This is a genomic window from Agrobacterium tumefaciens (assembly GCA_025560025.1).
Classification (GTDB): Bacteria; Pseudomonadota; Alphaproteobacteria; order Rhizobiales; family Rhizobiaceae; genus Agrobacterium.
Genome location: CP048485.1, coordinates 1025911 through 1083581 on the forward strand (window position 1 = coordinate 1025911; position 57671 = coordinate 1083581).

A 57671-nucleotide genomic window follows, 5' to 3' on the forward strand; every position below is an offset into this window, starting at 1 on the left:
CGCCGCGACTGGGTGATCGACCGCATGGCCGAAAACGGCTACATCACCGTCGCCGACGCCACGGACGCCAAAAAACAGCCGCTTGGCGTTAATCTGCGTCGCGGTGGCGCGCATATTTTCGCGTCCGATTATTTCGCCGAAGAAGTTCGCCGCCAGATTGTCGAGAAATACGGCGAAGAAGCGCTTCTTGAAGGTGGGCTCTCGGTCCGCACCTCTTTCGATCCGCAGATCCAGATGGAAGCGCGCAAGGCGCTTCAGGACGGTCTGGTGCAATATGATGAGCGTCGCGGTTTCCGCGGACCCGTCGAAAAGATCGAGACCGCCGGCGACTGGACGGCGGCGCTCGCCAAGGTCAAGGGCCTGCGCGACGTTCCCGAATGGAAAGTCGCAGTCGTGCTCGCCGTTGCTGCCGATGGCGTCGATATCGGCGTGCAGCCGGACACGGAAACGGAGGATGGCGACAAACGCACACGCGGCCATATCTCCGCTGAAAACATGCGCTGGGCCTATCGTGATGCCACCGGCAAGAAGGCGACTGCCAAGTCGCCGGTCGGTGTCGTGGCGGCAGGCGATGTGATCTATGCGCAGCCGCTTTCCAATTCCGGCAACGAATATCGTTTGCGCCAGCCGCCGAAAGTGCAGGGCGGCATGGTGGTGATGGACCCGCATACCGGCCGTGTTCTGGCCATGGTCGGCGGTTTCTCCTATGCGCAGTCGGAATTCAACCGCTCCACGCAGGCGATGCGCCAGCCGGGCTCCTCCTTCAAGCCGTTCATCTATGCGGCAGCGCTGGACAATGGTTATACCCCGGCATCTGTCATTCTCGACGCGCCGATCGAAGTTGTGTCGGGCGGTCAGGTCTGGAAGCCGCAGAATTACGGCGGGGGCTCCGCCGGTCCGTCCACGCTGCGTCTCGGTATCGAAAAATCCCGTAACCTCATGACCGTGCGTCTGGCGCAGGACATGGGCATGAATCTGGTGGCGGAATATGCCGAACGCTTCGGTATCTATGACAAGATGCCGCCGCTTCTGGCCATGTCGCTCGGTTCGGGTGAAACGACAGTCATGCGTATGGTCTCGGCCTATTCGGTCATTGCCAATGGCGGCAAGCAGATCAAGCCGACGCTGATCGACCGTATTCAGGACCGCTACGGCAAGACCATCTTCCGCCACGAGGAGCGCGCCTGCGAGGGCTGCAACGCGACAAGCTGGCAGAATCAGGACGAGCCCGTCATCGTTGACAATCGCGAGCAGGTTCTCGACCCGATGACCGCCTACCAGACGACGTCCATGCTGGAAGGTGTCGTGCAGCGCGGCACGGCGGCGGGCAAGATCAAGGTCGATCTGCCGGTTGCCGGCAAGACGGGCACCACCAACGATGAAAAGGACGCCTGGTTCGTCGGTTATACACCGGACATGGTCGCCGGCCTTTATATCGGTTTCGATTCGCCGGCACCTCTCGGTCGCGGCGGCACGGGTGGCTCGCTGTCCGCGCCGATCTTCGGCGAGTTCATCTCCGATGCGGCCAAGCACATGGAGCCGAGCAAGTTCATCGTGCCGAGCGGCATGAACTTCGTCGCTGTCAACCGCAAGACCGGCATGGCGGCAGTTGAAGGCGAACCGGACACCATCATGGAAGCCTTCAAGCCCGGCACCGGCCCGGCCGACAGCTTCTCGGTAATCGGCGCGGAAAACTACATGTCGCAGGAAGATATTCTGAAGACCTCGCCGCAGGCGCAGCAGGCCATTACCGGCGGCGGCGGCGGTCTTTATTGACCCCAGTTCAGGGATCATCGGGGGGCGCGGGTCTTTACATCCGCGCCCCCCGCATTTATTTGAGCAACGAGTTTCAATGAAGGCGAAGAACCAGCGAAATGCGCAATGAAATCGTGAACGTAGTCGACGAAATCAAGCAGGCCATAAGCCTGCTGAGGAGGCATCTTTGACTGGGACCAGGCAATAAGACGACTGGACTGGTTGAATAACAAGGCAGAGGACCCGACCCTCTGGAACGACGCCACCGAGGCCCAGAAGCTGATGCGCGAGCGCCAGCAGCTGGATGACAGCATCAGCGGCGTGAAGGCGCTTGAGCAGCAGCTCAAGGACAATATCGAGCTGATCGAACTCGGCGAGATGGAAGGCGACGACGAGATCGTCAAGGACGCCGAAGACGCGCTTAAGGCGCTGAAGAACGAGGCGAACCGTCGTCAGGTGGAAGCCATGCTCTCGGGCGAGGCGGACAGCAACGACACCTATCTCGAAGTGCACTCCGGCGCCGGCGGCACGGAAAGCCAGGACTGGGCGAACATGCTGCTGCGCATGTATACCCGCTGGGCGGACCGCGAAGGTTTCAAGGTCGAGGTGCTCGAAGTTCACGACGGCGAAGAAGCCGGCATCAAATCCGCGACGATCCTCGTCAAGGGTCACAATGCCTTTGGCTGGCTGAAGACGGAATCGGGCGTGCATCGTCTCGTTCGCATTTCGCCCTATGACAGCAATGCGCGTCGCCACACGTCGTTCTCCTCCGTCTGGGTCTACCCGGTGGTTGACGATTCGATCCAGATCGACGTCAACGAAAGCGATTGCCGTATCGATACCTATCGGTCGTCCGGCGCGGGCGGCCAGCACGTCAACACCACCGATTCGGCCGTGCGCATTACGCATATTCCGACCGGTATCGCGGTTGCCTGCCAGCAGGAACGCTCGCAGCACAAGAACCGCGCCAAGGCGTGGGACATGCTGCGCGCCCGCCTTTACGAGGTGGAGTTGCAGAAGCGGGAAGAGGCAGCCAATGCACAGGCCGCTTCCAAGACCGATATCGGCTGGGGCCACCAGATCCGTTCCTACGTTCTGCAGCCTTACCAGCTGGTCAAGGACCTGCGTACTGGCGTGGAAAGCACTGCACCCGGCAACGTGCTGGACGGTGACCTGAACGAGTTCATGGAAGCTGCTCTCGCTCACCGCATCAGCGGCGGCGCGGACGTGGAAGTGGCGGATATCGACTGAGACGCTGCAATGCGTTGATTGAAAATCGCCCCTCGCAAACCCATTGCGAGGGGTTTTTCGTTGGAGGAGATGCATGAAACAGGCGCTTTATATCGTCGACGTCCAGCCAAGCTTCAATCCGCCGGCTTCGCTGGTGGCGGACATAACCGCGCTCGCCGCCACCATGCCGAGCGTCGCCAGCGTCGAGCGCCATGATGAGAGCGTGACACCTTTCGAGCGGCAACTGGGCTGGAAGCCGGGCAGGGATGATTGCTCGCTGGTTCAGGCGGATCGGATATTCATCAAGCACGGTTATGCGCCGCCAAGGGAAGCGGTCGACCATCTCCTGTCCCTGAAGGTCGAGAGGGTGCTGGTCTGCGGTATTCAGGCTGATACCTGCGTGCTGGCCGCCGGTTTCACGTTTTTCGACGCAGGGCTTCACCCTACGCTGCTGCCGTGGCTGACGGTTGGTTCAAGCCTCGACCGCAGCGGCGAACTCGGCGCCAGATTATGGAAACATCATTTCGGCGCAGTTCTTTCCGGGCCGCATGAGCTTAAACCGGACGGGCTCTAGCCGTCAGTTCGAGGCTTTCTCGATCTTCATCTCGCCAAGCTCGTCGATCAGGATCGTCCAGCTTTCCGCTTCCTTGGCCATCGGGTCGGTTTTCAGATAAACGGTCACGAACAGACCGGGTGAGGCGGATGCGCCGTTCGAACTTTCCGGACGAATATCCGTGACGTAGGATTTCATCTGGTTGAACTCTTCCAGTTCGACATTTTCGAGGAGATTGGGGCCGTCGGCGGTAAAGACGATGCGCTGCAGGTAGACCTTCGCGGTACCGTCCCCCTGGCGAATTGCAACCACCTTGTAATAACCGCGTGTCGGCGCTGCTGGCGGCGGCCGCAGCTGACCGTCAGCGCCTTTCACCGGTTCCAAATTCTGCTCTTCCCACATGCCGCTGCTGACGACGAAGATCGCCGAGACCGGCAAGGCGTCGATCGCCTCCGTCTGCGCCCGTGCGGAAAGCACGGCGGTGGCGAGAAAGAGAGTGGCAAGGATCGGTGTTTTCAGATGCATGGCTATTGTCGGTCGTTGGCGTCAATTGTTGAATTGTTCAGCGAGAACCCGGTCGGACCACGAACGGTCCGGATCCGAGAGAATTCTGGCCGTTCTGTCCTGCGATTGCGCAATCCGCACATGGCGCACGGATTTCACCTCCGTATGGTCGGCCACGGCGTTCACCGGGCGCTTGTCACGCTCCAGAACATGAATGTCGACCGTCACCTTGTTCGGCAATAGAGCGCCGCGCCAGCGGCGTGGCCGGAATGCGCTGACGGGGGTAAGCGCCAGAAGCGGTGATTCGAGCGGCAGGATCGGCCCATGGGCGGAGAAATTATAGGCCGTCGACCCCGCAGGCGTCGCCACCATCATGCCGTCGCAGATCAGCTCTTCCAGCCGAACCTTGCCATCCACCTCGACGCGAAGCTTGGCGGCCTGATGCGACTGCCGGAAGAGGCTCACCTCATTCATGGCGAGTGCCGTAAACTCGTCGCCATCGGAATCCGTCGTCGTCATGCGCAGCGGATGAAAATCATTGCCTGTCGCCACCGCGATGCGCTCGCGCAGGCCTTCCACGCGGTAGTCATTCATCAAAAAACCGACCGATCCCCGGTTCATGCCGTAGACGCGTCTGCCGGAATTCATCGTCTCGTTGAGGATTTGCAGCATGAAGCCGTCGCCGCCCAGCGCGACGATCACCTCCGCTTCCTCGAAAGGCGCGTTGCCGTAAGCCGTTTTCAGCTCCTCCATCGCCATCTGCGCCTCCTCGGAGGCGGATGCAACGAAGGATAGTGAATAGGTAGAATGCGACATCCGCTTCCCTCGACAACGACGCAAACCGCAACCGGCTTGTGACAGATGCTGTAACCTGTTGAAGTGGCTCGTAATCTCCAAACCGGCAGGAGCACGGTCGCTTGCAAGCCACAAGACCCGTCCTTGGTACATGAAGACGGCGGCTGGCCACAAGGCCTTTCGGTTAGGCAGGCGTTCGCCTTTACAGGAAGCCGGTCCACAGCTTCTTGGTTTATGGCTTCGGACAAGGGTTGCGATGCGGGGCGGCGTAAGGCAGTTTGCGCAAGGCAGGCGGAATGACTGATGGCAGGAGACGTGTGTGGTGCTGAACTACAATATCTACGATGTCTTTACCGAGACCAAAATGGCGGGAAACCCGCTGGCGGTCATGTATGACGCGGATGATCTCGACAAGGCGACAATGCAGGCGATCGCGCGGGAAATGAATCTTTCCGAGACCGTTTTCGTCAATCGTTCGGGCAATCCCGCCCACGCAGCGTCGGTACGCATATTCACGCCTTCAGGTGAATTGCCTTTCGCCGGCCATCCCACCGTCGGTGCTGCGGTCGCTATCGCCGAGCGTAACCGCGGCGAGGGCGATGACGATATCGACATGGTCTGCGTGCTGGAGGAGCAGGTGGGCCCGGTGCGCTGTGCGGTCAAGATGCGCGCCGGCGCGGTCAGCTTCGCCGAATTCGACCTGCCGCGCAAATCTTCGCGCGTCGACCTGCCGCTCGATCATGCCGCGCTTGCCGATGCGCTGGGTGTGAGCGAAGGGCATCTCGGCTTTGAAAATCATGTGCCGTCGATCTGGACGGCCGGCGTGCCGTTCCTGTTCGTGCCGTTGCACAATATCGCCGCCATCAGGGACATGGATTTCGATGCCAATCTGTGGCTGCGCACCGCGCCGCTGGTGGAAGGACGCCTGGCGGCGGCCTACATCTACTGTCGCGGCGGCGTCAATCATGCGGCAAAGTTCCATGCCCGCATGTTCTCACCGGATATGGGGATTTCCGAAGACCCCGCAACCGGCTCTGCCGTCGCCGCCCTTTCCGGCGCGATCCATCATTTCGACGGCCTGACCGATGGGCACTACCCTATCCTCGTAGAGCAGGGCGTGGAGATGGAGCGGCCTTCTCACATCCACCTGCGCATGGACATCAAGGATGGCGAAATCGCCCGCGCCCGCATCGGCGGCCACGCGGTGCGTGTTGCTTCAGGCACGTTCGAGCTTTGATTTAGCAACCGGCTGAACTCCAGTCTAAATCCGCCTGTCAGCCAAAATGAAAAACCCCGGTCGTGACCGGGGTTTTCTTGTTTCTACTCGCACCAGAGATCAGTTAAACCGACCCGCCGCATGGGCAAGCATCGTATAGACCTTGCCGGTATCGGAGGTGAGGTAGGACTGGGTGACACTCCGGTCGCGATCGGTACGCGCCACATCGGCGAGCAGCTTTTCGAAATCGGTGATGTAGCGGTCCACGGCGGTGCGGAATTCGGCTTCCCGCTCGTATTTGCGCTTGATCTCGTCGAAGGTCGTCTGGCCCTTCAGCGTGTAGAGGCGACGGGTGAAGACGTCGCGTTCGCCGCGCTGGTAGCGGCGCCATAGCTCAACCGACGCATCGTGGTCTATGGCGCGGGCAATGTCGACGGACAGGGAGTTCAGCGATTCGACCATGTGGCGCGGATTGCGGGTGTCGGCCGCACGGGTCGGCTGCTGCTCAGTGCTGGCGCGTGGTGTGGACGCTGCTGGCGTTTCCTGTGACGCGCCACGCAGCAGATCGCTGATCCAGCCGCCGCCTTCTTCGCGACGTCCGGCAGGCGCTGTTGCCGTCTGCGACGGGGCAGGTGCCTGACGGTTTTCGACCTGACGGTTCTCAAGCGGCAGCGTACCGCGCAATGCAGGTGCGGCAGCAGTCTGCGGCTGCGCCGGGCGCTGCTGTACCGGAGCGGCTGCTGCCGGCTGCGGACGCGTCTCGACGCGGCGCTCGGCGGCTGGCTGGGTCGCTGCGATGGCGCGGGCAACGGGTTCGGAGACTTCCATCTGGTGGGTCGAACGACCGACAAGCTGGGAAATATCCTGCAGGGCCTTGATCTGCTCGGAAACGGCGCGGCGCATGGCGGCAGCGCTTTCCTTGGCCTCTTCCGGCAGGTCGAATGCGCCGCGCTTCAGTTCGGCGCGGGTTGCATCCAGCTCGCGGCGGATGTCGTGGCTGGAGCGGCGAATTTCGTCCGTCGCGCCGGCAAAGCGGCTGACAGCTTCTTCGACAGCCTGACGCAGGGTTTCCTTGAGGTTGGCGGCGGCGGCATTGGATTTTTCCGAGGCGCTGCCGAGAAGATTGTCGACTTCCGAAAGCGAGGACTCGACACCGCCCCGCAGGCGGTTGACCAGCTCGTCGGAATATTTCTGCGCGTCGGACAGCGTGCTTTCGATCGAGCGGCTGGCATCCTGACCGGCGGCGAGCAGGGCGCCCCGCATGGTCTGTGCCGCCGAGCGGGCGCGCTGCTCGGTTTCATCGAGCGAGCGGCCGATATCGGTAAAGGACGCCTGCAGATTGTCACGCAGATTGCCGGCGACGTTCTGCGAACGCTCCTCGGCGTCGTTGAGCGTGGTTTCCACAACGCCGACGACATTGCGCATGGCGCTTTCGATTTCCTCGGAACGCTTGACAAGACCGACGGACAGGCTGCGAAGCGCATCCTGGCGTTCTTCCAGCGTGCCGACGAGGCTCGACTGTGCGGCATTCAGCAGTTCGGACGCCTGGCTCAGCACCTTCGAATGTTCCTCGAACCGTCCGACGATGCCGGCAACCTGCGCCAGCGTCTGACCGGAAATATTCGACAGACGGTCGATCTTTCCTTCGAGCAGACGGCTGGAGCTGGACACCATGTCGGCGGCCTGCGAGGCGCTATCGGAGAAGCGGGTCGCCGATGCGTTCAGCGCTGCGTCGGCCGTGCCGAATTCCTGTGCGGCGCGCTCGACGGCGGAGTTGAAGTTGGTTGCCGACTGCTCGACGATTTCGGCCATGCTGTTATGGGTCTGCGACAGCATGTCGGTGCTCTGTCGGGTGGCGGCGACCAGCTTGTTGGCCGCATCGCTGCCCGAGCGTGCATATTTCTCAATGCCCTGCTCAACGGCATCCGCCATGGCGGTATGCGTCTGCGACAGCATATCCGTGCTCTGGCGGGTGGCCGCGACAAGCTTGCTCGCCGCATCCGTGCCGGCATTGGCGTAATCGCTGATCGCCTGTTCCACCATGCCGACCATGCCGCTGTTGCTCTGCGACAGAAGCTCGGCGCTCTGCTGGGCGGCGGAAACGATCTTTTCGGCGGCTTCGCGGCCGATGGTGGCATATTCGTCGACGACAGGCTTGGCCTTCTCCTCGATCAGGCGCGACAGTTCGGCGGAACGGCTGGCCAGCATCGAGTTGAGTTCGCGGGTGCGGTTGTCCAGCGCAGAACGGATGGATTCGCCGCGGGCGTCGAGGGCCGATTCGACGCCCGTGAGCGTCTCGGAGATAACACCGACCTGCGAACGCACGACCGCTTCGGCCTCGGCGACCTTGTTGACGATGATGTTGCCAGCCTCGGAGAAGGTCTGGGCAACGGCGGCGGCCTGGCCGGACAAGCGCGTCTGCGCATCGGAGATGCGGCTGACGATCTCGCCGGAACGTTCCTCGATGGCCTTGGTGAAGGCCTCGTTCTGCGCCTGCACCTGCTCGGCGAATTCCGAACCGGACTTGGCAAGCAGCGCGGAGGAGCGAACGGCTTCCTCATCAATGCTCTGGGTGGCGGAGACGACCGCGCCACGCAGGCTGACGGCAAGATCGCTTGCCTTGCCCTCGATGGTGCGGTTGACGTTTTCGAGGCCGATCGTCAGCGCCCGGTCCATGGTGCCGAGACGTTCATCGATGCGGGCGGTACCGGCATCAAAGGTTTCCGCCAGGCGGCTGGTGCGGCTTTCGAACGTGTCGGTTACACGTATGGCCTGCTCGTCCAGAATGCCGGTAATGCGCTGCGCGGCGTCGTCGCTGGTGCGGGCAAAGGCGGCCGTCTTGTCTTCCAGCGCATCGGCAAAGCGACGGCCGGCATCCTCGATCGAGGTATTGACGTTGGCCAGATCGCCACCGACGCGTGTCTGCAGGGCGTCGAGCGACGACTCGATACGAGCGCCGGTCTCGTCGAGACGGGTGGTGACATTGCCGATCGAGCTCTCGATTTTCGAGGACAGGGCGTCGGTCGCGCCGCCGATTTCCCGAGCGGCTTCGCCGATCTTGACGGCAATGTCGCCAGCGCTGTTGCGAAGGCGCTCTTCCAGCGTCGCCGCACTGCCGTCAATCGCCTTCTGCAGTGTTTCCTGCTGGGTTTCGAGCGAAAGTTCGAGCATGCTGGCGCTGGACGCGACCGTGGTGCCGATCATCATCGCCTGCTCGGACAGCATGTCGCCCATCTGGGTCGTGGCCGAGCTAAGGGTCGCTGCCATATCGGCGTGGCGCTGGTCGAGCGCGGTGCGAATATCCTCATGCGATTGCGACAGATTGCTTTCGAGGCGGGACACGCCTTCTTCCACTGTCTGCGCAAAACGGCTGCTGCCATCTTCCACAACGGTTTCGATGCGGTTGGCCGCGCCGGAAACGCTTTGTTCGATCAGACCGCTATTGCGCTCCAGCGAGCCGGCAATGCGCTCCGCCTGCGAGCCGAGCATCGTTTCCAGCCGCTCGTGGCCGCTGGCAAGCGCGTTTTCAAGCGTGAAGGCGGTGGCTTCGAGACGTTGGCCGACACCGGCCGCCGCAAGCGAAAGCGACGACGTTCTGGCATCCATGGCCTCGGCAATTCGCTCTTCCACGCCCGAAATCGTCATGTCGAGCGCCAGCGTGCGGCTGTCGAGCGCGTCGGCGATGCGTTCCTCTGCGCTGGAGACGATACCCGAAAGGGCGGAAGTACGGCTGTCCAGGGCGCTGGCAATACGGTCTTCGACACCGGAAACGGCGCTGTGCAAGGCGGCGGTGCGGCCGTCGATGATATCGGCGATCTTTTCCTCGACACCGGAGAAGCTCATGTCGAGCGCCATGGTGCGGCTGTCGAGCACGTCCGTGATCCGCTCTTCCGCGCCGGAAACGACGTTTTTCAGCGAATCCGTACGGCTGTCGAGTGCGCCGGCGATACGACTCTCGGCCCCGGCCACCAGTTCGCCAAGGACTGCGGTGCGGGTGTCGAGCGCTTCGGTGATTTTTTCCTCTGCACCGGAAAATGCCATGTCGAGCGCCATGGTGCGGCTGTCGAGCGCATCGGCGATGCGTTCTTCGGCGCCCGAGACCACAGCGTTGAGCGCTGCGGTGCGGCCATCCAGCGTTTCCGCGATGCGGCTTTCGGCACCGGCGACCACGTCGCCGAAAGTGGCCGTGCGGCTGTCGAGTGCGCCGGCGATCTTCTCTTCAGCGCTGGCAACAATGCCGGTGAGGGCAGAGGTGCGACTGTCGAGCGTTTCGGAAAGTCTTTCCTCGACATTGGCGAAGGTCATGTCGAGCGACAGGGTACGGCTGTCCATCGTGTCGGCAATGCGTTCCTCGACACCCGAAATCGCGCTGGAAAGGGCAGCGGTGCGGCCATCCAGCGTGTCGGCGATACGGCTCTCCGCACCGGAGACGACGTCGTGCAGGGCAGCCGTGCGGCTTTCCAGCGTATCGGAAATGCGATCCTCGATGCCGGAAACGGCACCGGTGATGGCGGCAGCCCGGGTTTCGAGCGTTTCCGAAAGGCGGCGCTCGACATCGGCGACGACACTGTTGATCGCGGCTGCACGTTCGTCGAGCATCGCGGCGAGGCGTTCGGCCGTACCGGAGACGGAGCCGGTGATGGCCAGCGAACGGCTGGCGAGCGCCTCGTCGAAACGGTCCTGGCTGGCCGAAAGCGCGCCGAACAGGGCGTTGCTGCGTTCCGCCAGGACGCTGTCGATCTTCTCATGCGAATTGGCGAAGGCATTGGTGATGTCGGCAGTGCGCTGGCCGATTGCATCGCTGAATTCGCGGGTGCGGGTTTCAAGCGCGCTTTCGAGCATTTCCTGGCCCGTGCCCAGCGCGGTTGCGAGCGCCAGAGACTGATCGGTCATGGTGGTGCCGATGCGCTCAAGACCGCTCGACAGCATGGTATCGAGGGCTTCGGAGCCGCCGGCAACGGTTTCGTTGATCCGGGCGAGGCTTTCCATCAGCTTGCTGTCGAGGCTGCCGGCGCGCTGATCGAAGGCGCTGGCGAATTCCGCCACATGTTCGTCAAAGGCCGAATTGACCTGGCCGACCGTCGCCTGCAACCGTTCCTCATAGAGGCCGGAGCGAAGATCGAGGTCCATGATCGCATCGTCAGCCGTGCTCTGCAGGCTCTGGCGGAAGGAAAGACCTTTTTCCTCGAGCGTCGTGGAGAGCTTGTCGAGCACGGTATCCAGCGAACCGCCGATGATCTGCTGGCCGCGATCGATATTGCGGTTGAGTTCAAGGGTGCGGGTGGACAGGGTCTCGTTGAGCTGGCGGGTGCGTTCCTCCAGCGCGCTATTCAGGCTTTCCACACCGCTGTCCAGCGTCGAAGCGTGGATCGCGAAACGTTCGAGCAGCACTTCACCGCGCTCATCCAGCGTCGAGGTGAGGTTATGCAGGCGCATGTCGAACTCGTTGGAGATCGTCGTGCCGGAGGAATTCAGGGCCTGAAGCAGGTTTTCGGTCTTGGCGGCGATCAGGCTGCCCATCGCTTCGGTCGAGGCGCGCGATTTTTCCAAAAGCGCGGCCGAGCGGGTGTCGATCATCGAAGCGAAAGCCTCGCCGGTCGTGGCGATCCGCATCGAAAGCTCTTCGCCGACGATAGAAAGCTCTTCCTTGATCTGTTCCTGCGCGCCGACGATGGAGGAGCGGATGCGCTCCGCATGGTTGACGATGGCGTCGCGCTCGGCGGTCAGTTCCTGCACTAGGCTGCGCACGCGCAGTTCATTGTCGGCATAGCTGCGTTCAAGCGCGTTGACCTCGGAGTGAACGAGGGTTTCGAGTTCCGTCGCGCGAGCAATGGTGCGCTCGATGCCGTCATTCATGGCCGAGACTTCGCGGCGAACCGCCTGTCCGACGGACATGATGCGGTCGGATGCGACCGTTTCGGGTTCCGCAAGGCGAAGGGCGACTTCGGCCATGGAGCGGGCGGCGTTCCGCAGATCGCGGGCGCGTGCCATCATGATCGCAAAGGCGAAGAACAGCATGACGGGAACGAGGATGCCGACGACGATCGCCATCAGGCCGGGAATCGCGGTGAGATCGGCAAGCGAGCCGATGTTCCACAGCGCATTGCCGTAAAGAAGATGCGCGACACCGAGGCCGCCGAGCGCCCAGATCACCGACATGATCGTCGCGTTGCGAAGCGCGCCGCCGATGGAGCCACCCTCGAGCGACTTCAGGATCATGGCCGGGCTGCGTTTGGAGCCGTCATTGGCTGCCTCGAGATTGGGCGATTTGGGCGCCTGTTCGGCAGGCGCGCGCGCGGCCTCGGGAGCAGGGGTCTGTCTGCTTGCTTCCTTCAATCTGGCCTCCGGCTGCTTCGGCGCTGCAGTTTTCCGCGTCTCCGGCTTTTCTTCGAAAGCGCCAAGCTGCAAGGCGTCTTCCAACGCCTGAAATGCAGTCTCGTCGACAGAGTCGCTGATCTTGTTATTCGCCATGCGGTTACGCCTCGTTACACATACGCCCGGCTTCATGCCGTTGACCACTTGCGACCCGCAAGCGGACTGCCGCCATCATGCCAGCGGAACATTATCCCTTATGAGAGAACAATTCCGCCATTTACCAAATCCCGAATTGCTGGTGATCCAGCTTTCGGGCGAAATTACATCACTGTGCCGGAATAACAAAGCTTGAGCTCAAGCCCTGCAGGAACGGCAGTACCGTAGTGACACATTTAGGTGTTCGAAACAATTAATGCGGATTTGCGACGGTAGCGAAGTGTCGGCTTTTTAACAGTTTTTAAACCTCGGTTTCGCTCTGAACGCCTTGTTTCGCATAAGTTTAACATAAATTAACCATAGCAGAAGATTTTCGCCTGCGTCACGCCGTAATTTAAGCCGATAGCACCGGCTTCAATGCGTAAATACGACACAGATGTGACACGAAACAGGAAACGGCGAGACACAAGGAATTTCAGACATGGCAGCGGTCAGTATTGCTTTCGAAGCTCCGGATAATTGCGGCGGTGCGCCGGCCGCAGGCACAAGGCCCATCGATTTCGATCATCTTGCCCGCCAGACGATGGGCGACAAGGATCTCGAAATCGAGGTGCTGAAGCTGTTCAGCCGCAATGCACGCGCAGCCCTTCACGAAATCGCCGGTGCTGACGACAAGGCTGTCAGGGCAACCGCCCACCGTCTGAAAGGCGCCGCTCAGGCCATCGGCGCATCCGCCGTGTCCACGGCCGCGGCAGCGGTGGAGGACAATGGCAACGACAGCGCGGCTATCGCAAGGCTCGCCGCTGCCATTGTTGAAGCGGAAAACTTCATCCTCAAGCTCTGCCGCTGAGGCGGTACCCATCAAATTTGCCGTTTTGTGAGGCCGGTTGGGTCTGGCGCCCTTGAAGCGGGTTGCCAAGCCGAACCGGCCTTTCTATGTGTTTAGAACAGTTCTTAGATCACATTTTGGATTTCCGGCATGACAAAACTGACCATCGTTGCCTTTGACGGCACGCCCCATGAACTTGACGTGAGCAACGGTTCCACCGTCATGGAGAACGCCGTGCGCAACTCCATTCCCGGCATCGATGCGGAATGCGGCGGCGCCTGTGCCTGTGCGACCTGTCATGTCTATGTCGACGATGCATGGGCGGAGCGCGTCGGCGGGCCTGAGCCGATGGAAGAGGACATGCTGGATTTCGCTTTCGATGTGCGTCCCACTTCGCGTCTTTCCTGTCAGATCAAGATGAATGACGAGTTTGACGGTCTTGTCGTTCACGTTCCCGAGCGCCAGGGCTGATAAACCCTCGGCATTGCCTGACGCAGAAAAAGCCCCGCTCACCTGGTAGCGGGGAGCGGGGCGAGGCGGGTACGCAGCATGCAGGCGAGGGAGGAAACACCTGCGAGCCCTCAAGTGCGCACCGGGAGAACCGGAGACGGTTAAAACGCCCGACCCGCTGTAAGCTGCGACCGTTCCAAACCATGTGAACAAGCTACAATGAGTCTCGACGACCGCACCATGACGAGAATTCACGGGTGATATCGGACATGACGTTACGTCATGCCCGTTGCGCTGGGTGAGTTTTTGGCAGGTCGAGAGGTGAGGTCGCTTAGCGCCGGTTCTGGCCCTGTTCGAGCCGGTTTTTCAAAAGCCGCGTCATGCGGGCATCGAAATTTTTCGATTCCACCACATCGAAGCGCATCTGGTCCTTGTCGTGCTCGTCCATCACCGTCTGGGTGATCTTGCCGACCATTTCCTGCAGCGTCTCGCAGTTTTTCTGCGGGCGAAGCGCCGTTAATTGCCTTTCGAGCGTGCGGGCATGGGTGCGGGCGATTTCCGCGTGGCGTTCCTCGTGGCGCTTGATATCGGCAAGCAGCGTGTCCCAGATAAAGGCCAGCTCCGCCGTGGTGCGCCGCCGGTTTTTCCATTGCGGCAGGAGGATGCGGGTATTCAGCACCACCTTCGCCGTTCCCACGCTGCACAGGCCGTTCTTTTCGACATAGGTGAGCTCGCCGCCGAATTTGATCTCGGTAGCACCCGGATGGCGTGCACCGGTGTTGCGGGTCAGCGGACCGTGCTTGGAAAGCTGCTGGTCCAGATCGGCGGCGGTTTTGCCGCTGATCGAAAAATAGGAATAGGTTTTGCGGACGATAGTTTCTGAAAAAGCCGATCCGGGCATGGAAAGGGCCAATGCACCCGTAAGAGCGGTGCAAAGAGCACGTGATGATTTGGTCATGACCCGGCCTTCCGGTTGAACTTGAAAAAGGTTTGCTGCATAGGCGGAGCGAAACTTATAAGAATTGGCATAACACTCCGTTATTCCCGAAAGGCGCGTGTTCCGTGATAACAGCCGGCAGCAATGTGTGGCAAGCGGCCCATGGTCGCTCCCTGAAACTTGATGGGCGTGGCCGTATTATGGCCATCGTCAATGCCACGCCCGATTCCTTTTCCGATGGCGGCCGTTATCTCGCCGTCGATGCGGCTTTTTCCCATGCGCTGAGCTGTGTGGAGGAGGGCGCCGACATCATCGATATAGGCGGGGAATCCACCCGGCCGGGTGCGGCCGCAGTAACGGAAGCCGAGGAACAGGACCGGGTGTTGCCCGTCATCGAGAAATTGCGCCGCGAGACGGATGTGCTGATTTCGATCGATACCTATCGCGCTTCGACAGCGCGGCTGGCGATCGGGACAGGTGCACATATCGTCAATGACGTCTTTGGCCTGCAGAAAGACGCGGAGATGGCTGGTGTGGTCGCCGCCACCCGCGCCGGCGTCTGCATCATGCATACCGGCCGCGACAGGCAGAAGCTTGCCGATGTCATCGCCGACCAGTTCGAATTCCTCAATCGCTCGCTGGAGATCGCCGAGGATGCGGGTATTGGCCGCGACGCCATCGTGCTCGATCCCGGTTTCGGTTTCGCGAAGGACGAGAGCGAAAATGTCGCGCTGATGGCGCGTTTCGGCGAACTGGCTGCTTTCGGACTGCCGGTTCTGGCCGGTACGTCGCGCAAGCGTTTCATCGGGTCGCTGACGGGCCGGGATGCGGCTGAGGAACGCGATATCGGAACGGCTGCGACCACCGCGATCCTCAGGCTGGCGGGCGCTTCGATTTTTCGCGTGCACAATGTTGCCGCGACACGTGATGCGCTGGCAATCGCCGATGCGGTTCTTGCCAAAACGTCGGCAAAGGCCGATGCGTAGATCAATGAGTGCCGGAATGCCGCGTCCCGAAAGTGGTGCGGCTTTCTGGCGAAACAGTCCTGCCATGGAGGCGATGCGATGAGCCGCTATACCATCATCCTGAAAAACTGTTCCTTTTTCGCCCGTCATGGTCTTCTCGAGCAGGAGGAGGTGCTGGGCCAGCGCTTTTTCGTCGATGCCGAGATGGAGGTCGAGGCGGGTGATGCGCTGGAAACAGACGAGATCGAAAATACCGTCGATTATGGCGTCGCCTTCGCCGTCATCGAAAAGATCGTCGTCGGCCAGCGCCGCTATCTCATCGAAGCTTTGGCGAACGACATCTGCAAGGCGCTGCGCGAGCGTTATCCGCAAATCGTCTGGCTGCGAATAACGGTGCGCAAACCCTCTGCCCCCGTTCCCGGCATTCTGGACTATGCGCAGGTGAGCGTTGAACACCGTGCCTGAAAAGACGACCGTCGCTGCCCTGGGACTCGGCGGCAATATCGGCAATCCCGCCGCCGCCATGGCGAGAGCCCTGCGCGAACTGGACACGCATGGCGATTGCCGCCTGTTGGCCGTCTCCGGCCTTTACCGCACGCCACCGTGGGGCAAGACGGATCAGGCGGATTTTTTCAACTGCTGCGCCCTGGTGGAAACCTCGCTTGCGGCGCCTTCGCTGTTAAAATTATGCCTCGATATTGAGAAGGGCATGAAGCGTGTGCGGACAGAGCGCTGGGGGCCGCGCACCATCGATATCGATGTGCTGACCTATGGGAATGAATCTCTCGTAACGGAAAGCATCGAAGTGCCGCATCCGCGCATGACGGAGCGGGCTTTCGTGCTGATGCCGCTTGCCGACATCGCGCCCGATCTTGAAGTCAAAGGCAAATCCGTCCTGGAATGGCTTCAGCAGGCGGACAGGACGGGCATCATCCGCGCAAACGAAAAGCGGAAGTGGTGGTCACTCCCGCTCGGTGATGAGTAACGAGGCTGCAGCCGTTACGGCTTGATCGAACCGACGGCCATCTGGTCGATGTCACGCGCCAGCGTCACGCCGATGACCGGGATCATCTGGTCGGCGACCTTGACGGAAATGGTGATATTCATCGAATTGTCGCTGGAGACACGGGCAACCATCGCACCATTGAGCTTGGCGCGGTTGATGCCGACAACGACCTTGTCGCCGCTGACCTGTCCGGACGTGATGTCCAGCCCCTTGCCTTCGGCACCGTCGAGGAATTTGCCCTCGTAAGAGTTGCCCTTCTGGCTGATGACGGCGGACATGGGCTGGCTGAAGACGCCGACGCGGCAGGTGCCGCCGAGCTTGATGCCGGTCTGCTTGTCATCAAGCGGTTCGCCGGTCAGATCGCAGGTGAATTTGGTGCCCTTGTATTTGCCGGCGACGATTTCGCCCGGGCCTTTCCAGCTGCCGGCTACGGAGCGGAAAAACACGTCGTCGCGGTCGCGCGATGCGGCATGGACGTCAGACAGGCCGAAACCGCCGCTGACGGACAATATGGCGGCAAGTCCGCCCACAAGCGAAAAGAAGCGCGAATACATGATACTTTCCCCGGCGAAGAAGCCTGTTCGATAGGCCGCAATCTACCGGCGGAATGGTTAATGCTTGGTTTATTTCGCTCTCATTTGCGGCTTCGTCCGTAACCTTTTGAACCGCTCATGTCTTGCCACTCAGGCTTTTTCACCGCTTTTTCCGCCGCTTAAATCGGGCGTCAGGTCGGACATGAAATCGCCGATCCCCGGACGCTTCACCGCCCTGAACGGCAACGGACGGCACAGATCCATGGCCGCAATGCCGATTCGCGCCGTCATCAGGCCGTTGATGACGCCTTCGCCGAGTCGCGCGGAGAGTTTCGAGGCAAGACCGTGACCGAGAACCTGCTGGGCAAGGCCGTCGCCGACGGCAATCGATCCCGTCACGGCGAGGTGGGCGACGACATCCTTCAGCAGCCGCAACATGCCAAGCGTGCCGGGACGGCCGCCGTAAAGCTCCGCCATGGCCCGAACCAGCCGTGTCACCTCAAACAGCACGTAAGCGAGATCAACGATTGCACGCGGGCTGACGGCGGTGACGACGGAGACGCGTTTGGAGGAATTGAGGATCAGGGCGCGCGCCTGCCGGTCGAGCGGCACCAGCAATTCACGTTCGGCAAGCTCGATCAGATGCGGGCCGTCGATCACATCGTTTTCCGTTTCCTTCAGCGCCGCACGTCCCTTGGCCGTTTCGGCCCGGTGGGAGAGGACAGCATTGAGGCGTGTGACGATGGCGCGGGCGGGTTTCGGGCTCTTGTCGAGGCTTGCCGTCTCCGCATCAGCCTTCAAGGATTGCACGGCATTGAGCCGCATGATTCCAAAGACTTCCCGCCCGACGAGGACGAGGACGGCCAGAAGCGCAACGATAAGCGCGATGGTCGCCGTGTAACCAAGCCAGTCTGAGCGGGAAAACAGGTTGCGGATGAGCTGATCCGCCCAGAGGCCGAAGGCAAGCGAGAACAACACGCCCAATGCGCCGAGTGCGAGTTTGCCGAAGGAGAATCGGCTTTTCTTCGGCGTCGCCACCGGCAAGGCGGCTGCATCGATTTCTTCCGGTGCGAGAAACGGATCGTCCTCGTCGGGCGTCAGTGAAATCTCGGCACCGAAGCTGCGCGGGGCACGTTTCTGCGTCGCGGATGGCCGTGCCGTCTCTTCCGTCTCGAGCGTGAAAGCTGCCGGGCGGCGAGCCTGCGGATCGTTGGGTGTGGGAACCTTCATGCGAGCTTGTCTCCGAACAGGAACTGCATGGCGCGATCAAGCCTGATATGGGGCACGGAAAGCCTTATGCCGCCGCTGCCCGGCTCGTCGACATTGGGCGGCCGGAAACGCACGACATTGACGTCGGGCAACGTCGCCTTGTCGCCATCCCTGTCAATGCTGCGGAACAGCGGCTCGGGATCATCAGGCAGATCGCCGGGAAAGATCGCCGTCTTGCGGTTGCCGTCGAAGGTTTCGCCATTGATGGTCTCACCGGCCATTGGCGTGCCGACGATGACGGGCAGTTCGTGGCCATCCTGCCGCACGGTCGCTTCCCGCGTGGCACGCACGGAAGCCAGCGCCATGACCTCTATGCCGGCGCCATTCATGCCGATGGTGGTGATGGCGCGGTCCACCAGACGGCGGGTAAGTCGCTCCAGCCGGTCATGGCTTTCATGGTGCAGGTGGTCGGCCTTGGTGGCGGCAATCAGCACCTTGTCGATGCGCCGGCCGATGAGAGACGACAGGAGGCTATTGGTGCCGGGGCGGAAACAGGCGAGAACATCGCCCAGCGCCCGTTCCAGATCCTGCACGGCTTCCGGGCCGCGATTGACCGCCTGAAGCGTGTCGATCAGCACGATCTGCCGGTCGAGGCGGGCGAAATGCTCGCGGAAGAAGGGTTTCACCACGATCGATTTATAGGCGTCGTAGCGCCGCTCCATCATGGCGCGCAGCGAGCCCTTCGGTGCTTTCTCATCCGTCAGGCCCGGCAGGGGTGCGAAGGTCAGCGCCGGCGATCCTTCCAGATCTCCCGGCATCAAAAGACGCCCCGGCGGCAGGGTGGAGAGCGATCTTTCGTCGGATTTGCAGGCTTTCAGATAGGCTGCGAAACTTTCGGCCAGACGTCGCGCCGTCATCTCGTCGGCGGGGGCGTTGATATCGAGAGAGGAAGCGATCGCCAGCCATTCCTGCGCCAGCTCGGAACGGATGCCGGTCCCGGCGAGCGCGACGGTTGCGTCGCTGAATTGCCTGTAATCCTGCGACAGAAGCGGCAGGTCGAGCAGCCATTCGCCGGGATAGTCGACGATATCGATGGAGAGCTTGCCGGCCGAAAACCACCGGCCCCAGCCGCTGGCACTCTGGTAATCCAGCGTGATCCGCAGTTCGGATATTGCCCGTGTCGAATCGGGCCAGAGCCGGTCGCGCACCAGCGCCTGAATATGGTCCTCGTATTGAAAACGGGGAATGGCGTCGTCCGGCTGCGGTTCAAGGCGCACATTCGAGACCCGGCCCGACCGCATGGCTTCAAACAGCGGCAGGCGGCCACCATTCAGAAGATTGTGGACGAGGGAGGAAATGAAGACCGTCTTTCCCGCCCTCGAAAGACCGGTGACGCCGAGCCGCAATGTCGGGTGGGTGAGGCTGCTCGCACGGTCGGCCAGATTATCGAACGCGATGAGCGCACTGTCCGTCAGGGACGTAAGAGAAGGCGGCAATGGCAGTTTCCCGGCTGTGTTTCACGATCACGGCTGCAATATAGGAATGCGTGGCTGCCCAAAAAAGAAGCGACCCCGTGGATTTTCAACGACATCCCGTTTAGCACTCCCGCAGGCACGGCAGCCTTCGGCTATCTGCCCGGTGACAGGAAATCGACCAGCCGCCAGCGATTCCTGCCGTTTCCAACACCGTCGTCGTGATCGAGCACGGCAAGCCCCGATGTCGGAAAGCCGGAAGGCAGGGCGGCATGCAGCAGATCCTCGCCGATCATCGCCTCCAGCGTCGCCTCCATGGTGGGATTGTGTCCGACCAGCATCACGGATTGCACGTCCGTTTGTGCGGCAATGAGGGAGAGATAGGTTTCGCTGCGCGCATTGTACATTTCATCGACATAGCCGATGTCGATGCCTTCGTTGAAGGCGCGTTGCCAGGCCTGCGTGGTCTGCCGGCAGCGCGCGGCCGTCGATGACAGAAGCATGTCCGGGCGGTAGTGCCGATCGGCGGCAAGATCGGCGATGATCTCCGCCTCGGCGAAACCCGCCTCGTTCAATCCCCGGTCGAAATCGCGCTCTCCCGGCGCCGCCCAGGCGGCCTTGGCGTGGCGCAGAAGGTAAACTCGCTTCGGGTGATGATCTGTCAAGGGCAGGGACCGGTGTTCGAAACTCTAGGGCACGGTCCGAATGCTACAGGATAGGCTCACGGGACCGCAAGTCCTCTTTCCTGTTGGCAAGTCGCGTCTAAGTGATCGAAGAAGAGATCGCTTCCACGCCAATAAAGGATAAAAATTAGTCATTTAGATGATTTTTATGTCAGTTTTAAAAATGCCTGAAAACTGATCTGTAGACTTGAACCGGCCTATATCATTGGAGTATACACCGCCGCATTGAGATGTTCTTCGAGGAGAATCGCGTTGAGTGAGAAGATCGATCTTAGCAAATATGTACTCTCGGAAGACGACGAGTTCATGAATGCCAGCCAGCGTGCCTACTTCCGCGCGAAGCTGGTCGCCTGGAAAAATGACATCCTTAGAGAAGCGCGCGAGACCCTCGGACATCTCGCCGAAGAAAGCGCCAACCACCCCGATCTCGCGGATCGGGCATCTTCCGAAACAGACAGGGCGATCGAACTTCGCGCCCGGGACCGCCAGCGCAAGCTGATCTCAAAGATCGATGCGGCCCTTCAGCGGATCGAAGACGGCACCTACGGTTACTGTGAGGAAACGGGTGAGCCTATCGGCCTCAAGCGTCTTGACGCCCGCCCTATAGCGACCCTGTCCATTGAGGCGCAGGAGCGTCACGAGCGTCGCGAAAAAGTCTACCGCGACGAGTAAGACGGAGAGCTATCCGGTTGCCACAGCGAACCGGTCGGTGAAAATTACAAAAATGAAAAAGGGCGTGGAATTATTTCCGCGCCCTTTTTGCTTTCAAATCGATCCGTCTAACGGACCCCGGCCCGTCAGCGATCGCGGGTGACCGAAAGCTCACCGAAGATACGCGCCATTTCCTTCTGCATGTCACCATCCGGTGTCGCGCCGGTAACAGGCGGAGAGGCGGGCTGGGTCTTGGGCTGCTTCTCCGCAGCCGCAGCAATTTCCGGCTCTTTCTCGGCATCCTTGCTCTTGGCTATTTCGGCTTCGAGAAAGCTCTCGAAATCGCTGGCAAGGTCATCGGAAAATCTGGGCTCGGCGTCAGCGGAGATGATGGCCGGATTTTCCGGCTGCGGCGGGAAGGGCGCCGGCGGCGTATTGTCTCCGGGGTTCAGCCCGGGCAGAACACGCTCGCGTGCGGCGTCCAGAAAATCGGCGGCATTCGACTGGTCGATGACAGGCTCACGCGCGGCAAAAACCTGCGGCGCGGGCACCGCTGGCCGTTCCTCTGTCGCCCTTGCCTGTAAGGTAACGGGAGGCGTGACCGGGGCCGGCGCAGGCGCGAAAGGCTCGGCTCGCTTCTGGTCGGTCCGTTCTGCGGCCATATCGAGCGAGGCAGCGGCAACCGGCAGAACGGCGACTGCCGGTGTGGCCGCGGTGACTGGTGCCGGTGTTGGTACAGGTGCCGGTGAAGGGACGGGGCGGGCGATCTCCCTCTCGGGCGCTGCCTGCCTTGCAGGCGGCGCAGGCTCGCGGACAGCCGAAGGCGCGGCGGAAACCGGTTGCAGCGGTGTCGAGGGGCGTGGCGGCAGCGGTGCGGCCGATGCCGGGGCAGGTGCGGGGCGAGGCGCCGGGGCCGGCTGCTCAGGCCGTTGCGGCTGTTTTACCGGTTCTTCGGTTGCGGTAGCGGGAGCGACCGTCGCGACAGGCTGCTGTTGCGGCAGGGTCGCGCGGCGCTCCTGCGGGATAGCCGGCTCGGCCTTTTTTACGTCGCTCTCCTGGCGTGGCAGCGCCTTCAGTTCCGGTTCCTGTACGTCCCGCACGATCGGGATCGCGCCGATGCCGCTTTCGATAACGATATCAGTCGGACCGCCGATCATCACCAGATGCTCGACATTGTCGCGTCGCACCAGAACGAGGCGGCGACGCGCATCCACGGCCGTCGCATCGAGAACCTGCAGGCGAGGCTGCCGATTGCGTCCACCCCGGATAAAGGGAGCCGAGCCGCTGCGCCTGCGCAGAAGCCACAGAGCAATCGCCAGCACCAGCAGCGCCACACCCACACCGACAACGGCGACGATGAGGTTGTTTCCATAGGTCCCGATAAAATCATCCATCATGGAGATCGTCCCTTCAGATTTTTTCGAGCAATTAATATTGCCGTGGTTCTTATAGTGTGAACGTTAAGCAGGAAAAGACGATTTTTTTAGGCGCGATACAAGGTTTATCCGCCTTTGCCCGTTTGAAACGCAAAACCGGTTGGCAGGGCTTTCGGTTCCCTCATCGCCGGAAAGCCTTGTCCATTGCGCCTTTCGGGTCGTTTCTCTGTGCGTTTTTAAGCCTTTGTGTCCCCGCGGAGCTTTTTGATGGTCAAGCGAGTTGCTACAAGAAATTCTGCTGCCCGATTCCGTCTGGGAAATGTGGCTGACCGAATGACGACCTGCACGACTGCGAGGCCAAGATGACACGGGTGCGCGAGACAAGCGACAACGACCTTCCACTGGTGGACAGGCGTGCCCGTTCCGGCACGGTGTTGCGGATTCTGCTGCTGGCGCTGGTGCTGATCGCGGCTGCTGCCGCCTTCGTCTATTTCAAGGATTCGCTGGAAAACGAGATCGTGCTCGGCATTCTCGGCGTGCTGGCGATGATGGGCATTTTCTTTCTGGTCTCGTCGATCATCGGGTTCATCGAGGTCATGCCACAGTCGCAGTCGGACGGGCTTGCCCGCCGTTTCCTGTCGGCCCACCCGGAAGGCACGCTGATCACCGATGCCAAGGGCCATATGGTCTACGCCAACGCTACCTATTGCCGTATGAGCGGCACCTCCAAGGCAAGCGATATACAGAGCCTGGAGACGCTGTTGTCGCGCAGCCGGGAATCGACGGAGGCCCTTTACCGGCTCATCAATGTGCTGCGGGAAGGCCGTGACGGTTACGAGGAGTTCCGGCTGCTGAAACCGCTCGGCGACGATGCCGCTGCCGGGCCGCACTGGTACAGGCTGAAAGGGCGGGTGCTGAAGGATGCGGGCGGTGAGGGGCTGCACGTTTTCCAGATCGCCGATATCACGCCGGAGCGGGAGGATCAGGAGCGATTCTTCCGCGAATTGCAAAGCGCCATAGACTATCTCGACCATGCGCCGGCTGGTTTCTTCTCCGCCGGCCGCAAGGGCGAAATCGTTTATCTCAACGCCACCCTGTCCGAATGGCTTGGCATCGATCTGGCACAATTTTCTCCCGGCTCGATGACGGTGTCCGACATCGTCGCCGGCGAGGGCATGGCGCTGATCGAATCCGTGCACCCGCAGGGAAGCACTAAGCGCACGGAAATCCTCGACCTCGACATGCGCCGGGTGAATGGCCAGAGCATGCCGGCCCGCCTTGTGCATCAGGTCACCTCCAAGGATGGTGCGCCAGGCGAGAGCCGGACCATCGTTCTGATGCGCCCCAAGGGCCAGGAGGATACGGAGTCGTCCTCCGCCATGCGCTTTACGCGCTTCTTCAACAATACGCCGATGGCGATTGCCTCGCTTGACGGAGAGGGCCGCATCCTGCGCATCAACGCGCCCTTCCTCAAGCTGTTCTCAGGTGTGGTCGGGCGTGACGATATCGATCGCGGCATTGCGCTCGAAACCATCATCCACGACAATGAAAAACCCCGTCTGGAACAGGCGCTGGCCGAAGCCAAGGACCGTCAGGGCGATATCGCCCCGTTCGATTCCCGCCATCCGAGCGACGAGGGCCGGCATTTCCGTTTCTACGTCAACGCCGTTATCGACCAGGACGACGAGGCGCCGGAAGAGGTGGCCATCGTTTATGCTATCGAAGTGACGGAGCAGAAGGCGCTCGAAACCCAGATGGCGCAGACGCAGAAGATGAATGCCGTCGGCACGCTGGCGGGTGGCATCGCCCACGACTTCAACAATGTGCTGACCGCCATCCTGCTCTCGTCCGATCATCTGCTTCTGCAGGCGCGGCCTGCCGACCCAAGCTTCGCCGACCTCATGGAGATCAAGCGCAACGCCAACCGCGCGGCCGTGCTGGTGCGCCAGCTTCTGGCGTTCTCGCGCAAGCAGACCATGCGCCCGGCAATCCTCAACCTGACCGACGTGATCGGCGATCTGCGCATGCTGGTGGATCGGCTGATCTCCGGCACCAACGTCAAGCTGGAGGTCGACTACGGCCGCGATCTGTGGCCGGTGAAGACGGATCTGTCGCAATTCGAGCAGGTGCTCATCAATCTCTGCGTCAATGCGCGTGATGCCATGCCCGACGGCGGCAAGATCAGCATCAGGACGCGGAACGTCGACGCCAAGGAAATCGCAGCCCTTGGCCGTCCCGAATTCCCGGCCGAAGACATGGTGATGGTGGAAGTTGCCGATAATGGCACGGGTATTCCGCCGGAAATCATGGACAAGATTTTCGAGCCCTTCTTCACCACCAAGGAAGTTGGCAAGGGCACGGGCCTTGGCCTGTCGATGGTCTACGGTATCGTCAAGCAGTCGGGCGGTTATATTTATCCCGAATCGGAAGTGGGCAAGGGAACCGCCTTCCGCATTTACCTGCCGCGCCATGTGGTTGAGGCCGTTCAGACCAATGGACAACAGCACGGCGAGGCGGCGCTAGCGCCCGTGGCGGCGCCGGAACCTGTGAAGGAAGAGCCGCTCGACCTGACCGGCAATTCCGCCGTCGTCCTTCTGGTGGAGGACGAGGAGGCCGTGCGGCGCGGCGGCAAGCGCATGCTGGAAACACGCGGTTACACCGTGCACGAGGCGGGCTCCGGCACCGAGGCGCTGGAGGTGATGGAGGAGCTGGAAGGCAAGGTCGACATCGTCGTATCCGATGTGGTGATGCCGGAAATGGATGGTCCGTCGCTGCTGAGGGAGCTGCGCAAATCCTATCCCGACCTGAAATTCATCTTCGTTTCAGGTTATGCCGAGGATGCCTTCGCGAAAAACCTGCCGGCGGACGCCAAGTTCGGTTTCCTGCCGAAACCGTTCTCGCTGAAGCAGCTCGCCATCGCCGTTCGCGAAATGCTCGACGACAAGGAGTAAGGCCGGCGGCGGCGAAGCGGATTCGGCTGCGCCGCGACCTGTCGCACCCGTTTGCATCCGGTCTGAAAACGCGCCGCTGCCGTGGGCGCGTGTCTTCCTTGAGCCCTGGCTGCCTCCACATCCGCACTTTTCCCGAGGTTTGCCTCTTCGCAAACGCAATAGTGATTGCACCGTTTCGCAAGGGGCTTAAAATCGCGTCTTAACGACCTAGATATGAAGAGGCGAAGTTCTCCCTCCTGGCAAAGAACTGTCGGTTTGAGAACGGTTTGGAGAATGATGAAAGATGATCGCTAGGCCGATCTACATGCAGGGCGAGGGCGACGGGGAAGACGGCGGCACCAACCGCGGAACGTCCGTTATTACCCGCGTCAAGCCAAAGACGAAAAGACCGAATTTGTACCGTGTTCTTTTACTGAATGACGACTACACTCCCATGGAGTTCGTCATCCATATTCTGGAGCGTTTTTTCCAGAAGGATCGCGAAGCGGCGACCCGTATCATGCTGCACGTGCACCAGCACGGCGTGGGCGAATGCGGGGTGTTTACATATGAGGTCGCAGAGACGAAAGTAAGCCAGGTCATGGATTTCGCCCGACAGCACCAGCATCCGCTGCAATGCGTCATGGAAAAGAAATGAGGATCGCAACGTGCCAACTTTTTCCCCAAGTCTCGAGAAGGCGCTGCACCAGGCACTGACCTTTGCGAATGAGCGTCACCACGAATATGCGACGCTGGAACATTTACTTCTGGCGCTGATCGACGACGCGGATGCCGCCGCCGTGATGGGCGCCTGCAATGTCGATCTCGATGCGCTGCGCAAGACCGTCAGCGATTACGTCGACAACGAACTGACCAACCTCGTCACCGGTTACGACGAGGATTCCAAGCCCACATCCGGTTTCCAACGGGTCATCCAGCGGGCTGTGATCCACGTGCAATCGTCCGGCCGCGAGGAAGTGACCGGCGCGAACGTGCTTGTGGCCATTTTTGCCGAGCGCGAAAGCCATGCCGCCTATTTCCTGCAGGAGCAGGAGATGACCCGTTACGACGCGGTCAACTACATCTCCCACGGTATCGGCAAGCGTCCGGGCACGTCGCAGACGCGCACGCCACGCGGCGCCGATGAGCCTGAAAGCGAAAACAAGGCGAACCGCAGCAATCCCGAGGAAGAGGGATCTTCCGCCAAGAAGCAGCAGGATGCGCTGAAGGCCTATTGCGTCAACCTCAACGACAAGGCGAGGAACGGCAAGATCGACCCGCTGATCGGCCGCCATGAGGAGGTCAACCGCACCATCCAGATCCTCTGCCGGCGCTCCAAGAACAACCCGCTTTATGTGGGTGATCCTGGCGTGGGCAAGACCGCCATCGCCGAAGGCCTTGCCAAGCGCATCGTCGAAGGCAAGGTGCCGGAGGCTCTCGCCAACGACACGATCTTCTCGCTCGACATGGGCACGCTGCTTGCCGGAACCCGTTATCGCGGTGATTTCGAAGAGCGCCTGAAGCAGGTCGTCAAGGAACTCGAGGAGTTTCCGGGCGCGGTTCTGTTCATCGACGAAATCCACACCGTCATCGGTGCGGGCGCCACCTCCGGCGGCGCGATGGATGCATCGAACCTGCTGAAGCCGGCCCTGTCTTCGGGCGCGATCCGCTGCATCGGCTCGACCACGTACAAGGAATATCGGCAGTTCTTCGAAAAGGACCGTGCACTCGTGCGCCGTTTCCAGAAGATCGACGTCAACGAGCCTTCCATCGATGATGCGATCGCGATCATGAAGGGGTTGAAGCCTTACTTCGAGGATTATCATCACCTGAGATATTCCAATGAGGCGATCAAGGCTGCCGTCGAACTGTCGGCCCGCTACATTTCCGACCGCAAGCTGCCGGACAAGGCGATCGACGTGATCGACGAAACCGGTGCGGCGCAGATGCTGCTGCCGGCTTCCAAGCGCCGCAAGCTGATCACCGAACGGGAAATCGAGGCAACCATCGCGACGATGGCCCGTATTCCCCCGAAGACGGTTTCCAAGGATGACGAGATGGTTCTCGCCAACCTCGAAAAGGAGCTGCGCTCGGTCGTTTACGGTCAGGATATCGCCATCGAGGCGCTGGCCACGGCCATCAAGCTGGCACGCGCCGGCCTGCGCGAACCGAACAAGCCGATCGGCTCCTATGTCTTCTCCGGCCCGACGGGCGTCGGTAAGACAGAAGTGGCCAAGCAGCTTGCCGCCTCGCTCGGCGTCGAGATGCTGCGCTTCGACATGTCGGAATATATGGAACGCCATACCGTGTCGCGCCTGCTCGGTGCACCTCCCGGTTATGTCGGCTTCGATCAGGGCGGTCTGCTGACCGACGGCGTCGACCAGCATCCGCATTCCGTGGTGCTGCTGGACGAAATCGAAAAGGCGCATCCGGATATCTACAACATCCTGTTGCAGGTGATGGACCATGGCTCGCTGACCGATCATAACGGCAAGAAGATCGACTTCCGCAACGTCATCCTCATCATGACGACCAATGCGGGTGCATCCGAAATGGCGAAATCCGCCATCGGTTTCGGTTCTTCGCGGCGGACTGGCGAGGATGAAGAGGCGATCAACCGCCTGTTCACACCGGAATTCCGCAACCGTCTGGATGCGATCATTCCGTTCTCGCCGCTGCCGACCGCCGTCATCCACAAGGTGGTGCAGAAGTTCGTCATGCAGCTGGAAACCCAGCTCTCCGAGCGGAATGTCACCTTCGATCTGCATGAGGACGCGATTTCCTGGCTGGCGGAAAAGGGTTACGACGAGAAGATGGGCGCTCGCCCGCTGTCTCGCGTAATCCAGGAAAACATCAAGAAGCCGCTCGCCAACGAAATCCTCTTCGGCAAGCTCAAGAAGGGCGGTGTCGTCAGCGTCACCGTCGGCAAGAAGGACGACGGCTCCGACGGCCTCATACTTGAGGTTCTGCCGGAGACAGCGCCCGTGAAACCGCAGCCGGAAGCCGAGTTGAAGGCGGCCAAATCGCCCGGCAAGGCGAAAGCCAAGGCGAAACCTGCCTCGAAGGCGGCAAAGGCCAATGAAGAGGCGGAGGTTCTTGTTGCCGAGACCGACAAGTCGGGCGAGGACAACAAGCCACGCCGCAAGGCCAATACCGTGCCGAAAGTGCCGAAGAAGAAGTGATCGCGGTCCTTGGAGCATTTCCGGTAAAAATGCGCAGCAGTTTTACATTCGGAAAATGCTTGGAAACAAAGATATAAACCGATGCCGGGCGGAAGCCCGGCATTTTCATGCATAGTGGATCAGCAATGCAGACTGCCGACAGCGATGCCATCCCTCTGAGCGGCTGGTTTTTCAGGGGAATGCGGGGCATATTTTCGTTACCCTCGCTCATTCTCATGACATCCTTTGTCGGTTTCAGCGCCTTCGCGCTGGAATCGGGCGTGGCACGCGGCGAAGCGGTGTTCATGACGCTGACGATCTGGGCCCTGCCGGCCAAGATGATCCTGATCGGCTCCATGGTCGGCGGCGCCAATCTCGCCGCCTGTTTTCTGGCAGTAACGCTGTCATCGGTGCGGATGATGCCGATGGTCGCTTCCATCGTTCCGGAAATGCGCGGTGCGAAAACGCCGACATGGATTTTGCTGTTTCTTTCCCACTTCGTTGCAATCACGGCCTGGGTTTTCGCCACGCAGAACCTCTCGAAAGTGCCGCGTGAGGCGCGTGCTGCCTGGTTCGCCGGTTTCGGCATCACGCTTACCGTCGTTAATGCGATCATCGTCGGCCTTTGTTACGGCGTCGTCGCGGCCTTTCCGCCGCTGGTCGCCGGCGTCCTGTTCTTTCTCACACCGGTCTATTTCGTGGCGTCGATCTGGGCGTCGGCCCGCCATTCCGTCGTCAAGGTCGCCTTTGTCATCGGCGTGATCGCAGGTCCGGTCTTCGCGGTTATCGCACCCGAATTCGACATTCTCTATGCCGGAATCGGCGGCGGAACCGCCGCTTATCTGATCGACCGCTTCGTCTTCCGTCGCAGGATTAAACCCGTTTCATCGGAGAGCGAGTCATGATGACCGAAAACTGGTGGGCGCCCTATCTCTTCATCGCCATTGCCGGCTGGCTGGCGACCGATCTCTGGCGCTGGCTCGGCGTTCTCGCCGGTAACCGGCTGAAGGAGGATTCCGAGGCGCTTCATTGGGTGAGGGCGGTCGCCACCGCGCTCGTCATGGCCGTTACCGCCAAGCTGATCGTATTCCCGACGGGATCGCTCGAAGCGTCGCCTTTATGGCTGCGTATCGGAGCGGCGGCACTCGGCTTCGCCGCATTCCTGTTGGCTGGCCAGCGCGTCATCGTCGGCGTCGCCGTCCCGATCCTGCTTTTGGCCGGTGGATTGCTGGTGCTCGGTTTTTAATACTCTCCTTATCCGAATATTAAGCTCGTTACCTTAGTTTGCCACTGACTGAACAGGGGCCAAATCCATGCGGCTATTCGCGGCAGAGCGCTTTGTACTTGGCTTTATCGCCATATTATTCGCCATCGATGCGGCTTTGATCGCCGTCAAAGGCATCAGGGTCGATTACGCCGGATATTTTTTATGCGCGCTGGCGGGGGCTGGCGTTTTCGTCCTCGGTCAATTTTATCGCAAAAGCGGGCGTGATCTTCGCATCGCCGCTGCCCTGATTGCGGGCGGCCTGTTCATTCTCTTCACGCTTGTCGCCTCCGTGTTTAACTACATGTTCCTGCCGGTCGCTTTCCCGACGATTGATCATGTGCTCTTCCGTGTGGATGCGGCCTTTGGCTATAGCTGGGCGGGCATCGTCCTCTGGGCAGCGACACATCCATGGATCGGGACAGTCCTGTTCGTGGTCTATGCAACGTCACTGCCGCAGCTTCTGGTGATCGTGATCACGCTCGGCTTTACCGGCAAGGAACAGAGGCTGCACCACTTCCTTGTCACGGGCGTCCTGGGTGCATTTGCATGCATCGTCTTCTGGATATTCTTCCCGACATTCGGACCTTCGGCCCATGTGCAACTGCCACAATGGATATCGCAGGCTATTCCCTTGGCTGTTGATAATACCTACGGGCAGGAGTTGAACCGGCTTACATCGGAGGGCGTGGTCTATATTTCGCCTAAGAATGTGCTGGGGCTGATCGGTTTTCCGTCGTTTCACATGTTCATGGCAGCAATGTCGGTCTGGTTCGTGCCGCGTCACTGGGCGGTGATGGCGGTGATCCTGCCGGTAAATATTTTGATGCCGCTGGCTGTTCTCGTTCAGGGCGGACATCATCTTTCGGATGTTTTCGGCGGTTTAATCGCTTTTGTCATCATCTGCGCGGTTTCTGCCCGCCTGCTCAATTGGCTTTCCGCAAGGGAGCGGGCAGGGCAGATGGTAGCCGCTCCTGCTCAGATCGTCGCGGCGGAATAATTGCCGCGCGTTCCGCTCTCACGGGCCTCCGCAGCAAGCCAGTCCGACAGGATGCGGGCCGGCGCGGTCATCTCTTCCGCCTCTATCAGCCAGTAATATTTGTCCGTATCGGCCGCCCGATCGAAAAGCACGCTTAATTGAGCATCGGCGATCTCGTCGCCAAGAAGTGCCGTCGGGCAAAGGCCGATGCCCTGTCCGGCCTTGAGGGCCGTGACCAGCAGATTGAAATCCGCGAAGATGGGACCGGTGGTCTTGGGAAGGGATAGGCCAGCAGTTGCAAGCCAGTTCCGCCACGCCGTCTCGCTGTCGTCATGCAGCAATTCCGCCTGCAGCAGGCTCGAGACGTCATCGAAGGGACCGGATTTCGCGAGATAGGCAGGTGCGCATGTCGGTCGTGTCTCGGCGCTGAAGAGTGCCACGGCCTTTTGTGCGGGCGTTGGCCCGTGTATTATGCTGAGGTCGGGTTGATCATTGCTTCCGATATAGCTGATCGACACCTGTATCTGGGGATGCAGCGCCCGGAAACGGGGAAGGCGCGGTGTCAGGAAATGAGCCACCACCGAAGGCAGACTGGCGAGACGGACCGTCATGCCGTCGCTGCCCCGCCTGATCCTGTGCGCGCCGGAGGCGATCTGCCGTAAACTGTCCGAAACTGTGATGCCGAACTCCTGGCCCGCCGGGGTGAGCCTGACCCCGCGCGCGTGGCGCTCGAAAAGAGCCACGCCGAGCCACGCCTCCAGATTGCGCACATGTTGACTGACGGCTGCTGCCGTCATGCCGAGTTCCTGGGCGGCCAGGGAAAAGCTTGCTCTTCTGGCGGCGGCTTCAAAGGCGCGGAGGCTGGCGAGCGGTGGCAGTTTCATATTGCCAAGGCTAAGTAAAACTTGGTCTGAGTGCAAGAAAAACCCGTCTTGCCAGCCGGCCATTCATGTCCCAATTTCGCGCCGACATCTACATCGCTCCGAGGATTTCATGACCCCTATGCCTGTTGCCGCCGAGCCCGTTGACGCCGCCGTGCGCCGCGCCGTCCGCCCCGTCGTCGTTTATCCGAACGGCACCCTTGAGGCGCCCGACCTTGCGCTTCTCGAGAAAGCAAAGAAGCATATGGAGAAGATCGACGAGGTCATCGTGCCCCCACGCGACGGCCGCAGCTTCAATGTGCCGAAGGGGCATTTTTTCCGCATCGTCAGCATTGAGGGGCCGCAGGTCGGCGATCTGAACCTCTGGAACGCCAATGATCTGACCGAGCGGTTTTTCAGCGGCAAGACCCGCGCCCTGCATGCCACCCATATTTCCGTCGGCAACCGGCTTTGGAGCAACCTGCCGTCCCTGCGGCCGATGGCGACCATCACCCACGATACCCTGTCATGGTACGGCTTCGACGAAGACGGCGGCGGCGTTCATGACGTGATCGGCACACGCTGTGATCCCTATACCAACAAGCTCCTGAGCGGCGGCGATTACCACCATTGTTGCCATTCCAATCTGACCAATGCGCTCGCCTCCGCCAGGGGCCTGTCGTTCCGGCAGGCGGAGCCGCATGTGCATGATGTGCTGAATGTCTTCATGTGCACGGGGTTCACCCACGACACACACCAATATTTCATGAAAGCAAGCCCGGTGCGGCCGGGTGACTATCTGGAATTCTTTGCGGAAATCGATCTCATTGGCGCTCTTTCCGCCTGCCCGGGCGGCGATTGCAGCGCTACCCATTCCAGCGATACGGCAGCCTGTTATCCGCTGAAGGTGGAGATTTTCCGGCCGGATATGGTGGTGCTTGAAGGCTGGCCTTGGCCGGAACGGAATGCTTACCGTTCTCCGGAATGATCAGTCCGAAAAACTCTCCTCCGTCATGCTCGGGCCTGTCCCGAGCATCTGCAACCGATTGATTTCAGATACGTGGTTGGATCCTCGGCACAAGGCCGAGGATGACGTCACATGCGAGGCAGCTATCACGAAGCTAGCGCCGCCTTTATCTTCTCCGCATGGGCCTTCAACACCTCGCCATCGGCCATCACACCGGAATGCGGCTTCAGCGGCTCACCTTCCTTGCGCGGAATGACGTGGAAATGCAGATGGAAAACGGTCTGACCAGCCGCCGGTTCGTTGAACTGGGCGATGAAGACGCCATCCGCATCGAAGGCTTCCTTGGCCGCCACGGCCAGTTTCTGCACCACGGGAATGGTTCTCGCCAGCACTTCCGGGTCGGCATCAAGCAGGTTGCGGGAGCCGGTCTTGGGAACGACCAGCAGATGGCCGGGGGCCTGCGGCATCACATCCATGAAGGCCAGCGTGTGCTCGTCTTCGTAAAGCTTGTGGCTCGGAATTTCGCCGCGCAGGATTTTCGCAAAGATATTGTTGTCGTCATAAGCGCTGGCCGTCATCGTTGGTCTCCTCATCACGGACTATGCGTCCGGTTCCTGTTCCTGTCTCTCGCCCTTGCGGAAGGGCGTGTGTTCATCAAGATAATCGCCAATGTGCTCGACTTCCTCGCGCTCGCGCTGAAGATAATCGGCAATGGCGCGGCGCAGGCCCGGATGGACGATGAAATGCGCCGAATGAGTGGTGACGGGCATGTAGCCACGCGCCAGCTTGTGTTCGCCCTGCGCGCCCGCTTCCACCCGTTTCAATCCCCTGGAAAGCGCGAAATCGATCGCCTGATGGTAACAGACCTCGAAATGCAGGAAGGGATGATCCTCGATGCAGCCCCAGTGGCGGCCATAAAGCGCATCCGAGCCGATGAAATTGATCGCGCCGGCAATATAGCGCCCCTCCCGTTTCGCCATCACCAGCAGCACATCATCGGCCATACGCTCGCCGATCAGCGAATAAAACTCCCGCGTCAGATAGGGCCGGCCCCATTTGCGGCCGCCGGTATCCATGTAGAAGGCGAAGAACTGGTCCCAGATATCCTCGGTCAGGTCGCTTCCGGTCAGCCAGTCAATCTCGATGCCGTTTTCCAGTGCCGCACGGCGTTCTTTCTTAAGCCCCTTGCGCTTGCGCGAGGAAAGGGCGTCGAGAAAATCACCATGGTCGCGATAACCGTCATTGATGAAGTGGAACTGCTGGTCGGTCCTGTGCAGGAAATCGCGCGGCAGAAGGGCGGAAAGATCGCTTTCTTCCAGAAATGTGACATGTGCCGAGGAGACGCCGATCTTCTCAGTCACCTGCGCGAGACCGGAGGCCAGTAACGCCTTGAAGCGTGTCTCGTCTTCGTTTTCTGAAACGAGCAGCCGTGGCCCGGTTGCCGGTGTGAAGGGCACTGAACATTGCAGTTTCGGGTAATAGTGCCCACCCGCCCGCTCGAAGGCATCCGCCCAGCCATGGTCGAAGACATATTCGCCCTTGCTGTGGTTCTTCAGATAGGCAGGTATTGCCCCAACCAGCGCGCCGGACGCGTTTTCGAGAAGCAGATGGTGTCCAAGCCAACCGGTCTTGGCAGTCGCCGACCCGGAATCCTCCATTGAGGATAAAAATTCGTGGGAAATAAATGGGTTATAATATTTTCCTGATGTATTGCGCGACGTTCCGGAAAGCCGTTTCCAGCTTTCCGGATCGATATCCCCAAAGGATTGCGCGATACTGATGGAATAGTCTTCTGTCATGCCGTGGCGGACGGGTTCTCTCTCGGGTCGAAACCTTCGAATGTCATCTGGTCCGCATATTTATAGGTAGTCTCGCGCGCGTTTTCATCCCTGACCGTCCAGGTAATCACCGGAAGGCCAAGTTTTCTTTGCGCCTCGATGAAGCTGTTGGGCAGGTGACCCCAATGATAGGAGATGAAATCGAGACCCAGCTGCATCGCTTCGTCATGTTTGAAGAAGTCTTCCGGCTTGTTGCCTTCGGCGGTGAGGCCCAGTGGCCAGGGCGAGCCGGCCGCCTTCAGATCCTTCAGCAGATGGTGGTCGAAGCTCATCAGCGCCACATGGCCCTTGTAGCCCTCGAGGTCTTCCAGCACCGCCTCGGCAAAACCGTCGTCGACGCCTTCGCCTTCACGGCCTTTCAGCTCGATCACCAGCGGTACCTTGCCGCCGCAGAGCGCCAGAAGCTGTTTCAGCGTCGGAACGCGATCTTTGGTCTGGCCGACGGAAAGGAGCGACAGTTCACCGGAGGTACGTTCACGCACGTCACCCTTGATGCCTGTCAGCCGGGCCATGTCGTGGTCGTGAAAAATCACCGGCACACTGTCGGCCGCCAGCTGGACGTCGCATTCGATGGCGAAACCGGCCTCGATGGCGCGGGAAAATGCCGAAAGCGTATTTTCCCAGACGGCCTTGTTGAGGTCATGATAACCGCGATGGGCGACGGGTTCGGCCGTCAGCCAGGAGAGTTTAAGGGTCATGCTTCGATTTCCACGATGGCGTCGATCTCGACGGCGGCATTGAAGGGCAGGCAGGCCATGCCGACAGCGGCGCGGGCATGCTTGCCGGCATCGCCGAGAACATTGGCGAGAAGATTGGAAGCACCGTTGATGACAAGATGCTGTTCGACGAATTCCGGAACCGAGGCGACGAAGCCATTCAGCTTGATGACGCGGCGGATTTTCGAGAGGTCGCCATTCAACGCGGCCTTGACCTGTGCGAGAATGTTGACGGCGCAAAGTTCGGCGGCGCGTTGGGCGCCTGGCACGTCGACATCGCGGCCAACAAGACCCGTCACCGCAATCTTGCCCGATTCCATCGGCAGTTGACCCGATACATAAAGAAGATTGCCGCTGATGGTGAACGGAACGTAGTTTGCGGCTGGTGCTGCGGCTACGGGAAGCGTGAAGCCAAGTTCCTTGAGGCGGCCTTCGATGACGTCCGACATTTTCGTCTCCGGTTTTGTTGTAAATCCTTCAAGAATCCGGCATTCAGAAGATGTTGATCCAAAAGCCGGGCGGTTGCTTGTACAATATGAGCGGTGAGTCCAACAGGAGATATTGCATGTTTGTCAGGACGCTTGGTTTCGTTGCCGCAACAGGGCTTATGACCGGCCTGTCAAGCGCTGCCAATGCCTTGCCCGTCACGGTTCCGGATCTCGTTGCACACCGCGCCGTCTACGATCTCGAACTCAAGGATGCGTCCGATCGCTCCGGCATCGAGGGCATGACGGGCCGCATGGTCTATGAGTTCACCGGCTCGGCCTGTCAGGGCTACAAGACGGATTTCCGGTTCGTGACTCAGATCAACACCGGCGATGCCGTGCGCATGACCGACCAGCAGACGACCACCTTCGAGGACCTTGCTGCCAAGAAGTTCACTTTCGAGACCAAGTCCTACACCGACGACAAGCTGGACAAGGAAGTGCAGGGCGCTGCAATCGACAGCAATGAGGGCGTGAAGGTCGATCTGACCCGTCCGGATGCCCGCCAGGTCAGTCTCGTCGCCAGCGAATTTCCGACGGAACACATGTTCCAGGTCATCGAACATGCCAAACAGGGAAAACGCATCTTCGAATCCCGCATTTTCGACGGTTCGGATGATGGCGATGAAAGCCTGATCACCTCCACGCTGGTCGGCAAGTCGCAGATGCCGAAGGACGGCGATGCCGAGGCCGGCAAGGCGGGCGATTTCGCCAAGGCTGCATTCTGGCCGGTGACCATCGCCTATTACAACGACAAGACGGGCACCGACGCGCTGCCGATCTACCGCATGTCGTTCAAGCTTTACGAAAACGGAATCACCCGCGATCTGACGATGGATTACGGCGATTTCGTTCTGACGGGAAAGCTTGCGAAGCTCGATATTCTCAAGCCCGAAACCTGCGAAAACAAGCCTGTCCGCTGAAAGGCGGCGGTTTCTGCGGTTTTTTCGCATAAATGCTTGCATTTTCACGCGGGCGACTGTATGCGGCTCACCATTCCACACGCGAAGCTTGGGATGTTCCGGGAGAAATCCGGTCCGTTCCGCCCGGTGGTATCGATGAAAATCGGTGCTGTTCGCTTCGCGGGGGTTAAACCGGAAAAGGAGTAACAAGGCATGGCATTGCCCGATTTTTCTATGCGCCAGCTTCTGGAAGCTGGTGTTCACTTCGGCCACCAGACGCACCGCTGGAACCCGAAGATGAAGCCGTACATCTTCGGCGACCGTAACAACATCCACATCATCGACCTGGCTCAGACCGTTCCGATGCTGTCGCGCGCCCTTCAGGTCGTGTCCGACACCGTCGCTCGCGGCGGCCGCGTTCTGTTCGTCGGCACCAAGCGTCAGGCGTCCGAAATCATCGCTGACAGCGCAAAGCGTTCGGCCCAGTATTACGTCAACTCCCGCTGGCTCGGCGGCATGATGACCAACTGGAAGACCATCTCCAACTCGATCCAGCGCCTGCGCAAGGTCGACGAGATCCTGAACTCGGAAGCTTCCGGCTACTCCAAGAAGGAACGCCTGAACCTCGAGCGCGAACGCGAAAAGCTTGAAAAGGCTCTCGGCGGTATCCGCGATATGGGCGGCGTTCCGGACCTGATGTTCATCATCGACACCAACAAGGAAAAGATCGCGATCGAAGAAGCCAAGCGTCTTGGCATTCCGGTCGTTGCGATCATCGACAGCAACTGCGACCCGGATCACATCGACTACCCGATCCCCGGTAACGACGACGCATCGCGCGCCATCTCGCTCTATTGCGACCTGATCGCCCGCGCTGCCATCGACGGTATCGCACGTCAGCAGGGCGCTTCCGGCCGCGACATCGGCGCTGCCGAAGAAGCTCCGATCGAGCCCGCGCTCGAAGACGAGGCTGGCGCCTGATCTAGGCCCTGTCTGGCGGCGATTTCTTGATCGCCGTCTCCTCGACCAGGATATGACAAGGCCGTCAAAGACCTTCAATGGGTTGACGGCCTTGTTCGTTTCATACCGCTCCGCCAGGTTTTTTAGAGAAGCGCTGGCGTCCGATGTGGTTGAAACGGAAGGCAGTCTTCATAACGCTGTCACACTTCGGCGGCACCCATCATTTCGATGCATGGAGACGCCGCAGCACTTGGGAATGCGCATGCCCCTTTCCTGAAATCCTCTCCGGTTTCAAAGGGTGTGCGGCCGGGTACAGTCATCACCCAGAACTTCGGCACGGCAAATTCCGCCGGCTGACCGATCGAACCGATAAGAGGCAAACAATGACCGAAATCACAGCCGCAATGGTGAAGGAACTGCGCGAAAAGTCTGGCGCAGGCATGATGGACTGCAAGAAGGCTCTTGCTGAGACCAATGGCGACATGGAAGCGGCGATCGACTGGCTGCGCGCCAAGGGTATCGCAAAGGCCGACAAGAAGTCTGGCCGTACGGCTGCTGAAGGTCTGGTCGGCGTTGCCACCATGGGTCACAAGGCTGTTGTTGTCGAGCTCAACTCCGAAACCGACTTCGTTGCCCGTAACGATGCGTTCCAGGACCTTATCCGCGGTATCGCTCAGGTTGCCCTCACCACCAACGGCACCGTTGACGCTGTTTCCGCTGCCACCTATCCGGCAACCGGCAAGTCCGTTGCAGATAGCATCAAGGACGCGATTGCCACCATCGGCGAAAACATGACGCTGCGCCGTTCGGCTGCGCTCGAAGTCGAGCACGGCGTTGTCGCGACCTACATCCACAATGCTGCCGGCGACGGCATCGGCAAGCTCGGTGTTCTCGTTGCCCTGAAGTCGGTTGGCGACAAGGCTGTCCTGAACTCGATCGGCCGCCAGGTTGCCATGCACATTGCTGCGACCAACCCGCTCGCCATCCGCGCTGAAGAAGTCGATGCCGCCGTTGCTGAGCGCGAGCGTAACGTCTTCATCGAACAGGCCCGCGAATCCGGCAAGCCGGAAGCCATCATCGAAAAGATGGTTGATGGCCGCATGCGCAAGTTCTTCGAAGAAGTTGCCCTTCTGTCGCAGGCTTTCGTCATCAACCCGGACCTGACCGTCGGCGCTGCCATCAAGGAAGCCGAAAAGGAAGCCGGTGCGGCGATCGAAGTGACGGGCATGGTTCGCCTGCTGCTCGGCGAAGGCGTCGAGAAGGAAGAAAGCGATTTCGCAGCTGAAGTCGCTGCCGTCGCCAAGGGCTGATTATATTTACCCAATCTTGGGAAAACGGGAGGGCATCGCGTGACAACGCGGTGCCCTTCGTGTATCCGCGTTTCGGTTACATTTCCGAGGAGTCATGATGTCTTCCAAGCCGATCTACAAACGTGTTCTTCTCAAGGCTTCCGGCGAAGCCCTCATGGGCGATCAGGGTTTCGGTATCGATGTGGCGGTGGCCGACCGGATCGCCTCCGATATCGCTGAAGCAAGGGCGATGGGCGTTGAAGTCGGCGTTGTCGTCGGCGGCGGTAATATTTTCCGCGGCGTCGCCGTTGCATCCAAGGGCGGCGACCGCGTCACCGGCGACCATATGGGCATGCTGGCGACCGTCATCAACGCGCTGGCGCTCGCAACGTCGCTGCGCAAGCTCAGCATCGATACCGTCGTTCTGTCCGCAATCGCCATGCCTGAAATCTGTGAGAGCTTCTCGCAGCGCGCAGCACTTCACCACCTCGCACAGGGTCGCGTGGTGATTTTTGCCGGCGGCACGGGCAATCCCTTCTTCACCACCGATTCCGCCGCAGCGCTGCGCGCCGCGGAAATGGGCGCCGAGGCCATCTTCAAGGGCACCCAGGTGGATGGCATCTATTCCGCCGATCCGAAGAAGGATCCGGCAGCCACCCGTTTCGACGAACTGACCCATAGCGAAGTGCTCGGCAAGGGTCTCGCGGTCATGGATATCGCGGCCGTCGCGCTTGCCCGCGAAAACCATATCCCGATCATCGTTTTCTCGATCCATGAGAAGGGCGGTTTCGCGCAGATATTGACCGGCGGTGGCCGCAAGACCATCGTGCACGACAAGTAATCAAGAAAAGATGCCGTCCCCTGGGGCGAATTCCGGCCGGAAAGGCCGACAGAGATGGAGTATCTAGATGAGTGGTATTGACCTCAACGATATCAAGCGCCGCATGGATGGCGCCATCAATGCGTTCAAGAGCGATATCGCATCGCTGCGCACCGGCCGTGCTTCGGCCAACATTCTCGATCCGGTAACCATCGAGGCCTATGGCTCGCGCGTGCCGCTCAATCAGGTCGCGAACATCACCGTACCGGAGCCGCGCATGCTCGGCGTCAACATCTGGGACAAGTCGATGGTCAATGCCGTCGATCGCGCGATCCGCGAATCCAATCTCGGCCTGAACCCGATCGTTGACGGCCAGAACCTCAGAATTCCGCTGCCCGAGCTCAACGAGGAGCGCCGCAAATCGCTCGTCAAGGTAGCCCATGATTATGCCGAAAAGTCCAAGGTGGCGATTCGCCATGTGCGTCGTGATGGCATGGATGGTCTGAAAAAAGCCGAAAAGGACGGTGACATCGGTCAGGACGAAAGCCGTGGACAGTCCGAAAAGGTCCAGAAAATGACCGACGACACGATTTCGGAAATTGACCGCTTGCTTGGCGAGAAGGAAAAGGAAATCATGCAGGTCTGATATCGCTTGCGATAGACCTGTATTTTATTCGTTTTAATTCCGCACTGCCTGTTACTGGATCGATATGCCGACGACGACACGTTCCTCCATACCCGAGCACGTCGCCATCATCATGGATGGCAATGGACGCTGGGCAAAACAGCGCGGTCTTCCGCGCGTGATGGGGCATCGCCGCGGGGTGGAGGCGGTGCGCGAAACCGTGCGTGCAGCGGGTGAATGCGGTATCCGTTATCTCACCCTGTTCGCCTTTTCGTCGGAAAACTGGCGCAGGCCTGAATCCGAGGTAAGCGACCTCATGGGCCTGCTGAAGGCTTTCATCCGGCGCGATCTTGCGGAACTGCATCGCGAAAACGTCCGTGTTCGGATCATCGGCGACCGCGAGGGGTTGAGGAGCGACATCCGCAGCCTTCTCGAAGAAGCCGAACAGATGACGGCTGATAACACCAAGCTGACGCTGGTGATTGCCTTCAACTATGGCAGCCGCGACGAGATTACCCGCGCGACAATGGCGATCGCCCGCGATGTCGCCGAAGGCCGGCTGGATGCGGCATCGATCACGTCGGAGATGATTTCGGCGAGACTGGATACGTCCGGAATACCGGATCCCGATCTGATCATCCGCACCAGCGGTGAGGAGCGTCTGTCGAACTTCCTGCTCTGGCAGGCGGCTTATTCTGAGTTCCTGTTCATTCCTGAATATTGGCCCGATTTCGACCGGCAGCTGTTCTTTTCCGCAATCGAGCAATATGCAACGCGTGACCGCCGCTTCGGCGCAATCGCTGAGCCGGTTGCCGTGGCAGGCGCCTGATGAGCCGTGAACTCAGACTGCGGATCGTGTCCGCAATTGTCATGGCGGCCGCCATATTGGTCGCGACCTGGTATGGCGGCATTCTGTTCCGCATCGTGGCGGGCCTTCTGGCGATTCTCATCTATTATGAATGGTCAAAGATCACCCGCCTGTCGGAAACCAATCCCACCGGCAATGCCTGGGGCTGGTTTGCGGTCGCGGTCATCGCCGGCAATACGATATTCGGCGAGCCGTCGCTTGATCTACCGCTGCTGTCAGGCTTTACGCTGACCGCGGCGCTTTTCCCCGTTTTGCGCGGCAGGAACTGGTGGCTGGTGGGCGGCATCGTTTACGCCGGTCTCAGTGGCATATCGCTTGCCGCGATTCGTGGTGACGAGCTGACTGGTTTCGTCTCCATCCTGTTTATTTTCGCTGTCGTCTGGTCGACGGATATCCTGGCTTATTTTGTCGGGCGCGCCATTGGCGGGCCTAAGCTCGCGCCGGCGATCTCGCCAGGCAAGACGTGGTCGGGCGCTGTTGGTGGTGCAGTGGCGGCGTTGATCGGGGGCGGGGCGGTATCGCTCGCCTATCATGGGAGGATCAGCCTGCTTGTGCTGGGTCTCGCTCTCATCCTCTCCATATTCAGCCAGATCGGCGATCTTTTTGAATCCTTCGTGAAGCGGCGGTTTCAGGTCAAGGATTCCAGCCATCTCATTCCCGGCCATGGCGGTTTCATGGATCGGGTCGATGGTCTTGTTTTCGCCTGCTTTACGGTATTCCTCATCGCTTTCGTGCATGCAGCGGCAACCGGCGACGTACCCGGATCGGGTGGCGGTCTGTTACCGGGCTTTTAAGCGGCGCGAAGGGTCATGAAATAAAGGGCAGATTGTCATGAACACAGTAATGGCGGCAACCGGCTTTCTGACCGGCTATATCGTGCCCTTCATTCTGGTACTTTCCCTGCTCGTTTTTGTCCATGAAATGGGCCATTACCTCGTCGGCCGCTGGAGCGGCATACGCTCCACAGCTTTTTCCATCGGTTTCGGCCCGGAGCTGATCGGCTATACCGACCGGCGCGGTACACGCTGGAAGATTTCCGCTATCCCGCTTGGCGGCTACGTGAAGTTCTTCGGCGACGAAGATGCAGCCAGCAAGCCGGATAGTTCCGGCCTGTCGCATATGTCGCTGGAGGAGAGGGCGCAGACGCTTTCCGGCGCCAAGCTCTGGAAGAGGGCTGCAACGGTTGCCGCCGGCCCGATTGCCAACTTCATTCTCGCCATCCTCATCTTCGCGGTCCTGTTCGGTGTTTATGGCCGGATGATCGCCGATCCGGTCGTGGCGGAGGTGCGTGAAAACAGTGCCGCTGCGACAGCGGGCGTGCGCGCCGGTGACCGGCTACTGGCGATTGACGGTGAAAAGATGATGACCTTCGAGGATGTCCGCCGTTATGTCGGCATCCGGCCGGGCACGCCTATCACCGTAACGGTGGAAAGAGCGGGCGAAGAACTGAAGCTGCCGATGGTTCCGACCCGGACCGAAACCACCGACCAGTTCGGCAACAAGCTGGAAATGGGCATTATCGGCATTGTCACCGATCAGAGCAGCGGCAATTTCCGCCACATCGAATATTCGCCGTCCCAGGCGCTGGTCGAGGGTGTTCGCGAAACAGGTCACGTCATTACCGGCACCTTCAACTATATCGGCAATCTTGTGACCGGTCGCATGAATGCCGATCAGCTCGGCGGCCCTGTCAGGGTAGCGCAGGCGTCCGGCCAGATGGCGACGCTTGGAATTTCGGCCGTTATCCAGCTTGCCGCCGTTCTTTCCGTGTCGATCGGTCTTCTCAATCTGATGCCTGTGCCGGTTCTGGATGGTGGGCATCTGGTGTTTTACGCAATCGAGGCCATTCGCGGCAGGCCGCTTGGCGCCGCTGCGCAGGAAGTGGCTTTCCGTATTGGCATGATGATGATTTTGGGTCTTATGGTTTTTGCAACATGGAATGATATCAGCAGCTTGATCGGCTGAAGATAGTGTTTTAACGGTTTTGTTAGCAGCTTGTTTACCCTGTTTTTATGCCGAAGTGGCGAATGAGCCACTCTGGATCACGAAGTAAACAGAATTTAACGTTCTGACTTGCTTGTAGGGGAAAAGCAGGTAAAACGACGCACATGGCCGGAGTCGGGTTCCGCCCGCTGAGGGACAACGTAAAAAGGTAAGAATTGAAATGAAGGCTGGTTCAAGATTTTTGAACGCTGTGTCGGCGGTTGCGCTGTCTGCTGGTGTTTCTTCGGTTGCGGGCCTTGGCGTGCTTGCCTCTGCTGGTGCGGCAAATGCAGCTGTTATCAGCAAGATCGATGTTCGCGGGGCTGAGAGGTCCGGCGCGGACTCCGTGCGTTCCAACATCACCATTGCGCCGGGTAAGAACTTTTCCAATTCGGACATCGATGAATCGGTAAAACGTCTTTACGCTACCGGTTATTTCTCGAATGTCTCCATGCGCGTTTCCGGCAGCACGCTGGTCGTGACCGTCAATGAAAACCAGCTCGTCAACCAGGTGGTCTTCAACGGCAACCGCAAGATCAAGGACGACAAGCTCGCCGGCATCGTGCAGACCCAGTCGCTCGGTCCGTTCAATCAGGCGATTGTGACCGCCGATATTGCGCGCATCAAGGAAGCTTATGCCGCGATCGGCCGCAGCGACGTTGAAGTCACCACCCAGACAGTGTCTGTCGGTCAGGGTCGCGTGAACATTGCTTTCGTCATTAACGAAGGTGAGCGCACGAAGATCGGTCGCATCGATTTCGTCGGCAACAATGCCTATAGCGATGGCCGTCTGGCTGCCGTCATCAATACCAAGAAGTCCAACATGCTGTCGTTCCTGACGCGTAAGGACGTCTACAACGAGGACAAGCTGCGCGCCGACGAAGAGGCGCTGCGCCAGTTCTATTACAACCGCGGTTATGCCGACTTCCGGGTCGTGTCGTCCGATGCCGTGCTGGACGAGTCCAAGAACGAATACACCATCTCCATCACGGTGGATGAAGGCAAGAAGTACGACTTCGGTAACGTCGCCGTCGAATCGACCGTTCCGGGTGTTGATGGTTCTGAATTGCAGGGCCTCGTTGAAACCCGTCAGGGCGCGAGCTACAGCGCCAAGGAAGTTCAGCAGAGCATGGAAGCGATTTCCAAGCGCGTCGCCGGCGAAGGTTATCCTTTCGCCCGCGTAACGCCGCGCGGCGACCGCGACATGGCCGGCAACACCATCGGCGTGACCTATATCGTCGACCAGGGCGAACGCGCCTATGTCGAGCGTATCGAAATCCGCGGCAATACCCGTACGCGTGACTATGTCATTCGTCGCGAATTCGATATTTCCGAAGGCGATGCTTTCAACCAGACCGTCATAACCGCGGCAAAGCGCCGCCTTGAGGCTCTGGGTTATTTCTCGAAGGTCAACATCTCGACCGCCGGTGGCAGCGCGCCCGACCGCGTCGTGATCGTTGTCGACGTTGAGGATCAGTCGACCGGTTCGTTCGGTATCGGTGCGGGTTACTCTCAGAACGACGGCGTGCTGCTCGAAGCATCCATCGAAGAGAAGAACTTCCTCGGTCGCGGCCAGTACATCCGTCTCGCCGCCGGTGCGGGTGAAGATGATGCGCGCAGCTACACGCTGTCCTTCACCGAGCCTTATTTCCTTGGCTACCGTCTGGCCGCAGGTTTCGACCTGTTCAAGAGCCAGAGCCGCAGCGAAGACTACTATGACTACGACGAGCAGGGCTTCGCGCTGCGTGTGACCGCGCCGATCACCGAAGACCTCTCGACGACGTTCAAGTACACCTATAAGCAGCTGAACTACGACGGCGAGGGCGATTGGGAAAGCGGCAGCAACCTTGCTGAGCCTTATAAGGCTCTGATCCGTGGTGGTGACTGGACACAGTCCATCATCTCGAACACGCTGAACTACAATACGCTCGACGACCGCAACATGCCGCGTGAAGGCTGGCAGGCGGCCCTGACGAACGAATTTGCAGGCCTCGGCGGCGATTCCGAATACTACAAGATCTACGCCAAGGCGCGCTTCTATTACACGCTGTCGGACGAGTACGATGTCATCGGCTCGATCACCGGTCAGGCGGGTCACGTTGTTCCGACGGGCGACAATCTGCTGGTATTCGACCAGTTCAAGTTCGGCGGCCGTCAGGTTCGCGGCTTCAAGAACGATGGTATCGGTCCGCGCATTGGTAACGACTCCATCGGCGGCACGACCTACTTCGCTGCTTCCGCTGAAGTCACGGCCCCGATGCCTGGTGTTCCCGAAGATTTCGGTCTGCGTCTGGCTGGCTTCGTCGATGCCGGTACGCTGTATGGCAACAAGGTCGCCAACAGTGCAGGTGTGAAGGACGACAACTCCATCCGGGCATCCGCCGGTATCGGTGTGATGTGGGCGTCGCCTTTCGGCCCGATCCGTGTCGACTACGCCGTTCCGATCGCCAAGGAAGACTACGACGAGGAACAGCGTTTCCGGTTTGGCATGTCCAACACTTTCTGATATCGGCAGTCCAGAACTGCAACTTTGAACGTTCTGGAGTTTCCGGCTGATGGAATACAACGCCTTTTTTCCGCCCCACGAGGGACTGCGATTGAAAGATATCGCAGACCGTTTTGGGGCGGAACTGTCTGAAGATGCGGCGGGAGAGCGGATCATCAGGTCCGTCGCGCCGGTCTATCGGGCAAAGCCCGACCAGCTCTGCTATATTCTCTCCCGCAAGAACCGCGACGAATTGCTGACTTGCGAGGCAGGCGCCGTCATTTGCGACGTGGCGCTGAAGAATATGCTTCCGCCCCATATACCGGCCCTGATATCGAAAAATCCGCATACGCTTTTTGCGCAGGTGGGTGCCTTGCTGCATCCCGCCGCCATGCGTCCCGCAACGATTGCGCCGATGGAAGGTGAAATTTCCAGTGCCGCGCATGTCGATCCTTCCGCGAAGCTGGAAGCGGGCGTGATCGTCGAGCCGCTCGCGGTCATCGGCGCTGGTGCCCATATCGGTGCTGGCACCCGGATTGGTCCCGGCGTCATCATCGGGCCCGATGTGCAGGTCGGCCGCGATTGCACCATTGCCGGTGGCGCGAGCATCCTTGCTTCTCTCCTTGGCAACAACGTGATTATCCATAACGGCGCCCGCATCGGTCAGGACGGCTTCGGTTATGCGCCCGGTCCGCGCGGCATGCTGAAGATCGTTCAGATCGGCCGGGTCATCATTCAGGACAATGTCGAGATCGGCGCCAACACCACGATTGATCGCGGCACCATGGATGACACGGTTATCGGCGAAGGCACCAAGATCGACAACCAGGTCCAGATCGGCCACAACGTCCGCATCGGCCGCCATTGCGGCATCGTCAGCAAGGTTGGCATTGCGGGCAGCACCCGCATCGGCGACGGTGTGATGATTGGCGGCGCGGCAGGCATCAATGGCCATATCAACATCGGCGACGGCGTGCAGATCGCGGCGATGAGCGGTGTGGTCGCGGACGTGCCGGCAGGCGCGCGCTATGGCGGAACGCCCGCGCGCCCGATGAAATATTTCCTGCGCGACATGGCCGAAATTCTGGCGCGCGCTGAAGGGCGTGATAAAAAAACAGGAGAAAAAAACGATGACTGAAGAAACGAAGACGGCGCTGGGCGCGGCTGACATTCTGGAAGTCATGAAGCTTCTGCCGCATCGTTACCCATTCTTGCTGATCGACAAGATCATCGAGATCGATGGTAACAACTCGGCGATCGGCATCAAGAACGTCACGGTCAACGAACCGCATTTCACCGGCCATTTCCCGGACCGGCCGATCATGCCGGGCGTTCTGATCGTCGAAGCCATGGCCCAGACGGCAGGCGCGATCTGCGCTCGCAGCCAGGGCGAGGGTGGTCACCTGGTTTATTTCATGACGATCGACAATGCGCGTTTCCGCAAGCCCGTGATCCCCGGCGATCGTCTGGAAATCCATGTCGTCAAGCAGCGCCAGCGCGGCAACGTCTTTAAATTCCATTGCGAGGCGAAGGTGGACGGCGCGCTGGTGGCGGAAGCCGATGTTGGCGCCATGATGATCCCCGAGGACCAGCAATGAGCACGATTGCCGCCTCGGCCAGAATTCACCCGACGGCCGTGATCGAAGACGGCGCGGTGATCGGTGAAAACGTCGTCATCGGTGCGCTGAGCTATGTCGGTGCGAAAGTCACGTTGCATGACGATGTCCGGCTGCACAATCACGCCGTTGTTTCCGGCCTGACCGTCATCGGACGTGGCTCGGTTGTCCATCCCATGGCGGTCATCGGCGGTACGCCGCAGGCAATTCGCCATGACGGTTCGGAAACGACGCTCGAGATCGGTGAGCGCTGCGTCATGCGCGAAGGCGTGACGATGAACGCCGGCAGCTCCGATGGCAGCAGCAAGACCATTATCGGTGACGATAATCTCTTCCTCGCCAATTCGCATGTGGCGCATGATTGCCGCCTCGGCAGCCACATCGTCCTGTCCAACAATGTCATGTTGGCGGGCCATGTCACCATTGAGGACCGCGCTATTCTCGGCGGTGGCTGTGCCGTGCACCAGTTCACCCGCATCGGCCGCCAGGCCTTTATCGGCGGGCTTTCGGCTGTCAATTACGATGTCATTCCCTATGGCATGCTGAATGGCAATCCCGGCATCCTCGGCGGGCTCAATGTGGTCGGCATGACACGCGCTGGTATCGACCGTGCGGATATCCACAAGGTCAGGCGTGTCTACAAGGCGATTTTCGAGGCCGAAGGTACGATCCGCGGCAATGCGGCGGCCATCGACCGTAATGACTATCTGGATTGCCCGCAGGCGCTTGAAGTCATTGATTTCATTGGTGCGGATAGCGACCGCGCGATCTCTTCGCCCAACCGGGGCAAGTGAGCCGTGACAGGCGGCGGGCGTCTCGCCATTGTGGCCGGCAGCGGCCAGCTGCCGCTCTATGTGGCGGCCGCCGCGCGCGAGATGGGCGAAAACCCTTTCATTGTGCGGTTGCGCGATGATTCCCGCTTTGACTGGACCGGTTTCGACAATGCCGTGATCAGTGTCGGGGACGTCGCCGGGCTTGGTCGTCTGCTGCGTGAAAATCAGGTGGACCGCGTCGTGTTGTCCGGCGCCGTGGCGCGGCGTCCGGAATGGCGGGAAATCCGCCCCACGCTGGGCATAGTGCTGAAACTGCCATCCATCGTCCGCACCCTGCTTTCCAGCGGGGATGATGCCGTTTTGCAGATGGTCATCAAGGTAATCGGTACGCTCGGCGCGAAGGTGATCGGCGCCCACGAGATCGCACCTGGCCTGCTGGCGACGATCGGTGCTTTCGGTGCACAAAATCCTTCCGAGGATGATCTGCGCGATATACGCAAGGCTGCTCAGGCGGCTCTTGCGCTTGGCTCGCTCGATGTCGGGCAGGGCGCGGTCTCCGTCGGTGGCCGCATCGTCGCACTGGAGGGCGTGGAAGGCACGGACGCCATGCTGGCGCGCGTTGCGGCGTTGCGCACCGAGGGCCGCATCTCGCCCCGCCGCAAGGGTGTGCTGGTGAAGCTCTGCAAGCCACAACAGGATGTCCGTGCAGACCTGCCGACCATCGGCGTCGAAACGGTGGAGAACGCGCAGAAGGCCGGGCTGGCGGGCATCGCAGTCGAGGCGGGACGGGCGCTGGTGCTCGACCGTGACGAGATGTTGAAAGCAGCCGATCAGGCGGGCATATTCGTCTGCGGCATCGATACGTCACTCGGTGAGGACATGCTGGGCGGAGATATGAAGCGATGACGGCAACGTTGAAAGTGGCGGTCATAGCCGGCGAGGTTTCCGGGGATCTTCTGGGTGCAGATCTGATCAGGTCTCTCAAAACCCGGTATGAGGGATCCATCAAGCTGATGGGCGTGGGCGGCGAGGCGCTGGAGTCGCAAGGTCTGGAATCGCTGTTCGATTATTCCGAACTCTCCATCATGGGCTTCACGCAGGTTCTCAAGAAACTGCCGAAACTCATTTCGCGGATCAACCAGACTGCCGAGGCGATCATCGCCGCAAGACCGGATGTTCTGCTGATTATCGACAGTCCGGACTTCACCCATCGCGTTGCGAAAAAAGTCCGCAAACAATTGCCGCATCTTCCGGTCGTCAATTATGTCTGCCCCAGTGTCTGGGCATGGAAGGAATATCGCGCCACCGCGATGTTATCCTATGTCGATCACGTTCTCGCCCTGCTTCCTTTTGAGCCGGAGGCGATGCGGCGTCTCGGCGGCCCACCGACAACCTTTGTCGGCCATCGCCTCAGCGTCGATAAAGATGTGCTTTCCGTGCGGGCGAAGCGGGCGGAACGGTCGCTTCCTGCCCATGGCGAACCGAAAACCATTCTTCTCCTGCCGGGGTCGCGCTCCACCGAAACAACGCGGTTGATGGAGCCGTTTCAGGAGGCCGCAAAAGCTTTTGTGGAACGCAACGCCCCGACCCGGTTTATGCTTCCCACCGTACCGCGCCAGGAAAGCCGCATCCGCGAGTTGGCGGCGGCATGGCCGCAGGACATCAGGCCCGAGATCGGCAGCGATTCTGCTTTCAAGTGGAGTGCCTTTGCTGAGGCTGATGCGGCGATTGCAGCGTCCGGCACCGTCATTCTCGAACTGGCACTTGCCGGCGTACCAACCATATCGGTTTACAAGACCGACTGGATTTTCACGATGCTGAGCAAGCGGGTGAAAACCTGGACCGGGGCGTTGCCGAACCTGATTGCCGACTATGCCGTCGTGCCGGAATATTTCAACGAGGTTGTGCGTGCGGGCTCGATGCTGCGTTGGGCCGAGCGGCTGTCATCCGACACCACCGAGCGGCGGGCGATGCTGGAGGGTTATGCTCTGGTGCAGGAACGTTTACGCACAGATGTGCCTCCGGGCGAAACCGGTGCGCGCATTCTTCTCGATGTCCTGAAGAGCAAAGCTCATCCCTCGGCATAATCATTTCAATTCTTTCTTCCCGACAGGCTGCCGGCCTGCTGCCGATGCGGGCAGGCAAGGGGTCGATTTTACTGCATTTGATCGTTAGGACGGCAAGCCGCTGATAATCAGGCGGTTGGCAGCCCATGAATTTCCGTCTGGCACACCTCTTGCTTTCAATCTTGTATGCAAGATAGCCATACATCCGAAAGCGCCCAGAGCGCGGTAGAAGACGCCATCATCTCCGGCATTCTTTCTGCCCGCATCCGTCCGGGAACCCGCCTCAGCGAGAACCAGCTCGCCAGCCTTTTCAGCGTGTCGCGCACACGCATCCGCGAGGCGATGATGCGGCTGGAGACGCGCGGCATCGTCACCGTCAGCCCGCGCCGTGGCTGGTTCGTGGTGGAGCCTTCCGCCGAAGAATCCATCAAGGTCTATGAAGCGCGGCGCATCATCGAATATGGGCTCTTGCGCAATCTTTCCGGCGTCAGCCCGGAAGGCATCACCATCCTCGCCGATCATCTCGATGAGGAGAAGGCGGCGATTGCCAAAGGCGACCGCCAGCGCCTGACCTGCCTGATGGGCGATTTCCACATCCGCATCGCCGAAATCGCCGGCAACGACATCATCGTCGAAACGCTGCGCGACCTGACGGCCAGAACCATTCTCATTTCTATGCTCTATCAGTCCGATTTCCATGCGCAGCAATCGCATGACGGACATTGCCGCATCTTCGAGGCGATCAAGGCGACCGATTTTCACGCCGCCGCCGAACTCGCCATCCGCCATCTCGACGAAGTCGAAACCGGTCTCGATCTCACCCGCAGGCCGGACCCGCTCTACGAGCTTCGCAACTCCCTTTCATTGCAGCCTCTTTCCCCAAGCCCCAAGGAGTAATTCCCAATGTTTTCCAGACGTTCATTGCTTGCCATTGCCGCGATTTCCGCAACCCTTGGTTTTTCGCCCGTAGCCTTTGCCGATGCGCTCGGTGATATCACCTCCCGCGGCACGATCCGCGTTGCCGTCCCGCAGGATTTCCCGCCCTTTGGCAGCGTCGGCACGGATATGGCGCCGCAGGGCTATGATATCGACGTCGCCAATCTGATCGGCGAGAAGCTGGGCGTGAAGGTCGAACTCGTACCGGTGACCAGCGCCAACCGCGTTCCCTATCTGCAGACCAACAAGGTCGATCTCGTCATTTCGAGCCTCGGCAAGAACCCGGACCGTGAAAAGGTCATCGACTTCTCCACCGCCTATGCACCCTTCTTCAACGGCGTGTTCGCTCCGGATTCGGTTGCTATCACCAAGACGGAAGATTTGTCCGGCAAGACCATCGGTGTCACCCGTGGCGCGGTCGAGGATCTGGAGCTGACGAAGGTGGCGCCTGCCGATACGACCATCAAGCGTTATGAGGACAATAACGGCACGATCTCCGCCTTCCTCGCCGGCCAGGTTGAGGCCGTGGCCACGGGCAATGTCGTGGCCGCCGCCATTCTCGCTAAGAACCCGCCAAAGCGCCCCGAGCTGAAGTTCCTGATCAAGAATTCGCCCTGCTATATCGGCCTGAACAAGGAACAGCCGGCGCTGCTTGAAAAGGTCAACGCCATCATCGCCACCGCAAAGACCGATGGTTCGCTGAACACGATCGCGCAGAAGTGGCTGAAAACCGACCTGCCCAAGGATCTCTGAGCAACCCGGCAAAATGCATGTGCCGGCCTTGCCTTGAGGCGGGACCGGCGCATGGTTTGTCCTCGCCGAAAGGAAGCATCGGGTGAAATACACATTCGATTTTGGATGGCTTCTCGACTATTATCCGCAGATCGCCAAGGGCATCGCCGTTACGCTGGAATTGATTGCCATCGGCGGCGTTCTCGGCATCGCACTCGGCATTGTCTGCGCCTGGGTGCGTGCGCTCGGGCCCAAATGGCTGCGGCCGCCGGTCGCGACCTATGTGGAGCTCATTCGCAACACGCCATTCCTCATACAATTGTTTTTTATCTTTTTCGGCCTGCCATCGCTTGGCCTGCAATTGTCGGAACTGACCGCCGCCAATATCGCCATGGTGGTCAATCTCGGGGCCTATAGCTGCGAAATCATCCGCGCCGGCATCCAGGCGACGCCGAAGGGGCAGTTTGAGGCAGGGGCAAGCCTTGCCATGACCCGTTTCGAAACCTTCCGGCATGTGGTTCTGGTACCCTCGCTGCAACGCATCTGGCCCGCTCTTTCATCGCAGGTGGTGATCGTCATGCTCGGCTCGTCGGTCGTCTCACAGATCGCCGCCGAGGATTTGACCTTCGCCGCCAATTTCGTCCAGTCGCGCACCTTCCGCGCCTTCGAAGCCTATATGGTCTCCACCGTCATTTATCTCGTGCTGGCCATCCTTCTCCGGCAGGTGCTTGTCATGGGCGGCAACCTCATCTTTCCGCGCAGGAGTGTCCGATGATCGAATTCTCCACCTGGGATATTCTCAGAAACCTGCTGCTCGCCACGCGCTGGACGGTGTTGCTCTCGCTTGTCTCCTTCGTCGGCGGCGGCATGGTGGCGCTGCTTCTGCTGTTCATGCGTATTTCCCGGAAAAAATCGATGCGGGTTTTTGCGCGCTATTATGTCGAGCTTTTTCAGGGCACGCCGCTTTTGATGCAGCTCTTCATCGCCTTTTTCGGCCTCGGCCTGTTCGGCATCGATGTGCCGGCCTGGCTGGCGGCGGGCCTGACGCTGATCCTGTGGGCAGCGGCCTTCCTCACCGAAATCTGGCGCGGCTGCGTGGAATCCGTCGCCAAGGGCCAATGGGAGGCATCGGCGAGCCTTGCCATGGGGCGCCTGCAGCAGATGCGCTATGTCATCCTGCCGCAGGCCATGCGGGTCGCCATTCCGCCGACCGTCGGTTTCTTCGTGCAGGTCATCAAGGGAACGGCCGTGACCTCGATCATCGGTTTCGTGGAACTGTCCAAGGCCGGCACGGTCGTTACCAACGCCACCTTCCAGCCCTTCACCGTTTATGGCCTCGTCGCCCTTATCTATTTCGCGCTGTGCTGGCCTCTGTCGAAGAGCAGCCAGATACTCGAAAGGAAGCTCAATGTCGCTCATCGAAATCACTGAAGTCCGCAAAAGCTATGGCAGCAACGAGGTTCTGAAGGGCATCAACCTCGATGTCGAGCCAGGCGAGGTCATCGCCATCATCGGCAAGAGCGGATCGGGAAAATCGACCTTGCTTCGCTGCATCAACGGGCTGGAGACGATTTCGGCCGGTTCCATATCGGTCGCCGGCGCGCAGCTTCTCGAAGACGATCTGCATCTAAAAGCCCTGCGGCTGAAGGTCGGCATGATCTTCCAGCAGTTCAATCTCTTCCCGCACCAGACCGTCGGCGGCAACGTCATGCTGTCGCAGACCGTGGTGAAAAAGACGCCAAAGCCGGAAGCGGAAGCCGTTGCCCGCAAGATGCTGGAACGGGTCGGGCTGGCGCATAAATTCGATGCCTATCCCGATGAATTGTCCGGCGGCCAGCAACAGCGCGTCGCCATTGCCCGGGCGCTCGCCATGCAGCCAATCGCGCTGCTGTGCGATGAGATCACCTCGGCGCTCGATCCCGAACTGGTGGCGGAAGTGCTGGCTGTGGTGCGGGAACTCGCCGCCGAGGGCATGACGCTCTTGATGGTGACGCATGAAATGAAATTTGCGCGCGACGTCTGCTCCCGCGTCGTCTTCATGCATGAGGGCAGGGTGCATGAAATAGGCCCGCCGGAAGAGGTCTTCTCCAATCCCGCGACACCCGAACTCAAGCAATTCCTGGGCGTTGCTGCACGCCATTGAGGACCGTTCGGATGCCCAACAAAAAAGGCCGGCGGGTGAAAACCTGCCGGCCTTTGATCTTATAGGCTTTCGCGGCTTAGCGCTTGGAAACCGGAACGTAGTCGCGCTTGCCGGCGCCCGTATAGAGCTGGCGCGGACGGCCGATGCGCTGCTGCGGATCTTCGATCATTTCGTTCCACTGTGCGATCCAGCCGACGGTGCGGGCAAGAGCGAAGAGAACGGTGAACATGGTCGTGGGGAAGCCGAGCGCCTTCAGCGTGATGCCGGAATAGAAGTCGACATTCGGGTAAAGCTTCTTTTCGACGAAGTAGGGGTCGGAAAGGGCGATCTTTTCCAGTTCCAGCGCGACCTGCATGATCGGATCGTCCGAGTTGCCGGTGGCTTCCAGCACTTCGTACATCGTCTTCTGCATGATCTTGGCGCGCGGGTCGTAGTTCTTGTAGACGCGGTGGCCAAAGCCCATCAGGCGGAACGGGTCGTTCTTGTCCTTGGCGCGGGCGATATATTCCGGAATACGGTCAACCGTGCCGATTTCGTTGAGCATGTTGAGCGCCGCTTCGTTGGCGCCGCCATGAGCCGGGCCCCAGAGGCAGGCGATGCCAGCCGCGATACAGGCGAACGGGTTCGCGCCCGAAGAACCGGCAAGACGCACCGTGGAGGTGGAGGCGTTCTGCTCGTGATCGGCATGCAGGATGAAGATGCGGTCCATGGCGCGGGCCAGAACCGGATCGACCTTGTAATCCTCGCAGGGCACGGCAAAGCACATGTGCAGGAAGTTCGAGGCGTAGTCGAGGTCGTTCTTCGGGTAAACGAAGGGCTGGCCGATATGGTACTTGTAAGCCATGGCGGCGATCGTCGGCATTTTCGCGATCATGCGCAGCGAAGCGACCATGCGCTGGTGCGGATCGGTAATGTCGGTCGAGTCGTGATAGAAGGCCGAAAGAGCGCCGACCGTGCCGCACATGACGGCCATCGGATGCGCATCGCGGCGATAGCCGGTGAAGAAGCGGCTCATCTGTTCATGCACCATGGTGTGGCGCGTGACGCGGGTGTCGAAATCCTTCTTCTGAGCCGCGGTCGGCAGTTCGCCGTAAAGCAGCAGATAGCAGGTTTCCAGGAAGTCACCCTGTTCGGCGAGCTGCTCGATAGGGAAGCCACGATGCAGGAGAACGCCTTCGTCACCGTCGATATAGGTGATCTTGGATTCGCAGGAGGCCGTCGACGTGAAACCCGGGTCGTAGGTGAAAGAGCCCGTGTGCTTGTACAGCGTGGCGATATCGACGACGCTTGGTCCAATCGTGCCTTCCCTGACCGGGAGTTCGACCTGTTTTTCGCCAAGTGTCACTGTAGCGCTTTTTTCCGTCATACTGATCCTCCGAAAACATGCGGGTGGGGGCGTTGAGACACGCCCCGCGGTTAAGCGTCTACCGATTAGCTATATGATCCTTGCGCCGATGCCAAGCTATCCGAAGGTCAAATTGTGCATTGCGGCAAAAGCAATCCCGTTGCTTTGGGCTTTCGTGGCGATAGCAATTCAATCTCGGTCAACGCACGGTTAAAGGAAAGGATTGCAATCCCTCACGCGTGCCTGCAAATCTGTTTCCGGTGCGGCAAGGGGCGGCGCAAATTGCTTGGTCAAGGGGAAAAACAGCATTTCCGGTATGCCGAAACGTTGCAGGGCGACTTGCCCGGCACGCGGGATATTCTGCTTCCCCTTCGTCGGACGAGCGACATTGCGACATATGGCACGCCCGCCATTATTCCCCGGCAAAATCTCAAAAACTCTGTCACCGGAAAAATTGCCATATGGTTCGCTGAAGAGCGCGCTTTTGGCCATGATTTTCTTTTTATTCCCGTTCTCATCGGCTGCGGCGCAGTTCTGTGGTTTTCTCTCGACGTCTCGCCCTCGTCATCCGTTCTGGCGATCGCATTTTTGCTTGTCGCGGGCCTGGCGCTCCTCGTCAGATATACCCCCGGCTTCATGTCGACGGCTTGCAGCCTTTGCGCTTTTGTTTTGCTCGGCATGCTTCTGGCCGATTTTGAAACCCGGCGGGCCGGAACCGTGGTGCTGGATACGCCCGTCACCACCACCATCACCGGCACGGTTGCGCGTCGGGAGGTCGATGCGCGCGGCTCCTGGCGATATGTGGTTCGGCTGACCGCGACGGAGGCGCCGATTTTGTCTCGTCCGCCACAGATGATTTCCGTGCTATCGCGCGGCAGCGGTGAACCGGCGGCACTGGGCGCCACCATCAGCGGCAAAGTGCGCCTCTCGCCGCCTTCCGGCCCCGCCTTGCCGGGGTTGAACGACTTTGCCTTCGCGTCCTATTTCAAGGGAATAGGCGCCACCGGTTTCTTTTATAAGCCGCCGCAGACGCTTCCATCACCTGCAGGGGACGTCAAGGCCGAGGCGGGCTGGCTCGAATGGGCGGATATGTGGCTTTACGGACTTCGCAGCGCCATTGCGGAACGTATTCGCTCCACCATCGGCGGTGATGCCGGGGCTTTCGCCGCCTCCATCGTCACCGATGAGAGACAGGCAATCTCGGCGGAAACGATGGAGGCGTTGCGGCTCTCCGGCCTTGCCCACATCGTTGCGATATCCGGGCTCAACATGGCGCTGGCGTCAGGCATTTTCTTCGTTGGCCTGAGATTGGCCTTTAGCCTGTTCCCGGGCTTTGCGCAGCGCTGGCCGGTCAAGAAGATCGCGGCCTTTGCAGCACTGCTGATGACACTCGCCTATTACCTCATTTCCGGTTTTGCCGTCTCCGCCGAACGCGCATGGCTGATGATGTCGGTGATGCTGATCGCAGTTCTTTTCGACCAGCCGTCGCTCAGCCTGAGAAATGTCGCCCTTTCCGCTCTGGTCATTCTCGCTTTTTCGCCATCGGAAATCATGGGGCCGAGTTTCCAGATGTCATTTGCGGCCACCATAGCGCTTGTTTCTGCTTATGCTGCCTGGAGCCGCTGGCGGACCGAGCGGGGTCGGTTGCTGGTCGGGCGCAAGCCCGCCTGGATGACGGTGCTGGAAATGGCAGGTGCCGTCATTGGTGGTGTTGTCACGACGTCGCTGATCGGCGGCCTTTCGACGGCGATCTATTCCGCCGAACATTTTCATCGTGTCACCACCTATGGACTTTTCGCCAATCTGGCTGCCATGCCGTTAATGTCGCTGATTGTCATGCCGTTCGGTCTTATCGCGATGCTGCTGATGCCCTTCGGGCTCGATGCGCCTTTCCTGAAGATCATGGGGTATGGCATGGCTCTTGTCATCGAGGTCGCCAATGAGGTGGCGTCATGGGGTGGCAGCGCGGCGACGGGGCGGCCGCATGGGTGGTTTATCGGTCTCGCCACAGCGGGTTTCCTGCTGCTGACTTTGCTGCGCAGCCGGCTTGCCCTTCTCGGCCTGCCGGTCCTGCTTTTCGCCTTCGGCCTGTCAGCCCTGATCCCCCGTTATCCGCCTCATCTCCTGGTGCACGAGGACGGCCAGCTGGTGGCCATGCTGGAGGATGGCAAGGTCTTCACGACAAGAGCGCGGCCGCCGGACTTTGTGTATGGCCAGTGGCAAAGGGCGCTGCTGTTGCCGGAAAAACCCGTGCCGCCAATGGTCGTGGAGCCGGAGGTTAGGGTAAGCACTG

General features: G+C 60.1%; 52 protein-coding genes (2 of these 52 only partly in view). 37 read left to right on the top strand and 15 right to left on the bottom strand.

What is annotated here, in order from left to right; all coding sequences use genetic code 11:
* The 3 genes from FY152_05080 to FY152_05090 all read left to right on the top strand — a co-directional run.
* Nucleotides 1–1776 carry the 3' portion of a penicillin-binding protein 1A gene (locus FY152_05080; GenBank protein UXS31496.1) on the top strand. Its footprint begins 672 nt before the window's first position, so the window shows 1776 of its 2448 coding nt (coding positions 673–2448); its start codon lies beyond the left edge, outside the window; its stop codon occupies nt 1774–1776.
* Nucleotides 1777–1874: 98 nt separating this feature from the next.
* Nucleotides 1875–3006, top strand: a protein-coding gene (locus FY152_05085; protein UXS31497.1) for a peptide chain release factor 2 whose coding sequence is annotated in 2 segments (ribosomal slippage) — nt 1875–1943 and nt 1945–3006 — 1131 coding nt in all. Because the reading frame shifts where the segments join, the coding sequence is not laid out codon by codon here.
* A gap of 73 nt (nt 3007–3079) precedes the next feature.
* Nucleotides 3080–3559 carry a cysteine hydrolase family protein gene (locus FY152_05090; GenBank protein ID UXS31498.1) on the top strand — a complete coding sequence of 160 codons (480 nt, stop codon included), beginning with the start codon at nt 3080–3082 and terminating at the stop codon, nt 3557–3559.
* Nucleotides 3560–3562: 3 nt separating this feature from the next.
* On the opposite strand, the gene FY152_05095 is transcribed toward FY152_05090, so the two are convergent.
* Entirely contained in the window at nt 3563–4063 is a 501-nt protein-coding gene (locus FY152_05095) for a hypothetical protein (GenBank protein UXS31499.1), read from the bottom strand.
* A gap of 21 nt (nt 4064–4084) precedes the next feature.
* Nucleotides 4085–4858 carry an NAD kinase gene (locus FY152_05100; GenBank protein UXS31500.1) on the bottom strand — a complete coding sequence of 258 codons (774 nt, stop codon included), beginning with the start codon at nt 4856–4858 and terminating at the stop codon, nt 4085–4087.
* 298 nt (nt 4859–5156) lie between these two features.
* Between FY152_05100 and FY152_05105 the strand changes: the two genes are divergently transcribed.
* Nucleotides 5157–6074 carry a PhzF family phenazine biosynthesis protein gene (locus FY152_05105; protein ID UXS31501.1) on the top strand — a complete coding sequence of 306 codons (918 nt, stop codon included), beginning with the start codon at nt 5157–5159 and terminating at the stop codon, nt 6072–6074.
* A 99-nt stretch (nt 6075–6173) separates the two neighbouring features.
* On the opposite strand, the gene FY152_05110 is transcribed toward FY152_05105, so the two are convergent.
* Nucleotides 6174–12524: a hypothetical protein gene (locus FY152_05110; protein ID UXS31502.1), complete on the bottom strand. Its 6351-nt coding sequence runs from the start codon at nt 12522–12524 to the stop codon at nt 6174–6176.
* Nucleotides 12525–13005: 481 nt separating this feature from the next.
* Here FY152_05110 and FY152_05115 point away from each other — a divergent pair, with 481 nt between their 5' ends.
* Both FY152_05115 and FY152_05120 read left to right on the top strand, forming a co-directional pair.
* Nucleotides 13006–13374 carry an Hpt domain-containing protein gene (locus FY152_05115; protein UXS31503.1) on the top strand — a complete coding sequence of 123 codons (369 nt, stop codon included), beginning with the start codon at nt 13006–13008 and terminating at the stop codon, nt 13372–13374.
* Nucleotides 13375–13503: 129 nt separating this feature from the next.
* On the top strand, nt 13504–13824 hold the full coding sequence (locus FY152_05120; protein UXS31504.1) for a (2Fe-2S)-binding protein: 321 nt from the start codon (nt 13504–13506) through the stop codon (nt 13822–13824).
* Between the two features lie 310 nt (nt 13825–14134).
* On the opposite strand, the gene FY152_05125 is transcribed toward FY152_05120, so the two are convergent.
* Complete coding sequence (locus FY152_05125; GenBank protein ID UXS31505.1) at nt 14135–14761, bottom strand: DUF922 domain-containing Zn-dependent protease; 627 nt, start codon at nt 14759–14761, stop codon at nt 14135–14137.
* A gap of 104 nt (nt 14762–14865) precedes the next feature.
* Here FY152_05125 and folP point away from each other — a divergent pair, with 104 nt between their 5' ends.
* From folP to folK, 3 genes are all read left to right on the top strand, one after another.
* Complete coding sequence (gene folP / locus FY152_05130) at nt 14866–15726, top strand: dihydropteroate synthase (protein ID UXS31506.1); 861 nt, start codon at nt 14866–14868, stop codon at nt 15724–15726.
* 78 nt (nt 15727–15804) lie between these two features.
* Nucleotides 15805–16170: a dihydroneopterin aldolase gene (gene folB, locus FY152_05135; GenBank protein UXS31507.1), complete on the top strand. Its 366-nt coding sequence runs from the start codon at nt 15805–15807 to the stop codon at nt 16168–16170.
* Nucleotides 16154–16690: a 2-amino-4-hydroxy-6-hydroxymethyldihydropteridine diphosphokinase gene (gene folK, locus FY152_05140; GenBank protein UXS31508.1), complete on the top strand. Its 537-nt coding sequence runs from the start codon at nt 16154–16156 to the stop codon at nt 16688–16690. The genes folB and folK overlap by 17 nt, the downstream gene beginning before the upstream one ends.
* A 14-nt stretch (nt 16691–16704) precedes the next feature.
* On the opposite strand, the gene FY152_05145 is transcribed toward folK, so the two are convergent.
* From FY152_05145 to FY152_05160, 4 genes are all read right to left on the bottom strand, one after another.
* Nucleotides 16705–17265 (bottom strand): hypothetical protein, encoded by a 561-nt coding sequence (locus tag FY152_05145; protein UXS31509.1) that lies wholly within the window; start codon nt 17263–17265, stop codon nt 16705–16707.
* 129 nt (nt 17266–17394) lie between these two features.
* On the bottom strand, nt 17395–18474 hold the full coding sequence (locus tag FY152_05150; GenBank protein ID UXS31510.1) for a TIGR01620 family protein: 1080 nt from the start codon (nt 18472–18474) through the stop codon (nt 17395–17397).
* On the bottom strand, nt 18471–19949 hold the full coding sequence (locus tag FY152_05155) for a YcjX family protein (GenBank protein UXS31511.1): 1479 nt from the start codon (nt 19947–19949) through the stop codon (nt 18471–18473). The genes FY152_05150 and FY152_05155 overlap by 4 nt, the downstream gene beginning before the upstream one ends.
* A 131-nt stretch (nt 19950–20080) precedes the next feature.
* Complete coding sequence (locus FY152_05160; GenBank protein UXS31512.1) at nt 20081–20590, bottom strand: histidine phosphatase family protein; 510 nt, start codon at nt 20588–20590, stop codon at nt 20081–20083.
* Nucleotides 20591–20860: 270 nt separating this feature from the next.
* Between FY152_05160 and dksA the strand changes: the two genes are divergently transcribed.
* Nucleotides 20861–21280, top strand: a complete 420-nt coding sequence (gene dksA, locus FY152_05165; GenBank protein UXS31513.1) for an RNA polymerase-binding protein DksA — start codon at nt 20861–20863, stop codon at nt 21278–21280.
* Nucleotides 21281–21405: 125 nt separating this feature from the next.
* Here the strand turns inward: dksA and FY152_05170 are convergent, their stop codons facing one another.
* A complete protein-coding gene (locus FY152_05170) occupies nt 21406–22656 on the bottom strand; it encodes a flagellar biosynthesis protein FliO (GenBank protein UXS31514.1) in 1251 nt (416 codons plus the stop codon).
* A gap of 341 nt (nt 22657–22997) precedes the next feature.
* Between FY152_05170 and FY152_05175 the strand changes: the two genes are divergently transcribed.
* From FY152_05175 to FY152_05200, 6 genes are all read left to right on the top strand, one after another.
* Nucleotides 22998–25586, top strand: coding sequence for a response regulator (locus FY152_05175; GenBank protein UXS31515.1), 2589 nt, complete (start codon nt 22998–23000; stop codon nt 25584–25586).
* Between the two features lie 283 nt (nt 25587–25869).
* Nucleotides 25870–26223: an ATP-dependent Clp protease adapter ClpS gene (clpS, locus tag FY152_05180; GenBank protein UXS31516.1), complete on the top strand. Its 354-nt coding sequence runs from the start codon at nt 25870–25872 to the stop codon at nt 26221–26223.
* A gap of 10 nt (nt 26224–26233) precedes the next feature.
* Complete coding sequence (gene clpA, locus FY152_05185) at nt 26234–28747, top strand: ATP-dependent Clp protease ATP-binding subunit ClpA (protein UXS31517.1); 2514 nt, start codon at nt 26234–26236, stop codon at nt 28745–28747.
* A 125-nt stretch (nt 28748–28872) separates the two neighbouring features.
* Entirely contained in the window at nt 28873–29631 is a 759-nt protein-coding gene (locus tag FY152_05190; GenBank protein ID UXS31518.1) for an AzlC family ABC transporter permease, read from the top strand.
* Nucleotides 29628–29972, top strand: a complete 345-nt coding sequence (locus tag FY152_05195) for an AzlD domain-containing protein (protein ID UXS31519.1) — start codon at nt 29628–29630, stop codon at nt 29970–29972. The genes FY152_05190 and FY152_05195 overlap by 4 nt, the downstream gene beginning before the upstream one ends.
* A gap of 67 nt (nt 29973–30039) precedes the next feature.
* Entirely contained in the window at nt 30040–30990 is a 951-nt protein-coding gene (locus FY152_05200) for a hypothetical protein (GenBank protein UXS31520.1), read from the top strand.
* Here the strand turns inward: FY152_05200 and FY152_05205 are convergent.
* Nucleotides 30969–31853: a LysR family transcriptional regulator gene (locus FY152_05205; GenBank protein UXS31521.1), complete on the bottom strand. Its 885-nt coding sequence runs from the start codon at nt 31851–31853 to the stop codon at nt 30969–30971. The genes FY152_05200 and FY152_05205 overlap by 22 nt on opposite strands.
* Before the next feature lie 109 nt (nt 31854–31962).
* Between FY152_05205 and FY152_05210 the strand changes: the two genes are divergently transcribed.
* Nucleotides 31963–32817, top strand: coding sequence for an urea carboxylase-associated family protein (locus FY152_05210; GenBank protein ID UXS31522.1), 855 nt, complete (start codon nt 31963–31965; stop codon nt 32815–32817).
* A gap of 125 nt (nt 32818–32942) precedes the next feature.
* Here FY152_05210 and FY152_05215 read toward each other — a convergent pair whose 3' ends face one another.
* The 4 genes from FY152_05215 to FY152_05230 are packed head-to-tail and all read right to left on the bottom strand — an operon-like array spanning nt 32943 to nt 35799.
* Nucleotides 32943–33374, bottom strand: a complete 432-nt coding sequence (locus tag FY152_05215) for an HIT family protein (protein UXS31523.1) — start codon at nt 33372–33374, stop codon at nt 32943–32945.
* Between the two features lie 21 nt (nt 33375–33395).
* A complete protein-coding gene (locus tag FY152_05220; GenBank protein UXS31524.1) occupies nt 33396–34595 on the bottom strand; it encodes a GNAT family N-acetyltransferase in 1200 nt (399 codons plus the stop codon).
* Complete coding sequence (locus FY152_05225; GenBank protein UXS31525.1) at nt 34592–35332, bottom strand: glycerophosphodiester phosphodiesterase; 741 nt, start codon at nt 35330–35332, stop codon at nt 34592–34594. Before FY152_05225 ends, FY152_05220 begins: the two co-directional genes overlap by 4 nt.
* Nucleotides 35329–35799: a RidA family protein gene (locus FY152_05230; protein UXS31526.1), complete on the bottom strand. Its 471-nt coding sequence runs from the start codon at nt 35797–35799 to the stop codon at nt 35329–35331. Before FY152_05230 ends, FY152_05225 begins: the two co-directional genes overlap by 4 nt.
* 116 nt (nt 35800–35915) lie before the next feature.
* Between FY152_05230 and FY152_05235 the strand changes: the two genes are divergently transcribed.
* The 19 genes from FY152_05235 (at nt 35916) to FY152_05325 (ending at nt 54033) form a co-directional block, all read left to right on the top strand.
* Nucleotides 35916–36758: a cell envelope integrity EipB family protein gene (locus FY152_05235; GenBank protein UXS31527.1), complete on the top strand. Its 843-nt coding sequence runs from the start codon at nt 35916–35918 to the stop codon at nt 36756–36758.
* Nucleotides 36759–36950: 192 nt separating this feature from the next.
* Nucleotides 36951–37718 carry a 30S ribosomal protein S2 gene (gene rpsB, locus FY152_05240; GenBank protein UXS31528.1) on the top strand — a complete coding sequence of 256 codons (768 nt, stop codon included), beginning with the start codon at nt 36951–36953 and terminating at the stop codon, nt 37716–37718.
* A gap of 362 nt (nt 37719–38080) precedes the next feature.
* Entirely contained in the window at nt 38081–39007 is a 927-nt protein-coding gene (locus tag FY152_05245) for an elongation factor Ts (GenBank protein UXS31529.1), read from the top strand.
* Between the two features lie 97 nt (nt 39008–39104).
* On the top strand, nt 39105–39827 hold the full coding sequence (locus FY152_05250) for a UMP kinase (GenBank protein UXS31530.1): 723 nt from the start codon (nt 39105–39107) through the stop codon (nt 39825–39827).
* A gap of 67 nt (nt 39828–39894) precedes the next feature.
* Entirely contained in the window at nt 39895–40452 is a 558-nt protein-coding gene (gene frr / locus FY152_05255) for a ribosome recycling factor (GenBank protein UXS31531.1), read from the top strand.
* A gap of 64 nt (nt 40453–40516) precedes the next feature.
* Nucleotides 40517–41260 (top strand): isoprenyl transferase, encoded by a 744-nt coding sequence (locus tag FY152_05260; protein ID UXS31532.1) that lies wholly within the window; start codon nt 40517–40519, stop codon nt 41258–41260.
* Nucleotides 41260–42093: a phosphatidate cytidylyltransferase gene (locus tag FY152_05265; protein ID UXS31533.1), complete on the top strand. Its 834-nt coding sequence runs from the start codon at nt 41260–41262 to the stop codon at nt 42091–42093. The genes FY152_05260 and FY152_05265 overlap by 1 nt, the downstream gene beginning before the upstream one ends.
* Nucleotides 42094–42142: 49 nt before the next feature.
* Nucleotides 42143–43264: an RIP metalloprotease RseP gene (gene rseP / locus FY152_05270; GenBank protein UXS33210.1), complete on the top strand. Its 1122-nt coding sequence runs from the start codon at nt 42143–42145 to the stop codon at nt 43262–43264.
* Between the two features lie 199 nt (nt 43265–43463).
* On the top strand, nt 43464–45788 hold the full coding sequence (gene bamA / locus FY152_05275; protein UXS31534.1) for an outer membrane protein assembly factor BamA: 2325 nt from the start codon (nt 43464–43466) through the stop codon (nt 45786–45788).
* Between the two features lie 49 nt (nt 45789–45837).
* Nucleotides 45838–46905, top strand: a complete 1068-nt coding sequence (lpxD, locus tag FY152_05280; protein UXS31535.1) for a UDP-3-O-(3-hydroxymyristoyl)glucosamine N-acyltransferase — start codon at nt 45838–45840, stop codon at nt 46903–46905.
* A complete protein-coding gene (gene fabZ / locus FY152_05285) occupies nt 46898–47365 on the top strand; it encodes a 3-hydroxyacyl-ACP dehydratase FabZ (GenBank protein UXS31536.1) in 468 nt (155 codons plus the stop codon). Before lpxD ends, fabZ begins: the two co-directional genes overlap by 8 nt.
* The gene (gene lpxA, locus FY152_05290) at nt 47362–48177 is read left to right on the top strand and encodes an acyl-ACP--UDP-N-acetylglucosamine O-acyltransferase (GenBank protein ID UXS31537.1); all 816 of its coding nucleotides are present in this window, start codon (nt 47362–47364) and stop codon (nt 48175–48177) included. The genes fabZ and lpxA overlap by 4 nt, the downstream gene beginning before the upstream one ends.
* A gap of 3 nt (nt 48178–48180) precedes the next feature.
* Nucleotides 48181–49062 (top strand): LpxI family protein, encoded by an 882-nt coding sequence (locus tag FY152_05295; GenBank protein ID UXS31538.1) that lies wholly within the window; start codon nt 48181–48183, stop codon nt 49060–49062.
* Nucleotides 49059–50243: a lipid-A-disaccharide synthase gene (lpxB, locus tag FY152_05300; GenBank protein ID UXS31539.1), complete on the top strand. Its 1185-nt coding sequence runs from the start codon at nt 49059–49061 to the stop codon at nt 50241–50243. The genes FY152_05295 and lpxB overlap by 4 nt, the downstream gene beginning before the upstream one ends.
* 165 nt (nt 50244–50408) lie before the next feature.
* On the top strand, nt 50409–51119 hold the full coding sequence (locus FY152_05305; GenBank protein UXS31540.1) for a GntR family transcriptional regulator: 711 nt from the start codon (nt 50409–50411) through the stop codon (nt 51117–51119).
* 6 nt (nt 51120–51125) lie between these two features.
* Nucleotides 51126–51911, top strand: a complete 786-nt coding sequence (locus tag FY152_05310; GenBank protein UXS31541.1) for a transporter substrate-binding domain-containing protein — start codon at nt 51126–51128, stop codon at nt 51909–51911.
* A gap of 82 nt (nt 51912–51993) precedes the next feature.
* Complete coding sequence (locus tag FY152_05315) at nt 51994–52665, top strand: amino acid ABC transporter permease (GenBank protein ID UXS31542.1); 672 nt, start codon at nt 51994–51996, stop codon at nt 52663–52665.
* Nucleotides 52662–53321, top strand: coding sequence for an amino acid ABC transporter permease (locus FY152_05320; protein UXS31543.1), 660 nt, complete (start codon nt 52662–52664; stop codon nt 53319–53321). The genes FY152_05315 and FY152_05320 overlap by 4 nt, the downstream gene beginning before the upstream one ends.
* Nucleotides 53299–54033 carry an amino acid ABC transporter ATP-binding protein gene (locus FY152_05325; GenBank protein ID UXS31544.1) on the top strand — a complete coding sequence of 245 codons (735 nt, stop codon included), beginning with the start codon at nt 53299–53301 and terminating at the stop codon, nt 54031–54033. The genes FY152_05320 and FY152_05325 overlap by 23 nt, the downstream gene beginning before the upstream one ends.
* A 76-nt stretch (nt 54034–54109) precedes the next feature.
* Here FY152_05325 and gltA read toward each other — a convergent pair whose 3' ends face one another.
* A complete protein-coding gene (gene gltA, locus FY152_05330; protein ID UXS31545.1) occupies nt 54110–55399 on the bottom strand; it encodes a citrate (Si)-synthase in 1290 nt (429 codons plus the stop codon).
* Nucleotides 55400–55705: 306 nt separating this feature from the next.
* Here gltA and FY152_05335 point away from each other — a divergent pair, with 306 nt between their 5' ends.
* Nucleotides 55706–57671, top strand: partial view of a ComEC/Rec2 family competence protein gene (locus FY152_05335; GenBank protein ID UXS33211.1) — the 5' portion only. Its footprint extends 467 nt past the window's final position; the window shows 1966 of its 2433 coding nt (coding positions 1–1966); it begins with the start codon at nt 55706–55708; its stop codon lies beyond the right edge, outside the window.

Coding starts and splice junctions, on each gene's coding strand:
- FY152_05090 (UXS31498.1), top strand. CDS start 3,080: ATGAAACAGGCGCTTTATATCGTCGACGTCCAGCCAAGCTTCAATCCG.
- FY152_05095 (UXS31499.1), bottom strand. CDS start 4,063: ATGCATCTGAAAACACCGATCCTTGCCACTCTCTTTCTCGCCACCGCC.
- FY152_05100 (UXS31500.1), bottom strand. CDS start 4,858: ATGTCGCATTCTACCTATTCACTATCCTTCGTTGCATCCGCCTCCGAG.
- FY152_05110 (UXS31502.1), bottom strand. CDS start 12,524: ATGGCGAATAACAAGATCAGCGACTCTGTCGACGAGACTGCATTTCAG.
- FY152_05115 (UXS31503.1), top strand. CDS start 13,006: ATGGCAGCGGTCAGTATTGCTTTCGAAGCTCCGGATAATTGCGGCGGT.
- FY152_05120 (UXS31504.1), top strand. CDS start 13,504: ATGACAAAACTGACCATCGTTGCCTTTGACGGCACGCCCCATGAACTT.
- FY152_05125 (UXS31505.1), bottom strand. CDS start 14,761: ATGACCAAATCATCACGTGCTCTTTGCACCGCTCTTACGGGTGCATTG.
- folB (UXS31507.1), top strand. CDS start 15,805: ATGAGCCGCTATACCATCATCCTGAAAAACTGTTCCTTTTTCGCCCGT.
- FY152_05145 (UXS31509.1), bottom strand. CDS start 17,265: ATGTATTCGCGCTTCTTTTCGCTTGTGGGCGGACTTGCCGCCATATTG.
- FY152_05150 (UXS31510.1), bottom strand. CDS start 18,474: ATGAAGGTTCCCACACCCAACGATCCGCAGGCTCGCCGCCCGGCAGCT.
- FY152_05170 (UXS31514.1), bottom strand. CDS start 22,656: ATGATGGATGATTTTATCGGGACCTATGGAAACAACCTCATCGTCGCC.
- FY152_05175 (UXS31515.1), top strand. CDS start 22,998: ATGACACGGGTGCGCGAGACAAGCGACAACGACCTTCCACTGGTGGAC.
- clpS (UXS31516.1), top strand. CDS start 25,870: ATGATCGCTAGGCCGATCTACATGCAGGGCGAGGGCGACGGGGAAGAC.
- FY152_05190 (UXS31518.1), top strand. CDS start 28,873: ATGCAGACTGCCGACAGCGATGCCATCCCTCTGAGCGGCTGGTTTTTC.
- FY152_05195 (UXS31519.1), top strand. CDS start 29,628: ATGATGACCGAAAACTGGTGGGCGCCCTATCTCTTCATCGCCATTGCC.
- FY152_05200 (UXS31520.1), top strand. CDS start 30,040: ATGCGGCTATTCGCGGCAGAGCGCTTTGTACTTGGCTTTATCGCCATA.
- FY152_05205 (UXS31521.1), bottom strand. CDS start 31,853: ATGAAACTGCCACCGCTCGCCAGCCTCCGCGCCTTTGAAGCCGCCGCC.
- FY152_05210 (UXS31522.1), top strand. CDS start 31,963: ATGACCCCTATGCCTGTTGCCGCCGAGCCCGTTGACGCCGCCGTGCGC.
- FY152_05215 (UXS31523.1), bottom strand. CDS start 33,374: ATGACGGCCAGCGCTTATGACGACAACAATATCTTTGCGAAAATCCTG.
- FY152_05220 (UXS31524.1), bottom strand. CDS start 34,595: ATGACAGAAGACTATTCCATCAGTATCGCGCAATCCTTTGGGGATATC.
- FY152_05225 (UXS31525.1), bottom strand. CDS start 35,332: ATGACCCTTAAACTCTCCTGGCTGACGGCCGAACCCGTCGCCCATCGC.
- FY152_05230 (UXS31526.1), bottom strand. CDS start 35,799: ATGTCGGACGTCATCGAAGGCCGCCTCAAGGAACTTGGCTTCACGCTT.
- FY152_05235 (UXS31527.1), top strand. CDS start 35,916: ATGTTTGTCAGGACGCTTGGTTTCGTTGCCGCAACAGGGCTTATGACC.
- rpsB (UXS31528.1), top strand. CDS start 36,951: ATGGCATTGCCCGATTTTTCTATGCGCCAGCTTCTGGAAGCTGGTGTT.
- FY152_05245 (UXS31529.1), top strand. CDS start 38,081: ATGACCGAAATCACAGCCGCAATGGTGAAGGAACTGCGCGAAAAGTCT.
- FY152_05250 (UXS31530.1), top strand. CDS start 39,105: ATGTCTTCCAAGCCGATCTACAAACGTGTTCTTCTCAAGGCTTCCGGC.
- frr (UXS31531.1), top strand. CDS start 39,895: ATGAGTGGTATTGACCTCAACGATATCAAGCGCCGCATGGATGGCGCC.
- FY152_05260 (UXS31532.1), top strand. CDS start 40,517: ATGCCGACGACGACACGTTCCTCCATACCCGAGCACGTCGCCATCATC.
- FY152_05265 (UXS31533.1), top strand. CDS start 41,260: ATGAGCCGTGAACTCAGACTGCGGATCGTGTCCGCAATTGTCATGGCG.
- rseP (UXS33210.1), top strand. CDS start 42,143: ATGGCGGCAACCGGCTTTCTGACCGGCTATATCGTGCCCTTCATTCTG.
- bamA (UXS31534.1), top strand. CDS start 43,464: ATGAAGGCTGGTTCAAGATTTTTGAACGCTGTGTCGGCGGTTGCGCTG.
- lpxD (UXS31535.1), top strand. CDS start 45,838: ATGGAATACAACGCCTTTTTTCCGCCCCACGAGGGACTGCGATTGAAA.
- fabZ (UXS31536.1), top strand. CDS start 46,898: ATGACTGAAGAAACGAAGACGGCGCTGGGCGCGGCTGACATTCTGGAA.
- lpxA (UXS31537.1), top strand. CDS start 47,362: ATGAGCACGATTGCCGCCTCGGCCAGAATTCACCCGACGGCCGTGATC.
- lpxB (UXS31539.1), top strand. CDS start 49,059: ATGACGGCAACGTTGAAAGTGGCGGTCATAGCCGGCGAGGTTTCCGGG.
- FY152_05305 (UXS31540.1), top strand. CDS start 50,409: ATGCAAGATAGCCATACATCCGAAAGCGCCCAGAGCGCGGTAGAAGAC.
- FY152_05310 (UXS31541.1), top strand. CDS start 51,126: ATGTTTTCCAGACGTTCATTGCTTGCCATTGCCGCGATTTCCGCAACC.
- FY152_05320 (UXS31543.1), top strand. CDS start 52,662: ATGATCGAATTCTCCACCTGGGATATTCTCAGAAACCTGCTGCTCGCC.
- FY152_05325 (UXS31544.1), top strand. CDS start 53,299: ATGTCGCTCATCGAAATCACTGAAGTCCGCAAAAGCTATGGCAGCAAC.
- gltA (UXS31545.1), bottom strand. CDS start 55,399: ATGACGGAAAAAAGCGCTACAGTGACACTTGGCGAAAAACAGGTCGAA.